At 69.3% G+C, this 56,346-nt stretch carries 52 protein-coding genes; 17 read left to right on the top strand and 35 right to left on the bottom strand.

Annotated features, from left to right (window positions below):
- Positions 1-80: 80 nt before the first annotated feature.
- Positions 81-911 carry a pectate lyase gene (locus ABZ928_RS46200; RefSeq protein WP_361533661.1) on the top strand — a complete coding sequence of 277 codons (831 nt, stop codon included), beginning with the start codon at positions 81-83 and terminating at the stop codon, positions 909-911.
- Positions 908-2,590 (top strand): rhamnogalacturonan lyase B N-terminal domain-containing protein, encoded by a 1,683-nt coding sequence (locus ABZ928_RS46195; protein ID WP_361533658.1) that lies wholly within the window; start codon positions 908-910, stop codon positions 2,588-2,590. The genes ABZ928_RS46200 and ABZ928_RS46195 overlap by 4 nt, the downstream gene beginning before the upstream one ends.
- Positions 2,591-2,762: 172 nt before the next feature.
- Here ABZ928_RS46195 and ABZ928_RS46190 read toward each other — a convergent pair whose 3' ends face one another.
- Positions 2,763-3,917: a right-handed parallel beta-helix repeat-containing protein gene (locus ABZ928_RS46190; protein ID WP_361533655.1), complete on the bottom strand. Its 1,155-nt coding sequence runs from the start codon at positions 3,915-3,917 to the stop codon at positions 2,763-2,765.
- Positions 3,918-4,140: 223 nt separating this feature from the next.
- Between ABZ928_RS46190 and ABZ928_RS46185 the strand changes: the two genes are divergently transcribed.
- Positions 4,141-6,249 carry a family 43 glycosylhydrolase gene (locus ABZ928_RS46185; RefSeq protein WP_361533652.1) on the top strand — a complete coding sequence of 703 codons (2,109 nt, stop codon included), beginning with the start codon at positions 4,141-4,143 and terminating at the stop codon, positions 6,247-6,249.
- Between the two features lie 6 nt (positions 6,250-6,255).
- Here ABZ928_RS46185 and ABZ928_RS46180 read toward each other — a convergent pair whose 3' ends face one another.
- From ABZ928_RS46180 to ABZ928_RS46090, 19 genes are all read right to left on the bottom strand, one after another.
- Entirely contained in the window at positions 6,256-7,053 is a 798-nt protein-coding gene (locus ABZ928_RS46180; protein ID WP_361533649.1) for an HAD family acid phosphatase, read from the bottom strand.
- A gap of 108 nt (positions 7,054-7,161) precedes the next feature.
- Positions 7,162-8,274 (bottom strand): chondroitinase-B domain-containing protein, encoded by a 1,113-nt coding sequence (locus ABZ928_RS46175; protein WP_361533646.1) that lies wholly within the window; start codon positions 8,272-8,274, stop codon positions 7,162-7,164.
- Between the two features lie 42 nt (positions 8,275-8,316).
- The gene (locus tag ABZ928_RS46170; protein ID WP_361533643.1) at positions 8,317-9,366 is read right to left on the bottom strand and encodes a dienelactone hydrolase family protein; all 1,050 of its coding nucleotides are present in this window, start codon (positions 9,364-9,366) and stop codon (positions 8,317-8,319) included.
- Positions 9,353-10,384, bottom strand: a complete 1,032-nt coding sequence (locus tag ABZ928_RS46165) for a pectinesterase family protein (protein WP_361533640.1) — start codon at positions 10,382-10,384, stop codon at positions 9,353-9,355. The genes ABZ928_RS46170 and ABZ928_RS46165 overlap by 14 nt, the downstream gene beginning before the upstream one ends.
- Before the next feature lies 1 nt (position 10,385).
- The gene (locus ABZ928_RS46160; RefSeq protein ID WP_361533637.1) at positions 10,386-11,561 is read right to left on the bottom strand and encodes a pectinesterase family protein; all 1,176 of its coding nucleotides are present in this window, start codon (positions 11,559-11,561) and stop codon (positions 10,386-10,388) included.
- A 120-nt stretch (positions 11,562-11,681) separates the two neighbouring features.
- The gene (locus tag ABZ928_RS46155; RefSeq protein WP_361533634.1) at positions 11,682-13,016 is read right to left on the bottom strand and encodes a pectate lyase; all 1,335 of its coding nucleotides are present in this window, start codon (positions 13,014-13,016) and stop codon (positions 11,682-11,684) included.
- Positions 13,017-13,060: 44 nt separating this feature from the next.
- Positions 13,061-13,858 carry a rhamnogalacturonan acetylesterase gene (locus ABZ928_RS46150; protein WP_361533631.1) on the bottom strand — a complete coding sequence of 266 codons (798 nt, stop codon included), beginning with the start codon at positions 13,856-13,858 and terminating at the stop codon, positions 13,061-13,063.
- Positions 13,859-13,961: 103 nt separating this feature from the next.
- Positions 13,962-15,299: a sugar ABC transporter substrate-binding protein gene (locus tag ABZ928_RS46145; RefSeq protein ID WP_361533628.1), complete on the bottom strand. Its 1,338-nt coding sequence runs from the start codon at positions 15,297-15,299 to the stop codon at positions 13,962-13,964.
- A gap of 48 nt (positions 15,300-15,347) precedes the next feature.
- The gene (locus ABZ928_RS46140; protein WP_361533625.1) at positions 15,348-17,330 is read right to left on the bottom strand and encodes a pectinesterase family protein; all 1,983 of its coding nucleotides are present in this window, start codon (positions 17,328-17,330) and stop codon (positions 15,348-15,350) included.
- A gap of 33 nt (positions 17,331-17,363) precedes the next feature.
- The gene (locus ABZ928_RS46135; RefSeq protein ID WP_361533622.1) at positions 17,364-18,896 is read right to left on the bottom strand and encodes a family 43 glycosylhydrolase; all 1,533 of its coding nucleotides are present in this window, start codon (positions 18,894-18,896) and stop codon (positions 17,364-17,366) included.
- Positions 18,893-19,738 (bottom strand): PmoA family protein, encoded by an 846-nt coding sequence (locus tag ABZ928_RS46130; protein ID WP_361533993.1) that lies wholly within the window; start codon positions 19,736-19,738, stop codon positions 18,893-18,895. The genes ABZ928_RS46135 and ABZ928_RS46130 overlap by 4 nt, the downstream gene beginning before the upstream one ends.
- Positions 19,738-20,892, bottom strand: coding sequence for a Gfo/Idh/MocA family oxidoreductase (locus tag ABZ928_RS46125; RefSeq protein ID WP_361533619.1), 1,155 nt, complete (start codon positions 20,890-20,892; stop codon positions 19,738-19,740). The genes ABZ928_RS46130 and ABZ928_RS46125 overlap by 1 nt, the downstream gene beginning before the upstream one ends.
- Complete coding sequence (locus ABZ928_RS46120; RefSeq protein ID WP_361533616.1) at positions 20,889-22,178, bottom strand: pectate lyase; 1,290 nt, start codon at positions 22,176-22,178, stop codon at positions 20,889-20,891. Before ABZ928_RS46120 ends, ABZ928_RS46125 begins: the two co-directional genes overlap by 4 nt.
- A gap of 193 nt (positions 22,179-22,371) precedes the next feature.
- Positions 22,372-23,244 carry a carbohydrate ABC transporter permease gene (locus ABZ928_RS46115; RefSeq protein WP_361533990.1) on the bottom strand — a complete coding sequence of 291 codons (873 nt, stop codon included), beginning with the start codon at positions 23,242-23,244 and terminating at the stop codon, positions 22,372-22,374.
- Between the two features lie 20 nt (positions 23,245-23,264).
- Positions 23,265-24,200 carry a sugar ABC transporter permease gene (locus ABZ928_RS46110; protein WP_361533613.1) on the bottom strand — a complete coding sequence of 312 codons (936 nt, stop codon included), beginning with the start codon at positions 24,198-24,200 and terminating at the stop codon, positions 23,265-23,267.
- Between the two features lie 108 nt (positions 24,201-24,308).
- Positions 24,309-26,111: an L-arabinonate dehydratase gene (gene araD, locus ABZ928_RS46105; RefSeq protein WP_361533610.1), complete on the bottom strand. Its 1,803-nt coding sequence runs from the start codon at positions 26,109-26,111 to the stop codon at positions 24,309-24,311.
- The gene (locus ABZ928_RS46100) at positions 26,108-27,019 is read right to left on the bottom strand and encodes a dihydrodipicolinate synthase family protein (protein WP_361533607.1); all 912 of its coding nucleotides are present in this window, start codon (positions 27,017-27,019) and stop codon (positions 26,108-26,110) included. Before ABZ928_RS46100 ends, araD begins: the two co-directional genes overlap by 4 nt.
- On the bottom strand, positions 27,016-27,684 hold the full coding sequence (locus ABZ928_RS46095; RefSeq protein WP_361533604.1) for a GntR family transcriptional regulator: 669 nt from the start codon (positions 27,682-27,684) through the stop codon (positions 27,016-27,018). Before ABZ928_RS46095 ends, ABZ928_RS46100 begins: the two co-directional genes overlap by 4 nt.
- 168 nt (positions 27,685-27,852) lie before the next feature.
- Positions 27,853-28,605 (bottom strand): MBL fold metallo-hydrolase, encoded by a 753-nt coding sequence (locus ABZ928_RS46090; RefSeq protein ID WP_361533601.1) that lies wholly within the window; start codon positions 28,603-28,605, stop codon positions 27,853-27,855.
- A gap of 147 nt (positions 28,606-28,752) precedes the next feature.
- Here ABZ928_RS46090 and ABZ928_RS46085 point away from each other — a divergent pair, with 147 nt between their 5' ends.
- The gene (locus tag ABZ928_RS46085; RefSeq protein ID WP_361533598.1) at positions 28,753-29,967 is read left to right on the top strand and encodes an MFS transporter; all 1,215 of its coding nucleotides are present in this window, start codon (positions 28,753-28,755) and stop codon (positions 29,965-29,967) included.
- Between the two features lie 139 nt (positions 29,968-30,106).
- On the opposite strand, the gene ABZ928_RS46080 is transcribed toward ABZ928_RS46085, so the two are convergent.
- Both ABZ928_RS46080 and ABZ928_RS46075 read right to left on the bottom strand, forming a co-directional pair.
- Entirely contained in the window at positions 30,107-31,270 is a 1,164-nt protein-coding gene (locus ABZ928_RS46080; protein ID WP_361533595.1) for a hypothetical protein, read from the bottom strand.
- Positions 31,267-32,211 carry a 5-dehydro-4-deoxyglucarate dehydratase gene (locus ABZ928_RS46075; protein WP_361533592.1) on the bottom strand — a complete coding sequence of 315 codons (945 nt, stop codon included), beginning with the start codon at positions 32,209-32,211 and terminating at the stop codon, positions 31,267-31,269. The genes ABZ928_RS46080 and ABZ928_RS46075 overlap by 4 nt, the downstream gene beginning before the upstream one ends.
- Positions 32,212-32,365: 154 nt before the next feature.
- Here ABZ928_RS46075 and ABZ928_RS46070 point away from each other — a divergent pair, with 154 nt between their 5' ends.
- Positions 32,366-33,190: an NAD(P)-dependent oxidoreductase gene (locus ABZ928_RS46070; protein WP_361533589.1), complete on the top strand. Its 825-nt coding sequence runs from the start codon at positions 32,366-32,368 to the stop codon at positions 33,188-33,190.
- Here ABZ928_RS46070 and ABZ928_RS46065 read toward each other — a convergent pair.
- Entirely contained in the window at positions 33,142-33,342 is a 201-nt protein-coding gene (locus ABZ928_RS46065) for a hypothetical protein (RefSeq protein WP_361533586.1), read from the bottom strand. The genes ABZ928_RS46070 and ABZ928_RS46065 overlap by 49 nt on opposite strands.
- A gap of 158 nt (positions 33,343-33,500) precedes the next feature.
- Here ABZ928_RS46065 and ABZ928_RS46060 point away from each other — a divergent pair, with 158 nt between their 5' ends.
- The 7 genes from ABZ928_RS46060 (at position 33,501) to ABZ928_RS46030 (ending at position 40,103) form a co-directional block, all read left to right on the top strand.
- Positions 33,501-34,268: a DeoR/GlpR family DNA-binding transcription regulator gene (locus ABZ928_RS46060; RefSeq protein WP_361533583.1), complete on the top strand. Its 768-nt coding sequence runs from the start codon at positions 33,501-33,503 to the stop codon at positions 34,266-34,268.
- Positions 34,269-34,387: 119 nt separating this feature from the next.
- Positions 34,388-35,758 (top strand): sugar ABC transporter substrate-binding protein, encoded by a 1,371-nt coding sequence (locus ABZ928_RS46055; protein WP_361533580.1) that lies wholly within the window; start codon positions 34,388-34,390, stop codon positions 35,756-35,758.
- Positions 35,755-36,693 (top strand): sugar ABC transporter permease, encoded by a 939-nt coding sequence (locus ABZ928_RS46050; RefSeq protein WP_361533577.1) that lies wholly within the window; start codon positions 35,755-35,757, stop codon positions 36,691-36,693. Before ABZ928_RS46055 ends, ABZ928_RS46050 begins: the two co-directional genes overlap by 4 nt.
- Positions 36,690-37,526: a carbohydrate ABC transporter permease gene (locus tag ABZ928_RS46045; RefSeq protein ID WP_361533574.1), complete on the top strand. Its 837-nt coding sequence runs from the start codon at positions 36,690-36,692 to the stop codon at positions 37,524-37,526. The genes ABZ928_RS46050 and ABZ928_RS46045 overlap by 4 nt, the downstream gene beginning before the upstream one ends.
- Entirely contained in the window at positions 37,523-38,512 is a 990-nt protein-coding gene (locus ABZ928_RS46040; RefSeq protein WP_361533571.1) for a zinc-dependent alcohol dehydrogenase family protein, read from the top strand. The genes ABZ928_RS46045 and ABZ928_RS46040 overlap by 4 nt, the downstream gene beginning before the upstream one ends.
- Positions 38,513-38,606: 94 nt before the next feature.
- Positions 38,607-38,846, top strand: a complete 240-nt coding sequence (locus tag ABZ928_RS46035; protein WP_361533568.1) for a hypothetical protein — start codon at positions 38,607-38,609, stop codon at positions 38,844-38,846.
- Positions 38,847-38,909: 63 nt separating this feature from the next.
- Positions 38,910-40,103 carry a TerD family protein gene (locus tag ABZ928_RS46030; RefSeq protein WP_361533987.1) on the top strand — a complete coding sequence of 398 codons (1,194 nt, stop codon included), beginning with the start codon at positions 38,910-38,912 and terminating at the stop codon, positions 40,101-40,103.
- Positions 40,104-40,167: 64 nt separating this feature from the next.
- Here the strand turns inward: ABZ928_RS46030 and ABZ928_RS46025 are convergent, their stop codons facing one another.
- The 4 genes from ABZ928_RS46025 to ABZ928_RS46010 all read right to left on the bottom strand — a co-directional run bounded on the left by ABZ928_RS46025 (position 40,168) and on the right by ABZ928_RS46010 (position 45,460).
- Positions 40,168-41,184 (bottom strand): 1-aminocyclopropane-1-carboxylate deaminase, encoded by a 1,017-nt coding sequence (locus ABZ928_RS46025; protein ID WP_361533565.1) that lies wholly within the window; start codon positions 41,182-41,184, stop codon positions 40,168-40,170.
- A gap of 19 nt (positions 41,185-41,203) precedes the next feature.
- Positions 41,204-41,851, bottom strand: coding sequence for a GntR family transcriptional regulator (locus tag ABZ928_RS46020; RefSeq protein WP_361533984.1), 648 nt, complete (start codon positions 41,849-41,851; stop codon positions 41,204-41,206).
- A gap of 117 nt (positions 41,852-41,968) precedes the next feature.
- Positions 41,969-43,549, bottom strand: coding sequence for a TROVE domain-containing protein (locus tag ABZ928_RS46015; protein ID WP_361533562.1), 1,581 nt, complete (start codon positions 43,547-43,549; stop codon positions 41,969-41,971).
- Between the two features lie 459 nt (positions 43,550-44,008).
- The gene (locus ABZ928_RS46010) at positions 44,009-45,460 is read right to left on the bottom strand and encodes an alkaline phosphatase PhoX (RefSeq protein WP_361533559.1); all 1,452 of its coding nucleotides are present in this window, start codon (positions 45,458-45,460) and stop codon (positions 44,009-44,011) included.
- Positions 45,461-45,773: 313 nt separating this feature from the next.
- Here ABZ928_RS46010 and ABZ928_RS46005 point away from each other — a divergent pair, with 313 nt between their 5' ends.
- From ABZ928_RS46005 to ABZ928_RS45995, 3 genes are read left to right on the top strand one after another with little or no spacing between them, the layout of a single operon-like run.
- Positions 45,774-46,004: a hypothetical protein gene (locus ABZ928_RS46005; RefSeq protein ID WP_361533556.1), complete on the top strand. Its 231-nt coding sequence runs from the start codon at positions 45,774-45,776 to the stop codon at positions 46,002-46,004.
- A 51-nt stretch (positions 46,005-46,055) separates the two neighbouring features.
- A complete protein-coding gene (locus ABZ928_RS46000; RefSeq protein ID WP_361533553.1) occupies positions 46,056-47,195 on the top strand; it encodes a hypothetical protein in 1,140 nt (379 codons plus the stop codon).
- Positions 47,196-47,239: 44 nt separating this feature from the next.
- Positions 47,240-47,689, top strand: a complete 450-nt coding sequence (locus tag ABZ928_RS45995; RefSeq protein WP_361533550.1) for a hypothetical protein — start codon at positions 47,240-47,242, stop codon at positions 47,687-47,689.
- A 48-nt stretch (positions 47,690-47,737) separates the two neighbouring features.
- Here the strand turns inward: ABZ928_RS45995 and ABZ928_RS45990 are convergent, their stop codons facing one another.
- Positions 47,738-49,174 (bottom strand): hypothetical protein, encoded by a 1,437-nt coding sequence (locus ABZ928_RS45990; RefSeq protein WP_361533547.1) that lies wholly within the window; start codon positions 49,172-49,174, stop codon positions 47,738-47,740.
- A gap of 286 nt (positions 49,175-49,460) precedes the next feature.
- Between ABZ928_RS45990 and ABZ928_RS45985 the strand changes: the two genes are divergently transcribed.
- Positions 49,461-51,287 (top strand): endonuclease/exonuclease/phosphatase family protein, encoded by a 1,827-nt coding sequence (locus ABZ928_RS45985; RefSeq protein ID WP_361533544.1) that lies wholly within the window; start codon positions 49,461-49,463, stop codon positions 51,285-51,287.
- 54 nt (positions 51,288-51,341) lie between these two features.
- Here the strand turns inward: ABZ928_RS45985 and ABZ928_RS45980 are convergent, their stop codons facing one another.
- The 3 genes from ABZ928_RS45980 to ABZ928_RS45970 form a co-directional block, all read right to left on the bottom strand.
- Positions 51,342-52,076 carry an SRPBCC domain-containing protein gene (locus ABZ928_RS45980; protein ID WP_361533541.1) on the bottom strand — a complete coding sequence of 245 codons (735 nt, stop codon included), beginning with the start codon at positions 52,074-52,076 and terminating at the stop codon, positions 51,342-51,344.
- Positions 52,077-52,080: 4 nt separating this feature from the next.
- Complete coding sequence (locus ABZ928_RS45975; protein WP_361533538.1) at positions 52,081-52,719, bottom strand: winged helix-turn-helix domain-containing protein; 639 nt, start codon at positions 52,717-52,719, stop codon at positions 52,081-52,083.
- A gap of 62 nt (positions 52,720-52,781) precedes the next feature.
- Positions 52,782-53,483 (bottom strand): antibiotic biosynthesis monooxygenase, encoded by a 702-nt coding sequence (locus ABZ928_RS45970; protein WP_361533535.1) that lies wholly within the window; start codon positions 53,481-53,483, stop codon positions 52,782-52,784.
- Between the two features lie 141 nt (positions 53,484-53,624).
- On the opposite strand from ABZ928_RS45970, the gene ABZ928_RS45965 reads away from it, so the two are divergent.
- Positions 53,625-54,593 carry a YihY/virulence factor BrkB family protein gene (locus ABZ928_RS45965; RefSeq protein WP_361533532.1) on the top strand — a complete coding sequence of 323 codons (969 nt, stop codon included), beginning with the start codon at positions 53,625-53,627 and terminating at the stop codon, positions 54,591-54,593.
- A 28-nt stretch (positions 54,594-54,621) separates the two neighbouring features.
- Here the strand turns inward: ABZ928_RS45965 and ABZ928_RS45960 are convergent, their stop codons facing one another.
- The 4 genes from ABZ928_RS45960 to ABZ928_RS45945 all read right to left on the bottom strand — a co-directional run.
- Entirely contained in the window at positions 54,622-55,038 is a 417-nt protein-coding gene (locus ABZ928_RS45960) for a hypothetical protein (RefSeq protein WP_361533529.1), read from the bottom strand.
- 63 nt (positions 55,039-55,101) lie between these two features.
- Positions 55,102-55,311, bottom strand: coding sequence for a hypothetical protein (locus ABZ928_RS45955; protein WP_361533526.1), 210 nt, complete (start codon positions 55,309-55,311; stop codon positions 55,102-55,104).
- A 233-nt stretch (positions 55,312-55,544) separates the two neighbouring features.
- On the bottom strand, positions 55,545-55,961 hold the full coding sequence (locus ABZ928_RS45950) for a hypothetical protein (protein WP_361533523.1): 417 nt from the start codon (positions 55,959-55,961) through the stop codon (positions 55,545-55,547).
- Positions 55,962-55,987: 26 nt separating this feature from the next.
- On the bottom strand, positions 55,988-56,346 hold a 359-nt coding region (locus tag ABZ928_RS45945), incomplete at its 5' end, for a hypothetical protein (protein ID WP_361533520.1).

The following is a 56,346-nucleotide window of genomic DNA, read 5'->3' as shown; positions in this document are numbered from 1 at the left end:
AATTCCGGAGGCGCGGCAACCCTTTCTCCACCCGTGGCGACCAGGAGACGCAAGGATCCTCTCCCACGCAAGGAATGGGCATGACTGCACGAGCAGAACAGCGCGTCCGCCACCGTCGCCGGGTCTCCAAGCGCCGGGCGGTGATCGCGGGTTCCGCGGCCCTCGGCCTCACGGGCGCGGCGATCGTCACGACGACGATGCTGTCCTCCGCGGGCGCCGCGTCCTCCTGGCCGGCCGCCACCGGCAAGCAGGCCGTGAGCAGCACGATCAAGGTCACGGGCACCTACAACGGCGGCTACAAGCAGTTCTACGGCAGCGGCGCCCTCGGCGGCGACAGCCAGGACGAGGGCCAGGACCCGGTCTTCCAGCTGGCCGACGGTGCCGTCCTGAAGAACGTGATCATCGGCAGCCCGGCCGCGGACGGCGTCCACTGCCTGGGCAGCTGCACCCTTCAGAACGTCTGGTGGACGGATGTCGGCGAGGACGCGGCCACCTTCAAGGGCAAGTCCTCCTCGTCGGTCTACACGGTCTACGGCGGCGGCGCGAAGAACGGGTCCGACAAGGTGTTGCAGTTCAACGGCGCCGGCAAGCTGGTCGTCTCGAAGTTCCAGGTCGAGAACTCCGGCAAGCTGGTGCGCAGTTGCGGCAACTGCTCCACGCAGTACAAGCGCACAGTCATCATCAACGACGTGGACGTCACCGCGCCGATGAACTCGATCGTGGGCATCAACCAGAACTACGGCGACACGGCCGCGCTGCGCAACGTCCGTATCCACGGGGACAGCGGCAAGAAGATCAAGACGTGCACCCGCTTCAAGGGCAACAACACCGGGGCGGAACCGACGCAGTTGGGCGTCGGACCGGACGGCACATTCTGCCGGTTCACCTCGTCCGACCTGTCGTACCAGTGAGCGGGCACCGCAAGCGCCTGACGCGCAGACGTGTCCTCGGCGCCTCCGCGATCGGCGTCGCCGCCACCGGCGCCGCCGTCGCGGGAGGCACCGGCCTCCTCTCGTCCGCGTCCGCCGCGACCTTCGGCTACACGGACGACGGCAAGAACTACGTCATCGACACCGGGGCCTCCCTCGTCTTCAAGGTCTCCAAGTCGACGGGCGACCTCACGTCCCTCGCCTACAAGGGCAAGGAGTACGAGGGCTACGGCGGCAAGCACTCGCACGTCGAGTCCGGCCTCGGCGCCTCCACGGTCACGATCAAGCAGTCCGGTACGACGGTCCTGGTGAAGGTCGTGCACGGCGCGATCACCCAGTGGTACGCGGCCCGCAGCGGCCAGAACAACGTCTACCTCTGGACGAACAAGGCCGACGCCTCCTTCACGGCGACCCGCTTCATCGTCCGCCTCAAGCCCGGGATGTTCCCCAACGAGGGCTCGGACTCCTGGATCGAGGCCTCCGACAAGGTCATCGAGGCCGGTGACGTCTGGAGGCGCGCCGACGGCACGACCCACTCCAAGCACTACTCGGGCCAGCGGGTCATCGACTACGACCACGTCGGCTTCACCACGGGCTCGGTCGGCCTCTGGATGGTCCGCTCCCACCACGAGAAGGCCTCCGGCGGCCCCTTCTACCGCTCGCTGCTGCGCCACTCCAACGACCTGGGCGCGGGGCTCTACGAGATCCTGCACTACAACCAGGCCCAGACGGAGCCGGAGCGCTTCGGCCTCCAGGGCCCGTACGTCCTGGCCTTCACCGACGGCGGTACGCCGTCGTCGTCGCTGTTCCACGCCAAGCTGGACACCTCCTGGGTGGACGGCCTCGGCATCACCGGCTGGGTCGGCGCGGCCGGCCGCGGCAAGGTGGCGGGGGTCGGCCTGAAGGGCATGGACGCCAAGTACGCCTACACCGTGGGCTTCGCCAACGCGGACGCCCAGTACTGGGCGAAGGCCGCCGCGGGCACGGGCGGCTTCTCCTGCAAGGGGATGCTGCCGGGGACGTACACGCTCACCGTCTACAAGGGCGAACTCGCCGTGCACACCGCGTCGGTGAAGGTCACGGCGGGCGGTACGACGTCCCTGAACAGCCTGACGATCAGCGGTGACCCCAGTGCCGCGAAGACCGTCTGGCGGCTCGGCGACTGGGACGGCACCCCCGGTGAGTTCAAGAACGCCGCGCTGATGACGTACGCCCATCCCTCCGACGCCCGCGCGGCGAAGTGGACCGGCAACGTCACCATCGGCAGCGGCGGCGAGGCGGCCTCCTTCCCGGCGTACATCTGGAAGGACGTCAACGACGGGATCCTGGTCTACTTCAAGTTGACCGCCGCCCAAGCGGCCGCCGCGCACACTCTGAGGGTCGGGGTGACGGACGCCTTCTCCAACGGGCGCCCGCGGGTGACCGTGAACGACTGGGTCTCGGCCATCCCCACGGCTCCCGCACAACCCAGCACCCGCTCTCTCACCACAGGTTCATACCGGGGGAACAACCATTCGTTCACCTTCAACGTCCCTAGTAGTGCGTGGAAGACGGACCCCTCTCAGTACAACGTGCTGAAACTCAACATCGTCAGTGGTTCGGGCGGCACGGCCTACCTCAGCGCCGGCACCTCGTTCGACTGCATAGACCTGCTGGCCTGAGCCCCCCTCGGCCAGCAGCCGCCGGCGAGCCCCCCTCGGCCGGCACGGAGACGCCCCGCAGGTGACGACCTGCGGGGCGTTCACGTACCTGGGGGCGCGGGGCTGTGTCGATTTGCGGCTCCGCCGCGTGGGCGCGACCAGCCACAGCCGGCCGGCAGCCCGCGAACCACGATCAGTTCATGGTGGATCCGATGGCCGTCGAACCGGTCGTCAAGAACGTCGTGGCCGGAAGCGCCCCGTTCGCCTGCCGGGAGGCATACGCGGTAGCGGCATCCGTCGACTTGAAGGACGGCACCGACACCCCGCTGTCCCAGTTGTTCGCCGCGGACACGGTCGACGAGCCCAGCTTGGACAGCCCGCCCTTGTTGCTCACCGCGAGGTTCCGGGCCAGCCGGGCCTTGCCCGTGGCGAAGTAGAAGCCCGCCTCGGCGTTGGCGTACGCCGTGTTGCGGTTCAGGACGATCGCACCCGGGTTGGAGTTCTCGGTGAACCCGTTCAGCGTGTTGTCCCAGGCCGCGTTGTTGTTGACGACATGCGCGACCGTGACACCCCCGCCGCCCAGCTTGTACCCGTTGCCGTTGCCCTCGAAGGCCGAGTCGTTCCAGCGGTTCTTGCCGTTGCCGAAGGCCCAGGAGTGCTCGATGGTGACGGGCGAGGAGAACTGCCAGAGATCGAGGCCGTCATCCGAGTTGTTGTAAAGGCGAGCGCCGGTGACCTTGTTCCCCGTCCCGGAGCCGAACTTGATGGCGATCCCGTCGGCGTTCTGACCGTGCCCGGCGGGGTCGTAGTTGCCGTAACTGTCCAGGTTCTGCACGAGGTTGTTCGTGGTGCCGTCGCCGCGCAGCGTGAACCCGGAGTCGCCGTTGTTGGCGGTGACGAGGTTCTTGAAGACACCGCCCACCGACGAGGTGGCGACGAAGCCCTGGGCCGGCGAGTTCTGGAAGGTGATGTTTGAGACGGTCCAGTAGTCCCCGTAGATCCCGGCGAGCCAGGAGCCGTCGGGCAGCTTCGAGCCGTCGATCTTGACCTTCTCGCTGCCGTACGCCTGGAGCGTGATCCGCGCCGAACTCGTGCCGTTGACGGTCGACTTGAGGGTGGCCGTCGGATAGTACGTGCCCGCGCGGACCTGGATCGTGGTCCCGGCGATGGCGTTCTTGACGGCCGCTTCCAGCTGAGCCGTGCTGCTCACGGTGACCGTCGTCGACGCGGCCTGGGCGCCGCCGTTCGAGAGGCCGAGGTAGACGCCGCCCGCCCCCGCGGCGACCGCCACCGCGGCGGCGACGGAGAGCGTACGGGTCCTGCGATGGCGGCCGGTGCTCTGACGCACTGGGCGTTCCTTTCCTAGGCGATGAGGACGAAGCGGACCGGAGGGGCCGCCCCGGCCCGCTTCTGCATCCAGGTCGCCGCACGTCCACGAAAGGTTGCCGCGCCCCGTGAAGATCGATCGAAACTTTCGGTGCCCACCGTCCCCCGCCCACCGATTGACGCCTCCCGCCCCACCGATGACACTCCGATCGAACACAAACCCCCAGACTCACACAGGATGTGTCATGCGCCCCCGCACCGCGTTCGTCGGCTATCTCTTCGCCTACTTCACCGGTGAGGGCACCGCCGACGGCGAGCAGATCCGCTACGCCCTCAGCCGCGGCGACGACCCGCTGCACTGGCGTGAGCTGAACGCCGGACAGCCGGTCCTGGCCTCGACGACCGGCGAGAAGGGGCTGCGCGACCCGTTCGTGATCCGCTCCCCCGAGGGTGACAGGTTCTTCCTGATCGCCACCGATCTGCGCATGTACCGCAACAGCAGCGGCAGTTGGGACCACGTCCAGCGGCACGGCAGCACGTCGGTCATGGTCTGGGAGTCCACCGACCTGGTCCACTGGACCGACCAGCGCCTGGTGAGGGTCGCCCCCGACAACGCGGGCAACACCTGGGCCCCTGAGGCCTCTTACGACTCCGAGCTCGGCGAGTACGTCGTCTTCTGGGCGTCCAAGCTGTACGCCGACGACGACCCCGACCACACCGGCTCGACGTACAACAAGATGCTGTACGCCACCACGAAGGACTTCCGCACCTTCAGCGAACCGAAGGTCTGGGCCGACCCGGGCTACTCGGTCATCGACTCAACTGTCGTTCAGCACCACGGCACTTACTACCGGTACACCAAGGACGAGCGGGACCCCGGCTCCGCCGGCCCCGGCTCGAAGTTCATCACCGCGGAGAAGTCGACGTCCCTGACCTCGACGTCGTACGAATTCGTGGCGGACTGCATCGGCAGCGGCGCGGTCTCGCGCGGTGAGGGGCCGACGGTGTTCAAGTCCAACACCGAGGAGAAGTGGTACCTGTTCATCGACGAGTACGGCGGTCGCGGGTACGTCCCCTTCGAGACGACCGACCTCGACTCGGGGCAGTGGACCCCGTCGACGGACTACCAGCTCCCGGCAAGTCCCCGGCACGGCACGGTACTTCCGGTGACGCGGGCCGAGTACGACCGGCTACTGGCGGCCTACCCCTCGACGCCCACCTCGGTCGTGGACGTGACGGCGAAGGACCAGAAGGGGTACGCCATCGTCACGGAGGCCTCGTCGAAGGTCGTGCTGCCGATGGAGCCGGGCGCGGATCTGTCGCGGCTCGCACCGGAGCTCGCGATCGGTGAAGGCGCCTCGGTCAGCCCCGAGTCCGGGACGCGCCGGGACTTCCGCAAGCCGCAGACGTACACCGTGACGGCGGCGGACGGCACCCGGCGCGCCTGGACGGTCGAGGCGGTGCGGACCGGCAGTCCCGTCCTCCCCGGCCTCCACGCCGACCCGGACGTGCGCTTTCTCGACGGCGAGTACTGGATCTACCCGACCACCGACGGCTTCGAGGGCTGGGGCGGGACGCGGTTCAAGGCGTACTCGTCGAAGGACCTGGTCCACTGGCAGGACCACGGGGTCATCCTGGACCTCGGTGCGGACGTCACCTGGGCGGACACGTACGCGTGGGCGCCGGCGATCGCCGAGCGGGACGGGAAGTACTACTTCTACTTCTGCGCCGAGCAGCAGATCGGTGTGGCGGTGGCGGACTCCCCCGCCGGGCCGTTCAAGGACGCGCTGGGCAAGCCGCTGGTGGCGAAGGGCGGTTCACTGCCAGGGCAGATGATCGACCCCGCCGTCTTCACGGACGACGACGGCACGTCGTATCTCTACTGGGGCAACGGCCACGGATACGTCGTGCCGCTGAACGCCGACATGACCTCGTACGACCCGGCGAAGATCAAGGACATCACCCCGGACGACTTCCGCGAGGGGTCCTTCGTGATCAAGCGCAAGGGGACGTACTACTTCATGTGGTCCGAGGACGACACCCGCAGTGAGGACTACCACGTCGCCTATGCGACGGGACCGTCCCCGCTCGGTCCGTGGACCAAGAAGGGGACGGTCCTGTCGAAGCGTCCCGAGTACGGCATCCTCGCCACCGGTCACCACTCCGTGGTGAACGTGCCCGGCACCGACGACTGGTACCTCGTCTATCACCGGTTCGCCCTGAACGGGCCGGGCAGAGCGGGCGGGGACGGCATGCACCGGGAGACGACCGTCGACCGTATGACGTTCGCGGCCGACGGATCGATCGAGCCGGTGCTGCCGACCCTGGAAGGGATCAGACCCGTACGTCGTTGAACGGGCTCAGCTGACGAAGTACGTCGGGTTCGGGAGCTTGTACGTCTCGTCGGCGTAGCCGCCTTCGAGGTCGCTGTACTGGTCGCCGAAGTTGGCGACGATGGAGTACCCGAGGTCCTCCTCGATGTGCTTACGGGTGCCGGACTTGTACTGCACGGTGGTGCAGGTCCAGGTACCCGGGGTGGCGCACGCGCTCAGGTAGGACGGCGGGTTGGCCTTGTCCTTGAGGAACACGTGGTCGGTGTCGAGGTTCACGTCGGCGCCGACCTTCTTCAGGTTCGCGACGGCGGCGGAACGCTGGGCCTCGGACAGACCCGAGTTGTAGAAGACCTCGACGCCCTTGGACTCGGCGTACTGCACGAGCTCGGGGGTGCCGAAGACCGCCGGGCGGTCGGCCTTGTTCACGTACTCGGCCCACGTGGTCGAGTTGTACGTGTAGTTGGTCTTCTTCTCGTAGTCGAGGCTGAGGAGCAGCGTGTCGTCGATGTCGAAGACGACCGCGGGCTTCTCGCCCTTCCTGAGGGCCTTGCGAGCGGCCTTGTCGATCTGCTTCTTCGCGATGGCGTCGATCCTGGCCAGGTCCTTGGCGTACTGGCTGTCGGCCGACGCCTGGTAGACGCCGTTGGCGTCGAGCGTGGTGCCGTAGTAGGTGTCGATGTCCTTGACCAGGAGCCCGATGTTGTAGGGCTCGTGGGTGCTGTTGGCGGTGGACTGGCCGGCCGTGGCCGCGCCGGCGCCGTAGAGGCCGGCACCGGCGACGGCACACGCGGCGGCTATGGCCGCGATACGCAGTGGCTTATGCATGACAGAGTTCTACGCGCGTCACCCCGGAGGGCGCGAGACCCGTTGCCTGATCGATACCTCCTTCACAGGCAAAAAACGGGTCAAGCGCCCCGGTTTATCGACATGTGGTCAGTTCATCGTGGCCCCGATGGTCGACGAGCCGGTGGTGAGGAACGTCGTGGCGGGCAGGGTGCCGCTGGAGCTGCGGGCGTTGTACGTCGTCGACGCGTCCGTGGAGATGAAGGACGGCGTGGAGATCCCGGAGTCCCAGTTGTTCCCGGAGGAGACGACGGAGCTGCTCTTGCTCACGAGGCCGCTGCCATTGCTGACGGCGAGGTTCTTGCCGAGCTTGGCGGCGCCGGTGGCGAAGTAGTAGCCCCACTTGCTGTTGGCGTAGGCGGTGGTCCGGTTGATCACGATCGCCCCGGTATTAGAGTTCTCGGTGAACCCGTTTCCGGCGTTGCCCCAGGCGGCGGAGTTGTTGACGACATGCGCGACGACCTCGCCGTCGCCGCCCAGCTTGTAGCCGTTGCCGTCGCCCGCGAAGGCGGAGTCGGACCAGCGGTTGACGCCGTTGCCGAAGGACCAGGTGTGCTCGACGGTGACGGGCGAGGAGAAGGACCAGAAGTCGATGCCGTCGTCGCTGTTGTTGTAGAGACGGGCACCGGTGATCAGGTTGCCGGTCCCTGAGCCGTACTTCACGGCGATGCCGTCGGCGTTCTCGCCGTGGTTGGCGGCGTCGTAGTGGCCGTAGGAGTCGATGTTCTTGACCGTGTTGTTGACAGTCCCGTCGCCGGTGAGCGTGAAGCCGGAGTCGCCGCCGTTGATGGTCTTGATGTTGCTCCAGACCGTGCCGGTGCAGGACTGGCAGACGACCGCGCTGTCCGGGGAGTTCTGGAAGGTGATGTTGGAGACGTTCCAGTAGTCCGCGGTCAGCTTGAAGATCCAGTCGCCGTCGGGGAGGGAGGAACCGTCGATCTTCACGGTCTCCGAGCCGTACGCGGTGAGCTGGACCGGCGAGGACGAGGTGCCGTTGGTCGTCGACTGGAGGGTGGCCGTCGGGTAGTAGGTGCCGCCGCGGACCTGAATGACCGTGCCGGCGGTGGCACTGGAGATGGCGCTGGTCAGCTCGGCGGTCGTGTCGACGACGACCGTGGCCGCCTGGGCCTGGGTGGGGAGGACGGCGAGCCCGGCGCCGAGGGCGAGGGCTGCCGTGGTGGCGAGAGCGGTACGACGAGACATGGAGTGCGGTCCTTTCTCGTACTGCGGGGATGGGGGGACGGTTCACAGGGCGTGGTCGAGCCAGTGGAAGACCTCGTCCTGCATCGGCGCCGTGAAGACATGGCCGAGCCCCGGCCAGATCTCGGTACGGAGCCGCTCCTCGGCGTGGCGGGAGGTCCAGACGGCGCGCAGCTTGGCGTAGGCGGCCTGGACGCCCTCGGCGGGGAACAGCGGATCCTGCTCGCCGTCGAGGAAGTACATCGGCTTGGGGGCGCCGATGCTCGCCACGTCGGGGAAGTCGAGATGCCGGGAAAGTCCCGGGTGGAGCATGTAGTACGCCGACTGCCCGCGCAGCGTGTTGTTGCCGGGCACCATCATTTCCTTGAGGCCGGTCATCCAGCAGGCGGCGACGGCCGCGCTCACGGAGTCGGTCAGCGCGGCGGTCTGCCAGGCGCGGTAGCCACCCATGGAGAAGCCGAGGGCGGCTACCCCGCGCACCCGGTCGAGGCCCGCCAGGAAGTCGGCGGCGCGGGCGTCCTCGCGGGCCATGAGTCCGGCGAGGGAGGAGCCGAGGTGGTAGAAGGTGCTTGCCAGGGCCTGCTGTTCGTCGTAGGTGATCGGTCCGCGGTCGCCCCAGCCGGGAGCGTCCGCACACAGCACGACATAACCGCGCCGGGCGAGTTCGTCACCGATGAACCGGCCGCCGAAGTACCGGTCCGCCCACGCCTGCGCGGAGGCGAGCCGGGTGTCGTCGTACCAGGGCCGGATCAGCTTCTCCTTGCCGATGTCGAACTCGGCCCCGTGGTCGTGGAGCAACAGCACTGCGGGAAAGGGCCCGGGGCCCTGCGGGGTGAGCAGGGCGGCCCGGACGCGTTCGTACCGGGTGAGGGACAGGGTCACCAACTCCCGTGTGCAGCCGTCGACTTGGAACGTCCCGGCGTACTCGGGCGCGTACGGTGTCTCGTCCTGCCGCTCGACGACGAGGCACTCCTCGACCTTGGCCCGGGCGGCTCGCCGCCACTCCCGGAAGTCGCGGATCGGCGAAGTGCCCCAGGCGAGCGGGAAGGTGAGCTCCTTCTTCAGCGCCGGGTGGAGGCTGTCAGGGGCGTACATGCGGTCGCCAGTCGCCGAGGTACGTCCGGCGGGTGTGTACCTCCGCTTCCGCGTCCGTGAGCTGCGGCCGGTTCTCCGGGACCGAAGTCACGGCGCCCGGACCCGTGTTGCCGTACTCCCGGAACCGCATGGTCTGCCAGGGATACGCCTCCCGCATGTTGGTGTACGGCGTGACGGGGTCGATGCCCGGCCCGATCCAGCTGTCCCGTACGACGAGGGACGGCCAGGCGGTCGTCTCGTACGAGGGGACCCACGGCCTCGCCAGCTTGTACGCCGCGTCCTCGGCGCCGGAGGTGATGCGGGAGCGGACGGCGAGGATGCCGTACGGGTTGGCGCGGGCGGTGGAGGGGGCGAAGACCATGCCCTTCGGGGTGAAGGTGACGTCTCGCTGGAGGGTGTGGAAGTGGCAGTCCTCGAAGACGGCGGTGGCCCGGCCGAAGACGAAGTCGACGTCGCCTTCGATGTAGCAGTGGTGGAAGTACTGGCGGTCGAAGGAGGTGAGCGCGGTCGTCTCGACGAACAGGGTGTCCTGGTGGGCGAGCAGCCGGACGTTCTCGAAGTGGGTGCGGTCGCCGTAGGTGTAGGCCGCGACGGCCTGCGTTCCCGTGATCTCGGGGTGGTCGGCGCGCAGCCAGTCGTTGGCGAGGGTCAGGTCGCGGACGGTCAGTCCGGGGGCCGCCGAGGTGAAGGTGGCCGAGCCGGCGGTGCCGTAGGTGCCTGAACCGTCGGGCTTCTGGGTGCCGTTGGCGTTGTCGTGGACGATGACCGTGTCGCGCGGGTCGCAGGAGGCGCCTCGGATGGTCAACTCGGCCTTGCCCGCTGGGATGTTGACGACCTCGCGGTACGTTCCCGGGTGTACGAAGATTGTCCAGCCGGGGCCGTCGGCGGCGTCCACGGCGGCCTGGACGGAGCCGCCGGGGTGGACGTGCAGGACGCGGCGGGCGCTCGCGAAGGCGGGGGTCGTGCCGACGGCGACGAGTCCGCCGACTATGCCGGTCAGCAGGGTGCGTCGGCGCATCTCAGCACCCCTCCTTCCAGGGCTGCCAGTCACCGAGGTAGGCCGCTCGGGTCGCCGACTCGGCCTGTTCGTCGGTGAGTTGGGGGCGGTTCTCCGGGACGGTGATCTCGGCGCCGGGGCCGGAGTTGCGGTACTCGGCGAAGCGCTGGTTCTGCCAGGGGTAGGCGTCCGACATGTTGGTGTAGGGGGCGACCGCGTCGATGCCCGCGCCGAGGTGGGTGTCCCTGACCACCAGCGAAGGGCGGGCCGTGGTGTCGGAGCTGGGCACCCAGGGGCGGGCCAGCTTGTAGTAGCCGTCGGGGGCCTCGCTGCTGACGCGGCCGCGCAGGACCAGGTAGCCGCGCGGGTTGTCGCCGACGGTGGAGGGCGCGAAGACGAAGCCGTAGGGGGCGGCGGCCAGGTCGGTGCGGGTCAGGGTGCGGAAGTGGCACTGCTCGTACACGGCCGTCGCGCGGCCGAAGACGAAGTCGACGTCGCCCTCGACATAGCAGTGCGCGAAGTACTGGCGGGCGAAGACGGTCTTGGCGAAGGAGTCGGCGTACAGGGTGTCCTGGTGGCCGAGGAAGCGGCAGTGGTGGAAGGCCGAGCGGTCGCCGAGGATCTTGATGGCGACCGCCTGGGTGCCGGAGATGCCGGGGTGGTCGGCGCGCAGCCAGTCGTTGGCGAAGGTGATCCAGCGGGCGGTGAAGCCGTCGGGGCGGATCAGGGTGGTGGCCGAGCCGGTGGTGCCGTAGGTGCCGGAGCCGTCGGGCTTGAGGGTGCCGGCCGCGTTGTCGTAGACGATGACGACGTCACGGGGGTCCTCGCTCGCGCCGATCCAGGTCATCTCGCTCGCGGCTTCGGTGAGTTGACCGGTGGCGGGGTCGACCACCCCGGCGGCGACGGTCTCGCGGTACTCGCCCGGGGCGATGACAAGGGTGTGTCCGGCGGTGGTGGCGGCGGTCACCGCGGACTGGACGGTGGTGAAGTCACCCCGGCCGGCCTGGTCGACGTAGAGCGTCTTCGGGGTGAGGCGCCGGGCCGGGGAGCCGAAGCGGCCGAAGGGGCGGCCGGCCGCGAGCGCGGGGGTGGGCGCGAGGGCGAGGGCGGCGGCCGCGCCGGTGCTCGCTGTCAGGAATCCCCTTCTGGAGAGTCTGGAGATTCCGGAAAGGGGGAGTCGATCGTGGGGCGAGGACATGCGGGTGCTCCTTGGGAGTGCGGCTCAGGGGTTTTCCTCGCGTGGGGGGTGTGGGCCGGGGCGGCGCACTCCGGGTGAGAAGTGCGATGCGGTCCGCCCCGGCCGTTCGGCGGGCGGGCGTCAGCAGATGCGGCCGGCGCCCGCGCGGTGGTCGACGATGCCGGGGACCGCCTGGGCGGGGTCGACCTTGGTACGCAGGGTGGGGGTCCAGCCGGCGCCTGACTCCAGGGTCTCGGCGGGGATCTCGGCGTTGTGGACCGCGATCAGGTCGGTGACCTCGCCGTTGACGTAGTTGTCGGCGGCGGTGAGCGGGGAGACGTTCCACCGCTTGAGCACCTTGGCCGCGCTGATCCCCTCGGGCAGCGTGAACGCGTTGTGCTCGGCGACCAGTTGGGACTCCTTGCCGATGCCGAAGCTGTAGGCGAAGTCGTCGTTGGCCACGAAGTGGTTGTTGTAGGAGTCAACCTGCCCGAACCGGACGCGCGGGGCGCGCTCGACGAGGTCCGAGAACAGGTTGTGGTGGAAGGTGACCTTCAGGTGCCCCCGGTCGATCGCCGTCGTGGCGGCGCTGTCGCTGTTGCCGATGAGGATCGTCTTGTCGTGCTCGGTGAAGACGTTCCAGGAGGCGGTGACGTAGTCGGCGCCCTTGACGATGTCGAGCTCGCCGTCGTGCTGCTGGTAGAGCATGCCGAAGTAGGTGGGCGCGGCGCTGTCGGGGTGGGTGCCGTCGGTGAAGGTGTTGTGGTCCATCCAGACGTGGGTGGAGCCGTAGACCACGGCGGTGTCGTACTCGGAGTTCCAGTTGCCGTTGGAGCCGTCGGTGGGGTCCCACTGCGGGAAGCAGTCGATGGGGCTCTCGAAGGTCAGGTTGCGGACGATGACGTTGTCGACGCCGGTGATCTGGAGGCTGGCGCCCTTGAAGCCGGCGTTCCCGCCGATGCCGATGATGGTGGTGTTGGCGGGGACGGCGGCCTTGATGACCTTGTTCTGGTTGGCGGCGGAGGCGGCCCGCAGCCCTTCCGGACTGTCGGCGGGCTCCCCCGACAGGTCGGTGTCAAGGCCCCAGTTCTCCGGTGAGTACTTCTCCAGGTAGGCGTCGAAGTCGTACCCGTCGGCGGCGAAGGCCTCGCAGCCCTCGGAGACGGCGTCGATGGTCCCCTTGACCTTGATGATCTTCGGCGCGGAACCGCCGTCGGCCAGCGCCGCCTTGAACTCGGCCCAGGTGCTGACGGTGTAGACGTGCGAGGCATCGGCGTCGGCGCCGCCCGTGGTGCCCGTCCCGTACGAGGCCCAGCCGTCGTTCGCGGGCAGGGTCTGCCGGGCCACATCACGACCGGCGGCGGCCTGCGCCCCCGGCCCGGTGACGGACAGCACGAGCGCGGTGCAGCCGACGACGGCGGCGGCACGCGCGACCTTGGCGGCTATGTCATGCCCATGCCATTTCTGTGTGCTCATGGTGCGGCTCTCTCTTCCGGTTCAGGGGGGTGGTGAGGTGGTGATCAGGCGGTGGCCTCGGGCCACGTGATCCACGAGACGGGGATCTCCTCGTCGAGCCGCCGCACGTCCCGCGGACACAGCACCCGCGTACGCAGCAGCTCCTGCGCCACGAGCCGCGCCACGGCGATGGCACCCGGCGGATTGAAGTGCGTGTTGTCCTGCTCGGTCGCGGTCCAGTTGAAGTACGTCTTCGTCTCCTCGACCCCGAGCTTCTGCCACAGCGCGAGCGACAGCGCCTGGATGTCGAGCAGCGCGACCCGCTCCTCCTCGGCGAGCGCACGCATCGCCGCCGGGTAGTCGCCATGGGTCGGCACCGCGTTGCCGTCCGCGTCGAACTTCCGCCGCTCGACGGAGGTGGCGAGCACGGGCCGCGCCCCTCGGGCACGGGCACCGTCGATATAGAGCCGCAGATAGTCCTGGTACGTCGTCCAGGGCTCGGTGTAGCGGGTCGGGTCGGCGGACTTCTCGTCGTTGTGCGCGAACTGGACGAGGAGGAAGTCGCCGGGCTGGATCAGCCCGAGAATAGTGTCGAGCCGCCCTTCATCGACAAAACTCTTCGAACTCCGGCCGTTCACCGCATGGTTGGCGACGGGCCGATCCTTGTGCAGAAAGAAGGGAAGCGCCATACCCCAACCGGTTTCAGGGGCGGCGTCGGCGTATTTCTGGGCGGCGGTGGAATCACCGGCGATGTAGATGGTGCGGATGCGATTGCCGGATGCCTGCGCGGTACCGTTGGCGGCAAAGGCGAGGGGAATGGCGGCGAGGGCCGCCGAGGTAATCTGTCTGCGGGTAATGGACACAACGTGCCTTTCGTCAACCCCCTAGGGGCGCGGGGAACTGCGCGACCAGCCACGACGGACCCGCAGCTCCCCACGATCCGAAACCACCCGAACTCTGTTCTCTTTAGCCGTTCTGCGACTTCCACTCGGCCTGAGCGTCATTCAGCTGATCGGCCAACGTGTCCAGGAAATCCTTCGCACTCATCTTCCCGAGCAGCACCTTCTGGAAGTTCGGCTCGTTGTCGGCCTTCGAGATGGTGCCCCAGTCAGGCAGGTAGTACGGCAGCTGAACAATGGTCGTCGACCCGTCGGTCAGCGCCGCCGCCGCCAGCTTCGTCGGCTCGGCCTTGGAGATCCACGCGTCCGACGCGGCCTCGTTGTTCGCCGGCACCTGCCCGGCGGACTCGTTGAACTTCGAGTTCTCCGCGTGCGAGACGGCGAACTCGATGAACTTCCAGGCCGCTTCCTTGTTCTTGGAGGCCTTGAAAAGACCGAGTCCGTCCACCGGGTTGGAGACCTGGACCCGCTTTCCGTCGGCACCCGTGGGCTGCGGAATACCCCGGAACTTGTCGCCGAGCGCCTTCACATGGTCCTGGTAGGACCCCAGGTTATGGTTCAGCATTCCGATCGTGCCGGAATCCCACTGCGCGACCATCTTGGTGAAGTCGTTGTTGAGGTCGGCGGCCGGCGTGACCTTCTTGTAGAGCGCGGCGTACTTCTCCAGCGCCTCGACGTTCTTCGGGTCGTTGACCGTGGTCTTGTCGCCGTCCCAGAACGACGTGATGCCGGACTGTCCGTACATCGCGTCGAGCGCCTGGGCGATGGATCCGGCGCCACCGCGGATGGTGTAGCCGAACTCGTTCTTCTTGCTGTCGGTGAGCTTCTCCGCCGCGTCGTAGAACTTGTCCCACGTGGTCGGCTCGTCGAGGCCGGCCTTCTTGAACAGGTCGGTGCGGTAGTACAGCACACCGTTGTTCGCGGAGGTCGGGATCGAGTACAGCTTGCCGTCACCGCCACCGGCGGCGGTCAGCGACTCGACCATGTCCTCGTTGAGCTTGCCGTTGAGGGAGGACTTGCCGAGCCGGCTGTCCAGAGGCTCGAGGGCGCCCTGCGCGGAGAAGCTCGCGAGCATCGCGGCGCCGACTCCGCCGACGTCCGGGAGGCTGTCGGCCTGGATCGCGGTGTCGACCTTGGACTGGTAGTCGGCGGAGGGGATACCGACGTACTCGACGTCGATGTCCGGGTTCGCCTTCTCGAAGTCGGCGATGATCTCCTTCCAGATGTCGGTGCGCACACCACCGTTGTTGTCCCAGAAGACGATCTTGCCCTTGCCGCTGCCCTCGTCGCCCTTGTCACCCGTGCTGCTGCCGTCGTCACCGCAGGCGGTGGCGGTCAGCGCGAGGACGGATCCCAGGGCGACGGCCACGGCGGCGCGCCTGCTTCTGCGGATGCTGATCTTCATTGGTCGGCTCTCTCTTCTGGATCCAACTGGCGTATGAAGTTGTGGGGGTCAGTGCCGGGCGTACGGCGCCCAGCCGTCGCTGCCCTGGAGGTAGTCGGCGACGGTGTGGGCGCGGGCGTCCTCGTCGCTCATCTGCGGCCGGTCCGCGGTGACTTCGGCACCGGGCCCGTAGTTGCGGTACTCGGTGAACCGGGCGTCCTTCCACGAGAAGCCGCTCATGTCGGTCCACGGCGAGGACTTCACCGCCGCGGGCAGCTGGGTGTCGCGGATCAACACCTGGGCGACGGCCTCCGGTTCACCGCCCGGGTGCCAGGGCCGTCCAAGGTGGAAGGACTGGTCCGGGGCGTCGCTCACGACCTTCGACCGGGTGATCAGGAAGCCGTAGGGGTTCCCGGTCCAGGTCGAAGCGGCGGTCAGATAGCCGTTGTTGGTGGTCGAGCCCCGGCTCAGCAGCCGGATCACCGACCGCTCGATCACCGTCGTCGCCCGCCCGTAGACGAAGTCGACGTCGCCCTCGATGTACGAGTCGCGGATGTAGACCCGGCTGACGGTGGTCAGCTTGGGGCTGTCGGTCATCAGGGTGTCCTGGTTGCCCAGGAAGGCGGTGTCCTCGAAGACGATCCGGTCGCCGGTCGTCTTCATCGCGAGGGCCTGCTCGCCGTTCAGCTCGACCGCGGCCTCGTCGAAGTCGTTGCTGAAGGTGAGGTGGCGCGCCGTGACGTCGTTCGCGGCGATCCGCACGGTGGCGCTGCCGGTCGAACCGCCGTACGCGGCGGGCGTGTCGAAGACGATGACGGTGTCGGACCGATCCTGTCCAGTCCCCTGCAACACGATGTTCGGCTTGGTCGCGGGAATGTAGACCTTCTCGCGATACGTCCCGGGCGCGACGGCGATGGTCACCGGCTCGCTGTTCCCGGCCGGCACGGCGTCCACGGCGGCCTGCACGGTCGCGTAGTCGGCCGGGACGTGCAGCGTCACGCCACCGATCTGCTTCTGCGGCCCGGAGAACCGGGTGACCAGCGCCGGGACGGCGGCGGCCGGATCGAGGCGGTAGTCGTAGAACGCGTGCGGGTCGAATGCCGTACCCCACGCGTCGGTTCGCCCGGTCGTGTTCTTCAGGATCGACCCGCGCTGCACCAACTCGGCCGTGGCGTCGGCCTGGTAGGGGTGCTGGACTCCGTCGTAGTAGCTGTTCTCGATGACCATCCTGGTCTTGCCGCGCGCCCAGTTCCCGTACGTCCACACCGGGTCGCCGTCGGCGACCTGCGAGGACAGGTAGTTGTTGTAGAGGTGGGCGTAGGCGAGGTTGTCGGCAGAGGGGTTGCGCTGCTTCGTTCCGTAGAACCAGTTGTGGTCGATCGTCATCTCGGTGAGGACGTTGGTGGTCCAGCCGATCCCGAATGCCTTGTTGTGGTTGGTGAACTGGTTGTAGGAGACGGTGATGTAGCGACTGTCCTTGCGGATGTCGAGGAGCCCGTCGCCCATGTGCGTGAAGCGGTTGTGGTCGATCCAGACGTGGTCGACGGTGTCCATCTGGATCGCGTCGAAGTCGGTGGTCTTGCCGTCCCAGTCGCCCTCGACGTAGGAGTCCCGGATCGTCAGATTGCGGATGATGACGTTGCTGGTACCGGGGTTGAGGTGCAGTTCGCCGTGGACGATCTCGCCGGTGTCACCGACGCCGATGATCGTCTTGTCGGAGGCGACCACGATGTCCGAGCCGAAGGGCTCGACGGCTATCGCCCCCGACACCCGGATGACGAAGGGCTCTTCGGCCGCCGCGTACCGGGCGAGCGAGGCCTGGTCGGTGACGGTGACGACCTTGCCGCCCGCCCCGCCGGTGGTACCGCCGGCGAGGGAGGCGAAGCCGTGGGGCCGGTCGGTCCAGCGGGAGGCGGCCACCGACGTAGGGCCGGCGGAGGCGTCGGCCTCCCCGGTCGCCCCCAGAACGAGGGCGGCCAGCAGGCCCACGACGGTGACCAGGACTCTGGTGGGACCGAGTCCCGACAAGCGCTTGCTATGGAGGTGCGTCATTGCGGCTCCCAACAGGCGTACAAGGAGGGGTTGTTAGAGCTGGTCGATCCTGAACCGCGTGAAGGTTGCCGCTCCGGCATGACCTTGACCGACGGGCGCGAGGGCGACGAGACCGAGCAGGGCGCCGACCCAGCGCCAGGGGGTGGCGGCGAAGACGGGACCGGACGGACGCGGGCCGTCGCCGACGTCGTACGAGAAGCGGCAGCGCGCGCCCGCGCCGATCTCGATCCGTAGCCGCACCCGTCCCTCGGGGGCGGGTACGGGGTGCGCGGCGTCGCGCTCCCGCTCGGCGACGGCCTCGGCGAACCGGTGCACGACCCGCACGGTTCCGTCCGCCTCGCGCTGGAGTCCGATCCAGCTGAAGGCGTCCCCGAGGACCGCGAGTCCGGCCCGGGCCCCCGGTTCCTCGCTGTCGAGGCGCAGCTCTACCTCGACGGCGGAGGGTGTGCCGGGCAGCCGCTGGGTGAGGACGTTCGGGAGTTTGCGCAGGTCGTGGGTGTCGGCGGAGCGGACGCAGGTGAGGCGGAGGCCGTCGCCGGAGTGGTGGGTGGCCCAGCCGTCGCGGGGGTTGGCGGTCCAGCTCCACTGGCGGCCGTACCGGCCGCCGGGGAAGTCGTCGTCGGTGGCGGGCGCGGCGGGCGGCTGCGGCGGCAGCGCGGGCTTCCTGTGTACGGCGACGGGGGCGCCGTCGTCGCCGAGCACCGGCCAGCCGTCGGTCCCCCAGCGCATCGGCTGGAGGTGCACGACCCTGCCGTAGGCGCCCTTCTGCTGGAAGTGCAGGAACCAGTCCTCGCCGGTCGGGGTGCGCACCCAGCCGCCCTGGTGGGGGCCGTTGACGTCGGTGTCCTTCTGTTCGAGGACGATCCTCTCCTCGTACGGGCCGAAGAACTCGCGGGAGCGGAAGGCGCCTTGCCAGCCGGTCTCGACTCCCCCTGCGGGGGCGAGGATCCAGAACCAGCCGTCGTGCCGGTAGAGCTTGGGGCCCTCCAGGGTGAACCAGCCGGGGATCCGGTCGCCGTCGACGATCAGCTTGCCGTCGTCGAGGAGTTCGGTGCCGTCGGGGTGCATCCGGTGGCCGGTGAGGCGGTTCTTGACGCCGGAGCGGGACTTGGCCCAGGCGTGCACCAGGTAGGCCTCGCCGGTCTCGTCGTCCCACAGGGGGCAGGCGTCGATCAGGCCCTTGCCCGACTTGAGGAGGTGCGGGCGGGTCCAAGGGCCCCTGATCTCGGGGGCGTTGATCTGGAAGATGCCCTGGTCGGGGTCGCCCCAGAAGATCCAGAAGCGGTCGTCGTGGTGGCGGAGGGAGGGAGCCCAGACTCCGCAGTCGTGGCGCGGGGCCTTGAACTCGGCCGCCGGTTCCAGGCGTTCGAGGGCGTGGCCGATCAGGGTCCAGTTGACGAGGTCGCGGGAGTGGAGGAGGGGCAGTCCTGGGGCGCGGCCGAAGCTGGAGGCGGTGAGGTAGAAGTCGTCGCCGACGCGCAGGACGTCCGGGTCGGACCAGTCGGCGTCCAGGATCGGGTTCGTGTACGTCCCGGCCGAGTTCGCGGGTGTCCCGGCGGTGGTCACAGGCTCACCGCCTTGCGGACGAGCGCGGCGGCCCCGTCCCGGTCGAGGCGGCCGTCGGCGACGACCGTGACGACGCGGCGGACGAGGGTGTCTCCCGGGGTGATCGGTACGCGCTCGGTGTGCGCCAACGACGAGCCGACGCCCGGGTATTCGGCGGTGCGCACGAACCACGGGTCGCGGCGGGTCTGTTCGGTGGCCCCGGCGAAGACGAGGGTCCAGGTGGAGCCGGCGAGGGCGAGCCAGTCGGCGCGGTGGGCGTGGACCTCCGACTCGCCCTCGGCGGCCGGGGTGAAGACGTCCGGCGCCGTGGACTCCTTGCGCGCCCGCCAGAAGAAGCCGCCGTAGGCCGCGCCCGGGCGGCCGTTGGTGGCCGGGCTGCCGAGGGACAGCGGGGTCGTCGTGACGTTGGTGAGGGAGAAGGTGAAGTCCAACGCCCAGGCGGTGTCGGTGAGTTCGGTGGCCGCGACCGTACGGCGCTCGCGCAGCAGCTCCGCTCCGGCGGCGACCCAGCGCAGCTCCTCCACGAAGCCGTCCGGGTCGCGGAGCTGGAAGGAGCTGTGGCGCTGGGCGCCGTGGTTGTCGAGCTCGGTCGGGCCCTGGTCGCGGACGTAGGTGCGCCCGCCCCAGAAGTTGAACCCCTCGACGTCGGGAACGGCTACACCGACGCCGAGGTGATGGAGGTGGTCGGCGGGGCTCAGTTCGGTGACCGCCGTGCCGGCCAGGGTGGTGACGGGGTGGAGATAGGGGCGCGGGGAGAGCCGGCCGGGCAGCTCGGGCCGGGTGACATAGCGGCCGACAGGGCGGCCCGCGACGCGCAGGACCGGGGAGTCGGTGGTCGTCATCATGTGCTCACCTCTTTCGGTGGGGTGGCCGCGGCCCAGGGCGTGCCGAGCTCGGAGTAGAGGGCGAGGGTGTCGGCGGAGGCCGCGACGAGGCCGTCGACGCCGGGGACGACCCTGCGGTCCTCGCCGGGGATCAGGTGCCAGGCGGTGTCGGGGAGGGCGGCCGGGTCGGGGGCGGTGCGGATCGCCTCGACGACCTTCATGAAGGCGCCGGTCGCGTCCGGGGGGACGAGCAGGTCGGTGCCGTCGGTGAGGTGGTCGACCAGGTTCTCCAGCAGGTCGGTGCGGCCGTGGTCGTACTCCTCGGGGCCGTGGTCGGCGCGCTGGAGCAGGACGCGGTCCTGCTTGTACCAGAAGGTGATCCGGCCGCGCGTGCCGTGCACCAGGACGTACGGGTCGTCGGGGTGCTCGGCGCACAGGGTCGCGGCGACGGTGACCGGGCGGCCCTGTGCCGTGGTGACACGGACGCAGGAGGTGTCGTCGGACTCGATGGCGTTGGCGCGCAGCAGCTCGGTCTCGATGCCGGTGACGTCCTCGGCGCGCGTGGAGCCGTTGAGGGCGAGGCCGGTGGCGACGGCGTGCGCGAGCGGGTTGGTGAGCGCCCCGTCGATCACGTCGACGCCGTTGAGGCGCCGCTTGCCCGCCCAGGGGGCGCGTGTGTAGTAGGACTCCGGGCGCGCCCAGGCTCCGGCGCCGCCGACGCCGACGAGCTCGCCGATCGCGCCCTCGTCGATGAGCCGCCGGATCGCGGGCACGGCGTGCGAGCCCAGCGACTGGAAGCCGATCTGGCAGACGACTCCGGCCGCCGCGACCCCGTCGGCCATGCGGCGGAACTCGGCGTACGACGGGGCCGGGGGCTTCTCCAGCAGGAGGTGCACGCCTCGGCGGGCCGCTTCGAGCGCGAGGTCCGTGTGCGTCGGGATCGGCGTGCAGATGACCGCGATCCGGGCGCCCGTGGAGTCCAGGAGCGCGCCGAAGTCGGCGGACTGCTCGGGCGTGCCGAGGCCCTCGGGGAGCTCGTTCGGGGCGAGCGGGGTCAGCTCGCAGATACCTGCCAGCCGTACGATCCCCTTGTCCTGGAGCCGGCGGATGTTCTCCAGGTGCCAGCGGCCGTGGCCGCGCGCTCCCGCCAGGACGATGTCTACGGTGCTCATGGGATCCTCCCTGCGCCCGCGCCGCGTGCCACCTCTCGGTCGGCCACTTCGGCGCTGTCGATCTTTGTGTGCAGGGTAGGCGTCCAGCCGACGTCGGCCGTGAGGTCGCGCTCGCTGCCGGAGTTGTAGGCGTTGTAGATCGGCAGCAGGTCGACGGGGAAGCCGTTGAAGAGGGTGCCCTCGTCGTGCAGGGCGGTGCCGTTCCAGCTCTTGACCAGGTCGGCGACCTCGACGTGGCCGGGGGTGGTGAAGGCGTTGTTCTGGGCGTAGACGCCGGACTCGGTGGAGACGCCGAGCGAGTAGCGGTAGTCGGCCGAGCCGGCGGGGACGACGTACCGGTTGTCGTAGACGTGCACCTGGCCGAAGCGGACGCGCGGGGCGCGCTGGACGACGGACTCGAACTCGTTGTGGTGCAGGGTGACGCGGAGCTTGCCGCGGTCGCCCGTCGCCGAGTCGCTGTTGCCGATGAGCATCGCCTTGTCGTGGTCGGCGAACCGGCTCCAGGAGACGGTGACCAGGTCGGAGCCGTTGGTGATGTCCAGCAGGCCGTCGTGGCGCAGGTAGTTGCGGCCGAAGTAGGTGGGTTCCCTCTCGTCCGGGTGGCCCTTGTCGCTGAGGGTGACGTGGTCGACCCAGACGTGGTGCGAGCCGGTCAGCCAGATGTTGTCGTAGGCCGTCTTCCAGTCGCCGAGGCCGCCGGTGTTGGGCTGCCAGACGGGGAAGCAGTCGTAGGCGTCGCGCAGGTCGAGGTTGCGGATGATGACGTTGGTGGCGTTCTTGACCTGGAGGTTGGCGCCCTTGAGGACGGCTCCCTTCAGGCCGACGATCGTGGTGTTGGAGCCGACGGGCAGCGTGATCCGCTCGGCCTGTCTGGCGGCGGAGGCCTGGCGGGCGTCCTCCTGGGCGCCGCTGGGCTTGGCGGCGCCCCAGGTGCGGGGGTCGTAGGCGGCGAGGTACGCCTTCAGGCTGTAGCCGTCGGTGGCGTAGTCCGCGCAGTCCAGGTGGTCGCCGTCGGCGTCGGTGTTGGCGTCGATCGTCCCGGCGACCTTGATGATCTTCGGGGTGGCGCTGCCGCCGTCGAGGGCCGCGGCGAGCTCGGCGCGGTTCGTGACGACGTACACATGGCCGGCGTCTGCGGTGGAGCCGCCGGTCGTGCCCGCGCCCTCGGAGGCCCAGCCGTCGTTCGCGGGAAGCGTGTCGCGGCTGATGTCACGGGCCTCGGCGTGGGCGGGGACGCAGAGGAGTCCCAACATGCCTGCGGCTGCGGCGATGTGACGGATCCTCATGTGAGTACCTCCCTTGCCCTCGCGCTGGAACCGGATGTCGCCCGCGTCCGGGGAGGACCGCCCCGGACGGCGGTCGCGTCGGCCGGGCCGCGGAGAAGATCGGCCGGGCCGCGGAGAAGATCGGGCCCCCCGCGTCCTCGCACGGTCCGGAGGAAACCCGCCTCCGCGCTTCCCCCTGCGATCTGGCGGCGCCTCATCCCTTCACCGCCCCCGCGCTGAAGCCGGTGATCAGCCACTTCTGGATGAAGGCGAACACGATCACGACGGGTACGGCCGCGATGATGCCGCCCGCGGCGAGGGCGCCGTAGTCGACGCTGTCCGCGCCCATAAGGGTGTTGAGGCCGACCGGGATCGTCTGCTTGTCCTGGTTGTTGAGGAACATCAGGGCGAAGAGGAAGTGGTTCCAGGAGTGCACGAAGGCGAAGGAGCCGACGGCGATCAGGCCGGGCCGCAGCAGGGGCAGGACGACGATCCGGAACGCGGTGAAGCGGTTGCAGCCGTCGACCCAGGCCGCCTCCTCCAGCGAGTACGGCACGTTCTTGATGAAGTTGCTGATCAGGATGATCGACAGGGGGAGCTGGAAGACCGTCTCGGCGAGGATGACGCTGCCGAGGGAGTTGATCATCTGGAGGTTGGCGAAGATCTCGAACAGCGGCACCAGGAGCAGCGCGCCCGGCACGAACTGGGAGCACAGCAGGCCGAGCATGAAGGCCCGCTTGACCTTGAAGTTGAACCGGGCGAGGGCGTAGCCGCCGGCCAGCGCGACGAGGGTCGTCATCACGAGGGTGGCGACGCCAACGAGGACGCTGTTCTGGAAGTAGGTGCCGAACTGCCTTTCCGTCCAGACCTTCTCGAAGTGGTCGAAGGTGATCGGCCAGGGCACGAGGGAGGTCGAGCCGGCCGGGCGGAGCGCGAAGAGCAGGATCCAGTAGAACGGGATCAGGGTGAAGAGGAGGTAGATCGACAGGGGCAGGTAGATGTGCCAGCGGGGCACCTCGTCCCAGGCGCGCTGCCTGCCCTTGGGGCGGGGCGGCGGCGGGGACTTGCGGGTCTCGGACGACACCAGCGGGGCGGCTTCCTTGATGCTCACTTGTCCTCGCCTCCGAACTTGCTCAGGCGCAGATAGACCATCGAGCAGAAGAGCAGAATCACGAACGCCACCGTGGTCAGGGCCGACGCGTAGCCGAAGTTGTGGGCGTCGACCGAGGTGTTGGCGATGTAGAGCGGGAGGGTCGTCGTCTCACCGGCCGGTCCGCCGCCGGTGAGGGTGTAGAGCAGGTCGACGTTGTTGAACTCCCAGACCGCGCGCAGCAGCGTGGAGAGGATGATCGCGTCCTTGAGGTGCGGCAGCGTGATGTGCCAGAACTGCTTGATCCGGCTGGCCCCGTCGACCTCGGCGGCCTCGTACAGGTCCTTCGAGACGGACTGGAGGTCGGCGAGGATGAGGATCGCGAAGAAGGGGACACCGCGCCACAGGTCGGCGACGATCGCCGCCGGGAAGACGGTCGAGGTGTCCGACAGCCAGCTCGTGCCGTAGGAGCCGATGCCCATGTCCGCGAGGTAACGGGTCAGTCCCGTCTGGGAGTTGTAGAGCAGCACCCAGATCGCGGAGGTCAGCACGCCGGAGACGGCCCACGGGGAGAAGACCATCGCGCGCCCCATGGCCCGCCCGACGAAGGTCTGGTTGACGATGAGCGCCAGCGCGAGACCGAAGAGCAGCTGGAGTCCCACCTCGACGAAGACCCACTTGGCGCTGAAGGTCAGCGTGTCCCAGAAGACCGGGTCCTCGGTGAAGGCGTGGACGAAGTTGTCGAAGCCCGCGTATCCGTTCCGCCAGGGCTTGGTGGGGTTGTAGTTCTGCAGGCTGTAGTAGAAGACACTGATCACCGGGTAGGCGATGAAGCCCAGCATCAGCAGGGCTGCCGGTGCGATCAGCAGGTACGGGAGCCTGCGCGGGGTGGCGGAGGCACGGCGCCGCCGGGGTGGCGCGGGCGGTTTCGCCACGGCTGCGGCTTGGGCCATGACTGTTCTCCGATCAGTTCAGTACGCGGTGCGTGCGTCGTGCTTTCGTCGTGCAGGAAGCGCTTTCTCTTTGTGCAGAGAGGTGCAAGGCCGTGTGGCGGCCGCGGTTCAACTCGCGTACGGGTCCTGCACGTTGCCCTTCCGGGCGAGGAACTCGAAGTCGCAGCCGGTGTCGGCCTGCGTGATCTGCTCGTTGTAGAGCGCGCCGTAGCCCCGCTCGTAACGGACGGGCGGCGGCGTCCACTCCGCCCTGCGGCGCTCCAACTCCTCGTCGTCCACGTGGAGATGGAGGGAACGGGCCTCGACGTCCAGGGTGATCAGCTCACCGGTGCGGACGAACGCGAGCGGGCCGCCGATGTACGACTCGGGCGCGACGTGCAGCGCGCACGCGCCGTAACTCGTGCCGCTCATGCGGGCGTCGGAGATCCGGACCATGTCCCGCACGCCCTGCTTGAGCAGGTGGTCGGGGATGGGCAGCATGCCGTACTCGGGCATGCCGGGCCCGCCCTTCGGGCCGGAGTTCCGCAGCACCAGCACACTGTCGGCGGTGATGTTCAACTCCGGGTCGTTGATGGTGCGTTGCATGGTCTTGTAGTCGTCGAAGACGACCGCGGGACCGGTGTGCTTGAGCAGGTGCGGCTCGGCGGAGATGTGCTTGATGACCGCGCCGTCCGGGCAGAGGTTGCCGCGCAGCACGGCGACCCCGCCCTCGCTCGCGACCGGATTCTCCCGGGTGCGGATGACGTCGTCGTCGTGGACGACGGCCCCTTCCAGCTGCTCCCCCAGCGTGCCGTTGACGGTCGGCCGGTCCAGGTGGAGCAGGTCGGTGATCCGGGAGAGGAACGCGGGCAGGCCGCCGGCGAAGTGGAAGTCCTCCATGAGGTACGTCTGTCCGCCGGGCCGTACGTTCGCCAGCACCGGGACGGTCCGGGCGACACGGTCGAAGTCGTCGAGGGTGAGCCTGATCCCGGCGCGGCCCGCCATCGCGATGATGTGGATCACGGCGTTGGTGGAGCCGCCGAGCCCGAGGACCGTGGTGACGGCGTCCTCGAAGGCCTCGCGGCTGAGGATCTCCGACGGCTTGAGCCCGGTCCAGGCGAGCTCCACGGCCCGGCGTCCGGAGGCGGCGGCCATCCGCTCGTGCCCGGAGTCGACGGCCGGGATCGAGGAGGCGCCCGGCAGGGTCATGCCGAGGGCTTCCGCGGCGGCGGTCATCGTGGACGCGGTGCCCATGGTCATGCAGTGACCGGGAGACCGCGCCAACCCGCCTTGCAGTTCGCGGAGTTCGCAGTCGGTGAGGTTGCCCGCGCGGTGCTCGTCCCAGTACTTCCACATGTCGGTGCCGGACCCGAGGGTCTCGCCGCGCCAGTGTCCGGGCAGCATCGGCCCCGCCGGAACGAAGAGGGACGGTACGTCGGCGGAGGTGGCGCCCATGAGCAGCGCGGGCGTCGACTTGTCGCAGCCGCCCAGCAGCACGGCCGCGTCGATCGGGTAGGACCGCAGCAGCTCCTCCGTCTCCATGGCGAGGAGGTTGCGGTAGAGCATCGGGGTCGGCTTCTGGTAGGTCTCCGAGAGGGTGGAGACCGGGAATTCGAGCGGGAAGCCCCCGGCCTGCCACACGCCCCGCTTGACCGCCTCGGCGCGTTCGCGCAGATGGACGTGGCAGGGGTTGATGTCGGACCAGGTGTTGAGGACGGCGATGACCGGGCGGCCGCGGTACTCCTCGGCCTCGTAACCGAGCTGGCGCATCCGGGCGTTGTGGGACCAGGTGCGGAGCTGGCCCTCGGTGCCGTACCACTGGTGGCTGCGGAGCTGTTCGGGGCTCAGCCGGGTTCGCGTTCCGCTGTCGCTCTCCCTGTCGGTCAGCTCCCTGTCGGTCAGCTCTCTGCCGGTCAGCTCCCTGTCGGTCATATCGACCACCCCGCGGCTATCGCGGCGACCTCGGCCCGCTCGTCCTCCGGCAGCGGCCGGCTCGGCGGGCGGACGTCGCGGCGGCACAGGCCCAGGGAGGCGAGGGCCTCCTTGACGACGGTGACGTTGTTGGCGGAGCCGTTGGCGGCGCGGAGTTCCTCGAAGCGGCGGATCTGCTCCCAGACCTTCATGGCGGTCGGGTAGTCGCCGGATCGAAGCGCTTCGATCATGTTCAGCGAGACGGACGGGGCGACGTTCACCAGCCCTGAGGTGAAGCCGGTGGCGCCCGCGGAGAAGTAGGAGGGGGCGTAGGGCTCGGCGAGTCCGGCGACCCACACGAAGCGCTCCAGCCCCGCGTCCCGGGCGAAGGCCGCGAATCTCGCCGCGTCCGGGACGGCGTACTTGACGCCGATGACGTTCGGGCAGGCGTCGGCGAGTTCGGCGAGGCGGGCGCCGACGAGCTGCGCGTTGCGGATGTAGGGGACGACGCCCAGCTCGGGCACGGCCTCGGCGATGGCGCGGTGGTAGTCGACCCAGCCGCCCTGGGAGACGTACGGGTGGACGGGCTGGTGGACCATCACCATCGCGGCGCCCAGTTCGCGGGCCTGGCGGGCGGAGGCGATGGCGGTGGGCACGTCATGCCCGACACCGACGAGGATGACGGCTCGGTCACCCGCCTCCTCCACGGTCAACTCGTTGACGAGCTGCCGCTCTTGGGGGGTGAGGGCGTAGAACTCGCCGGTGTTGCCGTTGGGGGTGAGGGTGGTGATCCCTCCGTCGAGCAGCCGACGCAGCAGGGCCCGGTGGGCGTCCTGGTCGATGGAGCCGTCCTCGGCGAACGGGGTCACCGGGATCGCCACCACGTCGGCCAGGGCCGCCCGCTGGGTCTCGAACGTCACGCTGCTCATTCCTGACCTTCCTCTGCCTGGAGCTCTTCGAGGACCCCCGGGTAGGCCCGCTGCACGAACGACGCGATGTGCGCGTGGAGGGCACGGGCCGCGCCGTCGGCGTCACCGTCCAGGGCGAGCCGCAGGATCTCCCGGTGCTCACCGGCCTCCCGCTCCCAGGAGGGCGAGGCCGCCCAGGCGACCGCGGAGACCAGCGCCGCCTGGTCGCGGACCTCGTCGAGCATCCGGCCGAGCAGCGGGTTGCCGCACGGCAGATACAGGGCGCGGTGGAACTCCCGGTTCGCCAGGGAGCGTTCGGCGGTGTCGGTCGCCGCGTCGGCCCGGGTCAGCGCGTCGCGCGCCTCGTCGAGCGAGGCACCGCGCTTCACCGCCCGCTTCAGCGCCTCGGGTTCGAGGAGCAGCCGGACGTCGTAGACCTCGCGCGCCATGTCCGCGTCCACCATGCGCACCGTGACGCCCTTGTACTGGCTCATCACGACGAGCCCGGTGCCGGCCAGGGTCTTGAGCGCCTCGCGCACCGGGGTCTTGGACACCCCGAACTGTGCGGCGAGCTCGGTCTCGACCAGAGCCTGCCCCGGCGTCAACTGGCCGGTGAGGATGCGGCGTTTGATCTCCTCCTGCACATATTGCGTGCGGGAGGGGATCGGCGTGGGCACAGAGGTCATGCGCGCCTCTCGGATCTTCGCGGGACGGCTTTCGCTCGTCTCGCGTATGGGATCTCACGTATCGCGTCTCATATATGACGTACGAGGTACGACGCGTTGAAGGTAGGAGGGCTCCTGTGTTTCGTCAATGCTTCTGACAAAGGAAGTTGGGGTTGCCGGGCGGAGGCGTCAGACGGTGCGGGTCTCCCCGACGCGGGCGGCGGAGGTGGGTCCGTCGAAGACCGAGGCGGCGCGCGCGGTGGCCACTTCAGGAGTGAGGGAGGGACCGACATGCGTGACGAGCAACTGCCGGACCTGTGCCGCGCGAGCCGTCGAACCAGCGTCCTCGGGGGTCAGATGCACCTGTTCGCCATCGCGATGCGTGTCGATGTCCGCCTCGCAGAGGAACAGGTCGGCGTCGCGGGCGAGTTCGATGAGGGCGGGGCAGGGTCCGCTGTCCCCGGAGTACGCGAGAGTCCGCCCCGCGCTCTCGGCGCGCAGCCCGTAGGCCTCCACGTCGTGCACAACGGAGTGGGCGGAGAGGGTGAGTTCGCCGTGCCGGGCGACATGACCGTCGTACAAGGTCCGGAAGTCGAGTACCCCACTCAGGAACCCGGCGTCGGAACGCCCGAAGAACCCAGCGAGGCGCTGGGCGCAACCGGTGGGTGCGTAGACGGGGATGGGGGCGGGCGGGGTCAGCCCGCCGTACGCCAGCCCGTACACGGCGGCGAGCAGATCGGCATTGTGGTCCGCGTGGAGGTGGCTGATCCAGATCGCGCTCAGCCTCGCCGGATCAGTGTGCCGCCGCAATTCCGCGAACGTCCCGAACCCGGCGTCCACCCACACCTCGGCGCCTCCGCCGCGCACCAGATAACCGGAGGTCGGGGTGTCCGGGGCGGGATGGGGGGAGGCGGTGCCGAGGACCGTGAGGGTGAGTGACATGCGGGGAGGGTAGGGCGCGGCTCGCCGGGGGCGCCTCCGATTAAGGGGCCCACTCACGGCCGCCGTCACCCGGGGCCACTTCTCCCCGCCTTTCTAAGGCACCTGCCCGATCCCGGCGCCCCCTCCTTAGCCCCACGATCACCAGACATGCCACCCCTCCTGACCGTCCTCCGCAACCGCGACGCGGCCCTCTACCTCACCGCCACCGTCGTCTCAGGCTTCGGCACCTCCGCGCTCTGGCTGGCCTCGGGCGTCTGGGTCAAGGACCTCACCGGCTCGGACGGCCTCGCCGCCCTCTGCCTGCTCGCGATGTGGGCGCCCACGCTGCTGGGCCCCCTCCTCGGCACCCTTGCCGACCGCGTCCGCCGCAAACCCCTCCTCATCGGCGCGAACCTGCTCCTCGCCGCCCTCCTCCTCACCCTCTTCACCGTCGACTCCCCCGACCGCCTCTGGCTCCTCTACACGGTCCTGTTCGTCTACGGCGCGGCCGGCGTCGTCCATGACGCGGCCGAGTCCGCCCTGGTCACCGCCGCCGTCACCCCGTCGCTCCTCGGCGAGTTCAACGGCCTGCGGATGGCGATCACGGAGGGCATGAAACTGGTCGCCCCGCTGGCGGGCGCGGGGCTCTACACGCTGTACGGCGGTCCGGCCGTCGCCCTCCTCGACGCGAGCACCTTCACGCTCGCCACCCTCCTGTACGCCGCCCTCCACGTCCGCGAGACCGCCCCGGAGCCGTCCGGACGCACCCCGGTCAGCGAGGGCATCCGGCAGCTGCGGGCGCACCCCGTGCTGCGCCCCCTGATCCTGGCCGGCGGCACCACCATGCTCTTCGCGGGCCTGACCGGCTCGATGCTCTACGCCGTCATCGACGACCTCGGCCACTCCCCCGCCTACGCGGGTGTCCTGTACGCCGTCCAGGGCGCCGGTTCCGTGACGGTCGGCCTCCTCGCGGGCCCGGCCCTCCGACACCTCGGCGCACCCCGCTTCGCGGCGTACGGCATCGCGCTCACCGCCCTCGCGACGGCACTCCGCGCGGTCCCGTCCGACGCGCTCGCCCTCGCGTGCAGCGCGGCGAGCGGTGTCGGCCTGCCCTGCGTCCTGATCGCCGCGCTGACGGCCGTGCAGCGCGAGACCCCGGACGCGCTGCTGGGCCGTACGGTCGCCACGGCCAACACGCTGGTGTTCGCACCGAACGTCCTGGGACTGGGCGTTGGAGCGGTCCTCGTCGAACTGGTCGACCAGAAACCCCTGTTGGTCGTGGCGGGCGGGCTGTGGCTGCTGACGGCGGGCTGGCTGCTCAGGAGGCCGGCAGATGTGTCACACGCGGGCGCGGGGTTGGGGGGTGGGGCAAGGGCAAGATGACTCCAGGCCCGAGCCGGTGGCCGGGGCCTGTGCGACCCACCCCCCATAGCCGCGAGTCCCTCACGATCTCCGTCCGGCCTACACTTCGCACGGTATACCGGGCCACTGACAACGCGGCCCGGTCACCACTCGGCCCGCCTCACCGCCCCGCCAGCGCCGCCCGTACCGCCGTCAGGTCGCCGTCGGACGCCAACCCGGCGTGATAGAGCCGCATTTCGGTCGCCCCCAGCTCACGCGCGCGTGCCGCGTCCGCCGCGAGGGTGCCCGGGCTGCCGCCCATCCCCGACACCACCCCGAAGTTGGCGGCGATGACCGCGTCCACCCGCCCTTGCTCGGCGAAGGGGGTCAGCAGCCCCGGTCCGCCCGCGCACGGCACGACCACACCGTCGGCCACGGCGAGGATGTGCGCCGGATCCACGCCCGCGTTGGCGCCGACGTGGTAGGTCACCGGGTCGGCGTGCAGGAGTACCTGGAAGCCCTCGGGCGCCGCCGCGCGCACCGCGCCGACCGCCGCCTCCTGGAGCGTACGGGCGGTCTCGTCCCGCCACGCGCGCGTGTCCGCCGCCCGCGTCTCGCCGAGCAGTTTCTCCACGCCGGCCCAGCCCTCGTCGTCCGGCGCCCCTTGCCACAGCGGCTCCAGGGCGTCGCGTACGGCGGCGGCCAGCTCGTCGGCGTCCAGGCCCTGCTCCCCGTAACCCTCCTGGCAGACCGGGCAGAAGCAGAGCGCCATCAGATACAGCCCGGCGTCCCCGAGGCCGACTCCGCCGGTCTTGTCGTGGGCGTGGAGGTGCTGGAGGCCGTACCAGCCGAGGGACTCCAGTTCGGTGCCGCGCGTGCCAGGGCGTACCGCCGCTTCGGCGGCCAGGTCGACGAGGTACGCGCGCGTGGCGGGCTGGGCGATGCAGGGGGCCCACGGGTAGCGGTCGCCGTAGGCGTTGACGACGGAGGTGTCCGGATGTTCGGCGCCCAGGCGGGAGTTGTGGGCGAGGACCACCCAGGAGTGCACCTCAAGGCCTGCGTCGGCGAGCGCGGTGGCCGCCTCGCCGAAGGCGTCGCCGGGTGCCCAGTCGCCGGCCGCGTACGGGCGCAGCTCCCGTCCCTCCCAGCGGTCGTCCGTCGGGTAGAGCACGGACGCGTACTCGGCCGTGACGATGCGGTGGCGCGGGTGGCGGGGCGTCAACGCGCGCGTGGAGTGGTAGGCGGAGGCGAGGGTCACCTGCCGCACGCCGAGGGAGGCGATGCGCTCGGCGGCCTCCGGGTCCCCGTTGACGTCCCAGGGGTAGACGAATGCCGACGCCTTCACTTGGTGCCCTCCTCCAGCAGCGCGTACCCGCGCTCGATGATGTCTGCGAGCCGCTTCACATGGTCCTCGGCCGGCTCGTGCAGCGGGGGCCGGACCTCCCCCACGTCCAGTCCGCGCAGCCGTACGCCCGCCTTGACCAGCGCGACCGCGTAACCGCGCCCCTGCGCGCGCAGTTCGACGAACGGGCGGTAGAAACCGTCCAGGAGGCGGTTCGCCAGGCCCAGGTCTCCCGAATCCAGCGCTCCGTGGAAGGCCAGGGCGATCTCGGGAGCGAAGCAGAAGACCGCGGAGGAGTAGAGCGGGACGCCGACGGCCCGGTAGGCGAGCTGGGTCTGCTCGGCGGTCGGGAGTCCGTTGAAGTAGAGGAAGTCGCCCGGGACTTCGGTCCGTACGGCGCTCACGATCCGCTGCATCAGATCCAGGTCGCCGAGCCCGTCCTTGAGCCCGATGATCCCTTCCGTGCGGGCCAGTGCGACGACGGTCTCCGGGGTGAACACGGCGTTGTCGCGCTGGTAGACGATGACGGGCAGCGCGGTCGCCGCCGCGATCTCCCGGTAGTGCCGCAGCAGCCCGTCCTGCCCGGCGATCACGAGATACGGCGGCAGCGCGAGCAGCCCGTCCGCGCCGGCCGCCTCCGCGAGGCGCGCGTACCGCACGGCGAGCGCGGTGCCGTACCCGGCGCCCGCGACGACCGGCACCCGTCCCGCCGTCTCCTCGACCGCGGCCCGTACGCACGCCTCGAACTCCTCGGGGGTGAGGGCGTGGAACTCCCCGGTGCCGCAGCAGGCGAAGACGGCGGCGGCCCCGGCCTCCACCCCGCGCCGTACATGCGTGCGATACACGTCGAGGTCGACCGAGCCGTCGGGGCCGTAGGCGGTGACAGGGAAGAACAGCGGGCCGCTGGGGATGCCGAGTCGGGTGGCGAGGTCGGCAGACGTCACGGGCTCTCCCTAAGCTGCTGGATGCGCAGATGGATGTGCAGATCTCTGATCGAAGTTTATGTTTATGAACTGCGGCTCCGCCACCCTTGACGCCACAAGCCGTTGATCCTTAACTTGTCCACGAATGTGAATGCCCCGCAGAGGAGACCCGCCGATGCCAGCGCCCCGCACCGTTCTGCTCACCGGCGCCGCCGGCGGACTGGGCACCCTGATGCGGGACCTGCTCCCCGAGTACGGCTACCAGCTGCGCCTCCTCGACCTGCTGCCCGTCGAGGGCGAACCGGACGCGATCGTCGCGGACCTCGCCGACAAGGACGCCGTACGCGAGGCCGTACGCGGTGTCGACGCGATCATCCACCTCGCGGGCATCTCCCTGGAAGCCTCCTTCGACAAGATCCTCAAGGCGAACATCGAGGGCACGTACAACCTGTACGAGGCCGCCCGCGAGGAGGGCGTCCCGAGGATCGTCTTCGCCTCCTCCAACCACGCGGTGGGCTTCACCCCCCGCCCCGAGGGCGACACCCCTCTTGATCCGGGCGCGCTGATCCCCATCGACACCCCGCACCGCCCGGACACCTTCTACGGCCTGTCCAAGTCCTTCGGCGAGGACCTCGCCCAGCTCTACTGGGACAAGCACGCCTTGGAGACCGTCTCGGTCCGCATCGGCTCCTGCTTCGCCGAGCCCACCAGCGTCCGCATGCTCTCGGTCTGGATGAGCCCCGCCGACGGCGCCCGCCTCTTCCACGCGGCCCTCACCGCCGATGACGTCCAGCACACCGTCGTCTACGGCTCCTCCGCCAACACCCGCCTGTGGTGGGACCTCAGCACCGCCCGCGCCCTCGGCTACGACCCCCAGGACGACTCCGAGCCGTATGCGGAGAAGCTGATCGCCGAACAAGGCGAACTGGACCCGGACAACATCGCCCACGCCTACCTGGGCGGCCACTTCGTGAGCGACCCGCCGATCTGGCCGTACTGACGAGCGAGGCAGAGGACGGGCGGGCGGGCGAGGAACGGGCCCGCCCGCAGCCGTATCCGGGCAAGGGCGCGCCCCTGGTCGTGGGCGCGCAGCGCCACGACCAGGGGCGCGGGGAACTGCGCGACCAGCCACAACACCGCCGCAGCCGCCACACGACAGCCCCCTCCGAGCTCCTGGGCGCGCCCCGCCCGAACGGGCACACACGGACAGGATCGCCCCCGCAACAGACCTGGTCACCACACCGCCCCCGCTGTAGAACTTCCCGTGTACGGCCCGAACGGGCACCGGCACAGGAAGGCGGGTGACAAAAATGCCCGGCACCGCGGAAGACCGCCAGCGGCACATCATCCGCGCCGCCCGCGCCAGCGGATCCGTGGACGTCAACACCCTCGCCGCCCAGCTCGGCGTGGCGAAGGAAACCGTCCGCCGAGACCTCCGCGCCCTGGAGGACCACGGCCTCGTCCGCCGCACCCACGGCGGCGCCTACCCCGTGGAGAGCGCCGGCTTCGAGACGACGCTCGCCTTCCGCGCCACCAGCCACGTCCCCGAGAAGCGCCGGATCGCGACCGCCGCGGCCGAGCTGCTCGGGGACGCCGAGACGGTCTTCGTCGACGAGGGCTTCACCCCCCAGCTCATCGCCGAGGCGCTCCCCAGGGACCGCCCCCTGACCGTGGTCACCGCGTCCCTCCCGGTCGCGGGCGCGCTCGCCGAGGCGGAGAACACCTCCGTACTGCTCCTCGGCGGCCGGGTCCGCCCCGGCACCCTCGCCACCGTCGACCACTGGACGACGAAGATGCTGGCCGGCTTCGTCGTCGACCTGGCCTACATCGGCGCCAACGGCATCTCCCGCGAGCACGGCCTCACCACCCCCGACCCGGCGGTCAGCGAGGTCAAGGCGCAGGCGATCCGGGCCGCGCGGCGCACGGTGTTCGCGGGCGTCCACACCAAGTTCGGGGCGGTCAGCTTCTGCCGGTTCGCGGAGATCGGCGTACTGGAGACGATCGTCACGAGCACGCTGCTGCCGTCGGCGGAGGCGCACCGCTATTCGCTGCTCGGCCCCCAGGTCATCCGAGCCTGAAGAACCGAGCCTGAAGAACCGAGCCTGAAGATCCGAGTCTGAAAAACCAACCCACCACTTAATGCGGCACGTCACCCCTTGGCGCGCCCCTTATCTCCCCATACGTCCAGGAGCGATCCATGCGAACCCAGAGCCGACGACGGCCACCGCGAGCCACGCTCGCCCTCGCCGCCGCAGGGACGCTGCTCGCCCCGCTGCTCTCCGGCTGCTGGGTCGGAGCAGGCGGGACGGGATCGGGCGGCGACTCGATCAACGTCCTCATGGTCAACAACCCCCAGATGACCGAACTCCAGAAACTGGCCCCCCGCTTCACCGAAGAGACCGGCATCAAGGTCAACTTCACCGTCCTGCCCGAGAACGACGTCCGCGACAAGATCAGCCAGGACTTCGCCAACCAGGCCGGCCAGTACGACGTGGCGACCCTCTCCAACTACGAGATCCCGATCTACGCCCGCAACGGCTGGCTGCACGAGATGGACTCCTACGTCGCCAAGGACCCGTCGTACGACGAACAGGACGTCCTCAAGCCGATGCGCCAGTCCCTGACCGGCGACGACGGCAAGCTCTACGGCCAGCCCTTCTACGGCGAGTCGTCCTTCCTGATGTACCGCAAGGACGTCTTCGAGAAGGCCGGTGTGACGATGCCCGCGCACCCCACCTGGACCCAGGTCGCCGACCTGGCCGCGAAGGTGGACGGCGCCGAGCCCGGCATGAAGGGCATCTGTCTGCGCGGACTCCCCGGCTGGGGCGAGGTCATGGCCCCGCTCACCACGGTCGTGAACACCTTCGGCGGCACCTGGTTCGACAAGAACTGGAAGGCCCGGCTCGACTCTCCCGAGTGGGAGAAGGCCACGAAGTTCTATGTCGACCTGGTCCGTGAGCACGGCGAGTTGGGCGCACCCCAGTCCGGCTTCGCCGAGTGCCTCAACAACATGACCCAGGGCAAGGTCGCCATGTGGTACGACGCCACGAGCGCGGCGGGTTCCCTGGAAGCCTCCGGATCCCCCGTCAAGGGCAAGGTCGGCTACGCCCCCGCCCCCGTCGAGGAGACCAAGTCCTCCGGCTGGCTCTACACCTGGGCCTGGGGCATCCAGGACGCCTCCCGCAACCCCGACAAGGCCTGGAAGTTCGTCTCCTGGGCCTCCAGCAAGCAGTACGAGCAGCTGGTCGGCGACGAGATCGGCTGGTCCAACGTCCCGGCCGGCAAGCGCGCGTCGACGTACACGAATCCGGCGTACGTCAAAGAGGCCGCCGCCTTCCAGGAGATGACCAAGGAGGCCATCGAGGGCGCGCAGCCGAACAACCCGGGGGTGCAGCCGCGCCCCGCGCCCGGCATCCAGTTCGTCGGCATCCCCGAGTTCACCGATCTCGGCACCAAGGTCTCCCAGGAGATCAGCGCGGCCATCGCCGGACGCCAGTCCGTGGAGTCGGCGCTGAGCAAGTCCCAGCGGCTCGCCGAGAAGATCTCCGAGGAGTACGAGGGACGATGACAGCGACAACGACGGCCCCGCTGGCCGCAGCCTCCGTACGCACGACCCGCCCACCGTCGGCCCGGCTGCGCGCCTGGGCCACCCGCGCCCCGCTCCTGCCCGCCCTGGTCTTCATGATCGTGGTCACCCAACTCCCGTTCGTGGCCACGCTGGTGATCTCCTTCTTCGACTGGAACGCCCTCTATCCGAAGGCCCGCCACTTCACCGGCGTCGACAACTACCGCCAGGTCCTCACGGACGCCGACCTGCGCCACTCGGTGTGGACGACGATCCTGCTGACGGCGACGGTGGTCCTGGTCAGTCTGGTCCTGGGCCTGGCCCTGGCGCTGCTCCTCGACCGCCGCTTCCGCGGCCGGGGAGTGGTCCGCACGCTCCTCATCGCACCCTTCCTCGTGGTCCCCGTCGCGGCGGCCCTGCTCTGGAAGCATGTGCTCTACAACCCCGAATACGGCCTGCTCAATGGGTTGTTGCACTATGTGGGCGGCCCACAGCCCGACTGGATCTCCAACACCCCGCTGCTCGCGGTCGAGGCCTCGCTGGTCTGGCAGTGGACCCCGTTCATGATGCTGATCCTGCTGGCGGGCCTGCAGAGCCGCGACCCCCAGCAGATAGAGGCGGCGCGGGTGGACGGCGCGAGCGACTGGCAGATCTTCCGCCACCTCACGCTCCCGCATCTGCGCCGCTACCTCGAACTGGGCGCCCTGCTGGGCTCGATCTACATCGTCCAGAACTTCGACGCGGTCTTCACGATCACCTCGGGCGGTCTGGACACGGCGAACCTCCCCTACACCGTCTACCAGAGCTTCTACCAGGCCCATGAGAACGGCCTCGCCTCGGCCGCGGGCGTCCTGGTGGTCATCGGCTCGATCATCATCGCGACCTTCGCCCTGCGCGTGGTGTCGTCCCTGTTCCGCGAGGAGGCGGGTCGGGCATGAACACAACCACCCAGAAGCGCAAGGGACTTGGCCTCGGCGTGACAGCCTGGCTGCTGGGGATCGTCTTCTTCTTCCCCATCGCGTGGATGGCCCTGACGTCCTTCCACTCGGAGACGGACGCGGCGACCAATCCCCCGTCCTTCGGTGCCGCCCTCACCCTGGACGGCTACCGCGAGTTCTTCGGCACGGGCGGCGGCGCGAGCCCCTGGCCGTCGCTGATCAACTCGACGGTGGCATCGCTGGCGTCGACGGTCTTCGTCCTGCTCCTGGCGCTCCCGGCGGCGTACGCGCTGTCGATCAACCGGGTGCGCAAGTGGACGGACGTCCTGTTCTTCTTCCTGTCGACGAAGATGCTGCCGGTGGTGGCGGGCCTGCTGCCGATCTACCTCTTCGCCAAGAACACGGACATGCTGGACAACATCTGGCTGCTGGTCATCCTCTACACCTCCATGAACCTGCCGATCGCGGTGTGGATGATGCAGTCGTTCCTGGCCGAGGTGCCGGTGGCGATCATCGAGGCGGCGCGGGTGGACGGCGCGCGCCTCCCGACGATCCTCGCGCGCGTGGTGGCCCCGATCGCCCTGCCGGGCATAGCGGCGACGTCGTTGATCTGCTTCATCTTCAGCTGGAACGAGCTGCTGTTCGCGAGGGTGCTCACAGGAGTCGTGGCGGAAACGGCCCCCGTCTTCCTGACCGGCTTCATCACCAGCCAGGGCCTGTTCCTCGCCAAGGTGTGCGCCGCGTCCCTCGTCATCTCCCTGCCGGTGCTCGCCGCGGGGTTCGCCGCCCAGGACAAACTGGTCCAGGGCCTGTCACTGGGAGCCGTCAAATGAAGGCCGCCGTCATCGAGTCCGTAGGCCGTGCCGTCGTGTCGGAGGTCCCGGACCCGACGCCGGGCCCGCGCGATGTCGTCGTCGAGGTCGCGGCGTGCGGCCTGTGCGGCACCGATCTGCACATCCTCCAGGGCGAGTTCGCCCCGAAGCTGCCGATCGTGCCGGGGCACGAGTTCGCGGGCGAGGTGGTGGGGGTCGGCCGGCAGGTCACGGAACTGTCGGTCGGCGACCGCGTGGCCGTCGACCCGTCCCTGTACTGCTACGAGTGCCGCTACTGCCGTACCGGCCACAACAACCTCTGCGAGCGCTGGGCGGCGATCGGAGTGACGACGGCGGGAGGTGCGGCGCAGTACGCGGTGGCCCCGGTCGCCAACTGCGTACGCCTCCCCGACCACGTCCGCACCCAGGACGCGGCCCTGGTCGAACCCCTCTCCTGCGCGGTCCGCGGCTATGACGTGCTGCGGTCGAGGCTGGGCGCCCACGTCCTCATCTACGGCTCCGGCACGATGGGCCTGATGATGCTGGAGCTCGCCAAGCGGACCGGTGCGGCCAGTGTGGACGTGGTGGATCTCAACCCGACCCGCCTGGAGACGGCACAGCGGCTGGGCGTCTCGGGCTCCGCCGCGAACGCGGACGAGCTGGACCGTCCGCAGGGCTGGGACCTGGTCGTCGACGCGACGGGGAACGCGGCGGCGATCCAGGACGGCCTGGGAAGGGTGGCCAAGGCGGGGACGTTCCTCCAGTTCGGGGTGGCGGACTACGCGACCCGGGTCTCCATCGACCCGTACCGCATCTACAACCAGGAGATCACCATCACCGGCTCCATGGCGGTGCTGCACAGCTTCGAACGCGCGGCGGAACTCTTCGCGAACGGTGTCCTGGACCCGGAGATCTTCATCAGCGACCGGATCCCGCTGGAGCGGTATCCGGAGGCGCTGGGGCAGTTCGCGGCGGGGGTGGGGAGGAAGATCGTGGTGGTGCCGTAGGGAAGGGAACACGGGTCGGCATCGCTCAGCCGGTCCGGCGGGCGGGGGCGAAAACCGTTGGGGCCCGCCCCCGCCCGCCCTCTACGGTTCCCCCATGCCGAAGAACCCCAACGGATTCCACTACGAGGCACACGCCGGCGGAACCGTTCACATCACCCACCACAACCGCCCGGCCACCACCCTCCACGGCCCACGAGCCGCCCAGTTCCTCGCCGAGGTCGAGTCGTCCTCCGACCCCCAGCTCGTCATGGCCCGCTGGACCGGAAACTACAAGCGCGGCAACGAGCGAACCGCCAGAAACCACCCCCGCAACAACCCCCGGACCCGCCGCTGAACCGATCGGCCCCGGGTAAGGGAACGGTAAAGCGGCCTCGATCGTTCACCGGGCATGACAGCTATGACCCCCGGCTCGAACATCCCTCTCTCCACCGCGCGCGTGACGGTGGACGTCGCCGCCCCGGTGCGGCTCGACGTATCGGGCCTGCTGCTCACCGCCGACGGCAAGGTGCGCTCGGACGACGACTTCATCTTCTACAACCAGCCCAACGGCCCGGGCGTGACGTACCGCTCCGGCGGCGGCACCGCCCCCGACGCGATCGTCGTCGACACCGCCGCGCTCCCGCCCGGCATCGAGAAGATCGTCGTCACCGCCAGCCCGGACGCGGCCGGCCAGACCTTCCAGGGCATCGAACCGACGGCGACGATCCGCGACGCGGGCGACAACTCCGTCCTGGCCACGTTCACGCCCCCGCAGCTCGGCAGCGAGACGGCGCTGGTGGTCGTGGAGATCTACCTGCGCAACGGCGCGTGGAAGGCGCGCGCGGTCGGCCAGGGCTACGCCAACGGCCTGGCGGGCATCGCCACGGACTTCGGTGTGACGGTCGAGGAACCGACTCCCGCCCCGACCCCTGCCCCCGTCGCCCCGCCGCAGCCCACCATCCAGACCCCGGTCACCCCGCCCGCCCCGCCGCTGACGACTCCCCCGCCGCCGCCCGCGCACGCGCCCGGTACCGGGAAGATCAACCTCGACAAGGGCCGGGTCAGCCTCCAGAAGAACCAGACCGTGTCCCTCGTCAAGGGCGGCCGCCCGCTGCTGTCCTCGGTGAAGATGGGCCTGGGCTGGGAGCCGGCGTACCGCGGCAAGGACATCGACCTGGACGCCTCGGTCATCGCGTACGGCCCGCAGCGCAACCACGTCGACAGCTGCTACTTCGGCAAGCTCCAGATCGTGGGCGGCGCCATCCGCCACTCCGGCGACAACCTCACCGGCGAGGGCGGCGGCGACGACGAGGTCATCACCGTCGACCTCGGCCGGCTCCCCCAGGAGGTCACCGGCCTGGTCTTCACCGTCAACTCCTTCTCCGGCCAGAAGTTCACCGAGGTCGCCAAGGCCTACTGCCGCCTCATCGACGGCACCACCGGCGAGGAACTCGTCCGCTTCGACCTCACCAGCGCCGAACCCCAGACCGGCGTGATGATGGCCAAGCTGATCAAGCAGTTCTCCGGCGAGTGGGAGATGACCGCGATGGGCGACTTCGTGAAGTCCCGCACGGTCCGCGGAATGGTCAAGCCGGCCGCCCAGGCGCTGTAGCCATCGGTAGCCGTCGCAGGCCCGGCCCGGGTTCCCCCGGGCCGGCCGTCGGATCTCGTCGGCCCTAGAACAGCGCGCTGTACGCGTTCAGTGCCGGCTGGCCGCCGAGGTGGGCGTAGAGGACCGTGGCGTCCCGGCCGATCTCGCCGCGCTCGACTAGGTCGATGAGTCCTGCCATGGACTTGCCCTCGTACACGGGGTCGGTGACCATCCCCTCGGTGCGGGCGGCGAGGCGCATGGCCGCGAGGGTGGTGTCGTCGGGGATGCCGTAGACGCCCGCGTGGTACCGCTCGTCGAGCTCGATGTCGTCGAGGGTCAACTCGCGTTTGACGCCGATGAGTTGCCCGGTGTGGCGGGCGATCCTCGCGATCTGTTCCCTCGTCGCGGCGGGCTTCGCCGACGCGTCGATGCCGAGCACCCGGCGCGGCCGGCCGCCCGCCTCCTCCAGCGCGGCGAACCCGGCGACCATGCCGGCCTGGGTGGAGCCGGTCACCGAGCACACGATCACGGTGTCGAAGAAGACGCCCGACTCCCGTTCCTGCTCGGCGACTTCGTACGCCCAGCCGGCGAAGCCGAGCCCGCCGAGCGGATGGTCGGACGCGCCGGCCGGGATGGCGTACGGCTTGCCGCCGGACTCCTCGACCTCCCTGAGCGCCTGTTCCCAGCTCTCCTTGAAGCCGATGCCGAAGCCTGCCTTCACGAGCCGTACGTCGGCGCCGACGAGCCGGCTGATCAGGATGTTGCCGACCTTGTCGTACACGGCGTCGGGCCAGTCCACCCAACTCTCCTGCACGAGCACGCACTTGAGCCCGGCGCGGGCCGCGCAGGCGGCGACCTGGCGGGTGTGGTTGGACTGGACGCCACCGATGGAGACGAGCGTGTCGCAGCCCTGCGCGAGCGCGTCCGCGACCAGGTACTCCAGCTTGCGGGTCTTGTTCCCGCCGTACGCCACACCGGAGTTGCAGTCCTCGCGCTTGGCCCAGATCTCCGCCCCGCCGAGGTGAGCGGTGAGGCGGTCCAGCCGGTGCACCGGGGACGGGCCGAAGAGGAGCGGGTAACGGTCGTACGAGGAAAGGGACATGGTTCCTCCCGGGACGCTTTCAGTCGGTGTCGGCGAGCTCGGCCAGGTCCCGCCAGATCTCCGCGGTGACCCGGACGGCCTCGTCCACGTCGCCGGCCGCGCAGGCCTCGATGAGCCGCTCGTGCAGTCCCGCCGAACGGCAGTTGCCGCCCTCGCCGAAGCGCCGGCGCTCCAGGCGGCGGATGAGCGGGGTGTAGCGGGCGGCGGTGGCGGCCGCCGCACGGTTGCCGCTGACGCGGACGAGGACGTCATGGAGCGCGTCGTCGGCCCGCAGGGCGGTGTCGACGTCACCGGAGGCGACGGCCGCCGCGAACCGTTCGTTGGCCGCGCGCATCGCCTCGACGTCGGCGGCGAACAGCCGGGGCACGGCGGTCCGGGTGGCGAGCTCGTGCATGGCGCCGACCACGGCCGCGGCGTCCCGTACCTCGGCGGCCGACACCTGCGTCACCCGCGTGTAGCTCTGCGGCTTGCTCTCCAGCAGCCCCTCGTCGACGAGCCGCGCGAACGCCTCCCGCACCGGCGCCCGGGACAGCCCGAGCCGTTCGGCGAGATCGGCGTCCCGTACCGCCGCGCCGGGTTCGAGCTCCCCGGCGACGATGGCGTCCCGGATCGCCTGGTAGGCGCGGTCCCTGAGCAACGTACGCGGTATGGCCTCCACAACTGAAATGTTAGATGTCAGGCCCGGGCCCGGACAAGGGTGTGGCCCGCACCCCCCGTGAAGGTGCGGGCCACGCTCATCGAAGCGGCACAGGGCCGCTCCGACGGCACAGGTGGCGCGGGCCGCTCAGGCAGCCCACGGCCAGTCGGCGTCCCGAGCGCTCTCCAGCAACGGGACCATCCGGAAGGCCGCGTCCGAGAGGCCGCCGAAGGTGTGCCGGTTCGCCTTGCCGGACGGGCCGTGGCCCGCGCGGTAGCCGGCGAGGTTCCAGGTGTAGACCGGGACATGCGCCGGGATCTGCTCGGTCGGGTCGCCGTGGTGGCTGAACGCGTACTGCTCGTCGGTGACGATCAGCACCCGGTCCTGCCCCCGGTAGTGCGCGCGCACCGCCGAGGTGGTGTCGGTGCCGCCCAGGTCGCCGAAGCGGCCGAGGATCTTCAGCACCGACTCGCCCTTGCCGTACGCCAGGTTCCGGCTCGTGGTGCCGAACTCCACCAGGTCCGCGTCCTCGGCCCGCAGCGCCAGCGCCGTACCGAAGATCGCCGCCGCGTCCGCCCGGTTGAGCTGCGAACGGTCCGACAGCCGCGCCCACATCGAGCCCGAACGGTCGACCAGGACCAGCGTCCGGCCGGGCAACGCGGGCACGTTGGCCAGCGAGTGGCCGAGCGCCTGCTCCAGCGGGTACGCCCAGCGCAGCGAGGGCGCGTGCTGGTACGCGGCGAGGTACCGGAAGGGGAACTGCCGCGACCGCGCGACCTCCGCCGGGTCGCTGATCCGGGCGGCGACCCGGGCCGCGACCTCGTCGGAGACACCGGCCTGGTCGAAGTTCCGCAGGTTCCGCGTGAGCGCCATCGCGCCCATGGAGGGAATCACGGCCTCCCAGGCCGCCTTGTCCATCGGCCCCTGCAGCCAGCCCGCCAGCGCCTCCCACGTCATCCCGGCCGCCGCGAGCCGCTCGGCGCCGCCCTCGGACGTGACGACCGCACGCCGTGCGGCCACCGGCAGCTCCATCAGCTCACGGTGGGCGACCAGCGTCCGGCTGGACGCGGGCGGCACCGCCGTCTCCGGGTTGTGCCGGCGGTCGAGCGCGTACTGGAACAGCTCGCCCTGCCCCGCCTTGTCCGGGTCCGGCGCCGCGTGCACCAGGTTCAGGATGTCGCCGAAGCGGTAACCCCTGGACGCGGTGTCGTACTTCAGCAGCGACTTGCCGCTGTAGAGACGTCGTACGGCGTCGGCGACCCCCCGCTTGACCGGCTTGGGCACGCTACGGCCGTAGGTCGCCGTCCAGTACCCGAGCAGCTCGCCGGGCTCGTCCGGCCGCCGCAGCACGGAGTCCACGACCTGCCGATTGGACGGACCGTCGGTGGCACCCGCCTCCAGACGGGCGTGTACGTACTCGGCGGCGCCCACGATCGAGGCGGTACGGAGGTTCCCCTCACCGCGCAGCCACCCGAGCAGACCGGCGGTCCACGTGGGGTCGGTGACGGCGAGGTCGCGGACGAGTCGCGCGAACCGGGCGTCGCGGTCGGTGCCGGTCTCGTAGAAGGTGTCCTGCGAGACGAAGTTGGCGATGGCGAGCAGAAAGAGCTCGGAGCGCGCGTCCCGCTCACGGCCCCGGCCACCCTCGTAGGTGCGGAGCACTCGGCCCGTCGAGGTGACGCGCGAGGTGGGCTGCGCCTTTGCGGCTCGCTTGTTGAATCGCGACATGGTGAATTCCCCCGAATTCATGGATGTTTCGGAGGGAGACGCGGCAAAAGGAGGGTGCCCGAGTTCGAAGTCGGCTGCGGTGCTTATAACTGGCGCGTCTTCCATTCCGCCACATCGGCCCTGAGCCGATGACGGGATTCGAACCCGCAAGAGGGACAGGCCCTCACCAGATCCCGAAGTATCCGCCGCCTGCGCACCGGGCACCCACCATGAGCTGCGCCTCCCGAGTTCAAAAGACTCGCACCGGGAGGTGCATGAAGTTGTGGTGTCCAGAGTTCAGGTCGGCGGAACCGACATTAGGTGCTCTAACCCCTGAGCTACACCGGCGCGTTGTACCGGTGGCGGGACTCGAACCCGCGGCCGCCCCATTATCAGTGGAAGTAGGTCCTGCCTTCGCACCTGGACATTCATCACTGTAGGAGGCGTGCCGCGGGACGGTCGAACGAATTAATCAGCCCGTCAGCCCTTCTTCTGCCGCTTCCAGGGGCCGGTGATGGCGAGCATGATTCCGGGCGTCTGGATGTTGGCGTAAAGGGTCCGGCCGTCGCAGGAGAAGGTGACGCCGGTGAACTCGCTGTACTCGGGCTCCGCTTCGGTGCCGATGTTGAGTTCGTTGCGGGCGATCGGGTAGGTCTTGCCGCTGTCGGTGGCGCCGAACAGGTGCTGGATGCCTTCCCCGTCCTCGGCGATGACGAGGCCGCCGTACGGGGAGACGGTGATGTTGTCGGGGCCGTCGAAGGCGCCGTCGACGGAGGGGTCGGGGTTGACGCCGAGCAGCACCTTCAGGGTGAGGGTGCGGCGCTTGGGGTCGTAGAACCAGACCTGGCCGTCGTGCTGGACGGGGCTCTCGGCGCGGGCGTAGGAGGAGACGATGTAGGTGCCGCCGTCACCCCACCACATGCCCTCCAGCTTGCGGGCGCGGGTGATCTCACCGGCCGCGAACTGCTTGCGGACGGCCACCGTCTTCGCGTCGCGGTCGGGGACGTCCACCCAGTCGACGCCGTAGACGGTGCCGATCTTCGTGGCGCGGGAGAGGTCGTCGACGAACTGGCCGCCGGAGTCGTAGCACTTGGGGGCCTGGAGGACACCGGCGTCGTCGGCGAGGGTGCGCAGCTTGCCGCGGCCGTGCTCGAAGCCCTTGGGCGGGGTCCAGCGGAAGAGGAGGCCGTTGGGGCTCGCGGCGTCCTCGGTGAGGTAGGCGTGGCCGCGCTTGGGGTCGATGACGACGGCCTCGTGGGCGTAACGGCCGAAGAACTTCAGGGGCTTGGGGTCGCGGTTGGCGCGGTGGTCGATCGGGTCGACCTCGAAGACGTAGCCGTGGTCCTTGGTCATGCCGTTGGAGCCGGCCTTGTCCTCGGTCTCCTCGCAGGTGAGCCAGGTGTCCCAAGGGGTGCGCCCGCCCGCGCAGTTGGTGGAGGTGCCGGCGATGCCGACCCACTCGGCGACGTGTCCGCCGGGGCGGACCTCGACGACCGTGCAGCCGCCGGACGCGGCGGGGTCGTAGACGAGGCCCTCGGTGAGCGGCACGGGGTACTTCCAGTTGGCGCGCGGGCCCTTCAGCTCGTGGTTGTTGACGAGGAGGGTGGTGCCGCGCGGGCCGTCGAAGGTGGCGGTGCCGTCGTGGTTGGAGGGCGTGATCTCGCCGGACTCCAGCTTGGTCTTGCCGCTGTAGGTGATGACGCGGTACTTGAACCCGGCGGGCAGCGCGAGGAGGCCGTCGGGGTCGGGGAGCAGCGGGCCGTAGCCGACACCGTGGCCGCCGTAGCCCTCCGCGGCGCTCTCGTCGGTCTCGGTGTCCGTGGCCGCGAGGGCGCCCGGCGCGGTGGCGAGGGCGCCGACGCTGCCGGCCAGGGCGACCCCGGCGCCGGTGATCGCGGATTTCGCGGCGAAGTCCCTGCGGGTGAGCGACATGGTGTCTCCTGTGACGGTCGGTGTGGCCTGGAGGGTGGGGGACCTCGGGTCGGCGCCACCGTCCCGCCCACGTCTGAACGGGAGTTGAACACCGGGCGACGTCCGCCGACTCGCTTCCATGAATCCGTACGCCCTTTCCCACGGGGAGCAGAAGACCCTCGCACCCGGGAAATTGGTCGGACGAATCTTCGTAAAGAAGGTCATCCGGTGCGGATCACCACCAAGCCCATGATTTACGGCGTAACACCTTGACCGCCGGTGTCCATTGCCATAGACAGCCAACTACCTGAAGTACCCAGGGAGGCGAGCCGACGTGGACGCACATCGTGCGCGCAGCCTCCACGAGGGCCGGCTGATGAGCCTGCCCCATGTGACGGGGGTCGGGACCGGGAAGGACGAGCACACGGGCGAGGACGTCGTCGTGGTCTTCGTGACCCGTAAGGTGCCCCGGGACCGGCTCAGGGACGAGGACGTGGTTCCGGACGAGCTGGAGGGCGTACCCGTGCGCGTGCTCGCGATCGGCGAGGTGTCCGCGCAGGAGTAGCCGCTCGTTCGCCCCGGAACCGCGCTGACCGGGGAAGAAGGTGGTCTGGCCGTGTCGAGCCAGCCCGAACTGATGCGAGGGCCCACCGGCGGGCAGCTGAGCGACAGCTCACGCCGGCAGGCGTTGTCGGACTTCCTGCGGCGCGAGCAGCCGCTGGAGAACGTGGTCGGCTTCGGCCACGGAGTGAAGTGGACCGGGGGCGAACCGACGGGCCGGCAGGCCGTGTTGGTGTTCGTGACACAGAAGGCGCCCCAGTCGATGCTGAGGGAACGGGATGTGATCCCGTCCGAGATGGACGACGGCACGCCCACCGACGTGGTGGCCGTCGGCAGTGTCACCGCGCAGCCCCAGCCTTCGGCCGCGGGGGTGACGTACGCACCCGGCAATGGCGCGGCGGAACAGTCGACGCGTCTGTCGTCCGCGCTGCTGGAGGAGCTCATCCGGCCGTCCGCGAGCGAGACCCAGCAGCTCATCCGCCGTCTGCGACCCTGCCCCTCCGGGTTCTCCGTCGGCAACGTACGGGTCACCGCGGGCACGCTGGGAAGCGTGGTCTACGACCTCCTGCCGGGCGCGACGCTCGACCCGCCGGGGCCCGGACTGGGAGCGCCTTCGGGGTTCTACATCCTGTCCAACAACCACATCCTGGCCGACTCCAACCGGGCCCAGCTGGGCAGCGTGATCGTGCAGCCGGGCCCCGCCGACGGCGGCACGGACCCGGGTGACCGGATCGCGACGCTGAGCCGTTTCGTCCCGATCACCTTCGCGCCGACCGTCCCGCTGGACCAGCACAACAACCTGGTCGACGCGGCGCTGGGGGCGGTGAGCTTCCAGGACGCCACCCGGGACCAGTACTTCAGCGGAGTGCCGCGCGCCTGGCGGCGCAAGGCCAATGTGGCGGTCGGCGACCAGGTGAAGAAGACCGGGCGGACGACCGACATCACCTTCGGCCGGATCGTCGCGGTCGATACGACGATCGACGTCACCTACCCCACCATCGGTGTCGCCCGGTTCAGGGACCAGATCGTCACCACGAACATGTCGGCGGGCGGTGACTCGGGTTCCCTGGTCACCTCGTACGACAACGTGGCGGTGGGCCTGCTGTTCGCGGGCTCGTCGACGATGACGATCGTCAACCACCTGGAGCACGTCCGCAGGCTGCTGGGCGTGGAGATCGCCGAGCAGCTGGCCTGACGGCCGGCCTGTTCCGTTCGGGAGGAGAAGGAGGAGAGGTTCCCATGACCACACAGTCACGCAAGGCGAAGAGTGGGACGGCCGCCGAGCACCGCTTCCACAACGCCCAGGGAGCGGCGGTCAAGACCTGGGACGAGGCGTTCGCCACCCGGCAGGACGTGTCGCCCGAGGCACTCGCGACGACGGCCAAGCTGGAGATGCACAACGGAACGGTCACCTTCGCCATGGAGGTGCAGTACAACCCCAACACCTACCCGTACGTCGTCCTCGGCGGCCGGATCACCTCCGGAATCTGCGGCGCGCCCTGGGACATCACGGGTGGGTTCATGGGCCAGACGATCCGGATCGACGCCAAGAGGCCGGTCGTCGACCCTGGCTGCGCCCAGACGATCACCATCGTCGGCGAGTACCAGAACCCGCCCGCGTACCGGGGGACGTACGGCTTCGACGGGGCCTCGTCGTGGTACAAGCACACGACGGTCTACCACTGCTGATCCGTCGGCGTTCGCGACCCACGCCGGTCGTGGGTCGCGGCTCCCGGCTCAACTCCCCTGCTGCGACCGCGCCTTGAAGGCGGCCTTCCTGGCCTCCTTGGCGATCCGCTTGTCCGGATGCAGCCGCCCCATCGCCTCCAGCACATCCGCGGTCGCCGGATGCTCCACCCGCCAGGCCGCCGCGAAGAACCCGCTGTGCTGCTGCGCGAGCCCCTCGACCAGCGCCCTCAGCTCATCGGAGTTGCCCTCGGCGGCGAGCTGCGCGGCGACCGTGTCGACGGTCAGCCAGAAGATCATCGCCTCGGACGGCGGCGGCACGTCCACGGCCCCGTGCTCGGCGAGCCAGACCCGGGCCAGACCCCCGAGCTCCGCGTCGTCGAGGACTTCCCGCAGCGCCGGCTCGGCGGCGGCGCCCACCAGCGACAGCGCCTGCTGACACCGCAGCCTCCGCAGCGGCGCGCCCGCGTCCGCGCCCCGGGCCGCCGCGAGCAACTCCCGCGCCGCGGCGAGGGGTTCACGGCGGGCCAGCCACTGCTCGGTCTCGGCCTGCGCGGCGGCCGGCGGGAAGTGGGCCGTGCCGTCGAGCAGCGCGTCGGCGCCCTTGTCGGCGAGGTCCCCGACGGCGGGCGCCGCGAACCCGGCCTCCAGCAGCCGCGCCCGCAGCCCGTACAGCCCGAGCGGGGTCAGCCGGACCATGCCGTACCGCGACACGTCGGTGTCGTCGACCGGCGCGGCGGGTTCCTCGTCGGCGTCGGCCATGAGGGCCTCGTCGACGGGCTGGTACTCGACGAGCCCGACCGGCTCCAGGAGCCTGAACTGGTCGTCGAGGCGCATCATCGCGTCGGAGACCTGTTCCAGGACGTCGTTGGTGGGCTCCCCCATGTCGCTGGGGACGATCATCGACGCGGCGAGCGCGGGCAGCGGTACGGGGCCGTCGCCGGGCCCGTCCTCGTTGACGGTCAGGACGTACAGGTTGCCGAGCACCCCGTCGAGGAACTCCGCCTCGGCCTCCGGGTCCCACTCCAGCGAGGAGAGGTCGATCTCACCGTCGCCTTCTTCGGAGTTCATGGCCTCGACCAGGTCGTCGAGGTCGGGCACGCTCGCGTCGGCGAGCACGGTGTCCAGCGCCGTCTGCCACACGGCGAGTACGTCGTGCGGGGCGCCGCCGGTGAGCAGGGCGAGCTCCTCGCCCGCGGCGACGGTGCCCTCGTCCTCGTCGGTGATCTCGACGAGCCCGGTGTCCACGGCGACCCGCCAGGCCTCGCTCGCACAGGCGGCGGCGTCGTCCCCGGTGAGGCCGAGCAGCTCGGCGGCGGCGGGCAGCTGCTCTTCCAGGAGTCCGCCGCCGGCGTCGACGCGGGTGTCGGGGCCGGCCCAGCGGGCGAGCCGGGCGGCCCGGGACAGCAACGGCGTGGACAGCGCGTCGCGCGCCAGCTCCGCTTCGGGGTGCAGCCGCACCGGCGGCAAGGGGGAGCTGTCTGACATCGGCTGTTTCTCCTAGAGACGCGTCCTACGACTCAGCGGCTGAACCACTCAGCCGCTCAGCCTAGACGGATTTCCACCCATGCCGCCCGGTTCATCTCCCCGCCGGGCCCTGTACATGGCCGAAACCTTGACAAGTGGCGTGACCAGGCAGGAGATTACGCGCGTAGAAATCTGCTGGACATGTGTTCACCGTAGTTTCTACGCGCGTCGCACCGCCCCACCGGTTCGGCTCCACACTCGTTTCACCCTCGTCCCGGCGCTCAAGCACGTCCCCGGAGGGATCCCGTTGCCGAGCAAGTCTTCCGCGCGCCTCGCCGCGCTCACCGTCGCCGCCGTATGTTCCGCCGCGTCCACCGTCGTCCTGACGACGCCCGCGCACGCGGACTCGGTCGCCATCCATGACATTCAGGGCACCACGCGCATATCCCCGTACGCGGGCAAGGCCGTCACGGATGTGTCCGGAATCGTCACCGGCATCCGCACCTCCGGCTCCAGGGGTTTCTGGATCCAGGACCCGAACCCCGACGCCGACCCGGCGACCAGTGAGGGCGTCTTCGTCTTCACCAGCTCCACCCCGAAGGGCGTCGCCGTCGGCGACCTCGTCACGGTGTCCGGCACGGTCTCGGAGTACGTCCCCGGCGGCTCCTCCTCCGGCAACCAGTCGATCACCGAGGTCACCAAGCCGACCTTCACCGTCGTCTCCAGCGGCAACGCCGTCCCGGCCGCCACGGTCATCGACGCCAAGTCGGTCCCGGCCGCGTACGCCCCGGCCGGTGACGCCGCCGCGAGCAACTCGATCAACGGCCTGACCCTGGAGCCGTCGAAGTACGCCCTGGACTACTACGAGTCCCTGGAGGGCGAGAACGTCCAGGTCGCCGACACCCGCGTGGTCGGCGCCACCGACCCGTACAGCGAGCTGTGGGTCACGGTGAAGCCGCGCGAGAACGCCAACCGCCGCGGCGACACGGTCTACGGCTCGTACGACTCCCAGAACACCGGCCGCCTCCAGATCCAGACGCTCGGCTCGACGGCCTCCTTCCCGGTGGCGAACGTCGGTGACGTCCTGGAGGGCACCACGACCGGCCCGCTGGACTTCAACCAGTACGGCGGCTACACCCTCGTCGCCAATACGCTCGGCACGCTCAAGAGCGCCGGCCTGGAGCGCGAGACGACCCAGAAGCAGAAGAACGGCGAGCTCGCGGTCGCGACGTACAACGTCGAGAACCTCGACCCCTCCGACAGCACGTTCGAGGAGCACGCCGCCGCGATCGTCAACAACCTCAAGTCGCCCGACATCGTGTCCCTGGAGGAGATCCAGGACAACAACGGTGCCACGAACGACGGTACGGTCGCCGCCGACCAGACGGTCCAGAAGCTGATCGACGCGATCGTCGCCGCGGGCGGCCCGGCGTACGACTGGCGCTCCATCGACCCGACGAACAACACCGACGGCGGTGAGCCGGGCGGCAACATCCGCCAGGTGTTCCTGTTCAACCCGGAGCGGGTCTCCTTCACCGACCGCGCGGGCGGCGACGCCACGACCGCCGTCGGCGTGACGAAGGAGAAGGGCAAGGCCGCGCTGACGGTCTCCCCGGGCCGCATCGACCCGACGAACACCGCCTGGACCACGAGCCGCAAGCCGCTGGTCGGCGAGTTCGTCTTCCGCGGCCGCACGGTCTTCGTGATCGCCAACCACTTCAACTCCAAGGGCGGCGACTACGGTCTGCCCTCGGCCACCCAGCCGGTCCCGCGCAGCTCGGAGACCCAGCGCCACCTCCAGGCGACCGCCGTCAACGCGTTCGTCAAGGACATCCTGGCCACCCAGAAGAACGCGGACGTCATCGCCCTCGGCGACATCAACGACTTCGAGTTCTCCGACACCGCCAAGATCCTGGAGACCGACGGCGCCCTCTGGTCGGCGATCAAGTCGCTGCCGAAGAGCGAGCGTTACTCGTACGTCTACCAGGGCAACGCCCAGGTCCTGGACCAGATCCTGGTCTCGCCGTCGATCCGGCGCGGCTGCGACTTCGAGTACGACAGCGTGCACGTCAACTCGGAGTTCAACGACCAGATCAGCGACCACGACCCGCAGGTGCTGCGCTTCAAGCCGTAGGTCTTGAAGCGGTAGCCGTAGTTCTTGAAGCAGTAAGGCTCAGGCCCGGTTGGCTCAGAGCTGGCTGAACACGCCGTTCAGCCAGCCCTGCCATGCGGCCTCGCACTCCTTGATGTCGGTGTCGGAGGCGAAGTCGTGCAGGGAGATACCGACCGGGTGCCCCCAGTGGTTGCGCCCGAAGACCCGGGTGAGCCCCCGGTCGGTGCGCAGCCCGATGAAGTAGGGGTTGCGGAAGTCGAGGACGGCGTCGAAGTCGTCGGGCCCGTGAACCCTCACCGGGCTCCCGACGGCGATGCCCTCCCCGATCCCGAGCGCCCGCGCGACCACGTCCAGCGCGTCCGCGGCCTTCGACGCCTCAGGTCCGTCGAAGGTCGCGAAGGCGGCGGGCCGGGGCGCGAAGTGGACGAGGTACTCGCGCAGGGTGTGCAGATAGAAGTCGGTGTGCTTGGCGGCACCGTCGTACTGGTTGTCCCAGTCGTCGACGAAGATCCCGCTGTGCACGTACCGCACCCAGGCCCTGCGCCCCTCGTCGCGCGGCTCGATGGTGTAGTCGAGCTGGTTGGCGCTCTGCTCGGCGATCCCGTCGACGTTCTCGACGCGGTTGGTGTAGCGGTGGGGCGGTTCCCAGGCGGTGACGGTGGACCCGAAGGGCCCCTTCCCGCCGACCTTGGGCTCCGGCGGCTCCATCGGCCACAGATACCCGTCGGTGCCAGTGGTGACGGCGTCCCACACCTGTTGCGGGGTCGCGTCCACCTCGAACTCGCGGACGATCTCGAATTCCTTGGACATTGCTCTACTCCAACTCGGTCTGTTCGAGGGTGGGTTCGGCCTGCTGGAGGGGGGCCGTGGTCTGCTTGAGGGTGGGATGCACCGCCACGACGATCCGGTGATCCCGGCCGCCCTCGGCGTCCGGAGCGTCGTACTTGCGGATCAGCGCACTGACCCCCGCCGTCAACTCCTCGATGAACGCGGCCCGTTCGGCGGCCGAGGCGAAGCGGACCTCGCCGTCCAGCGCGTACGTCGCCAGCCGCTGCCGCGCCTTCGTGGCACCGGTGATCAGCGCACCGACGTCGCGCACGAGCCGGGCGCCGAGCGCCAGCAGCCAGCGCGCGGACAGCTGGTCCCGGAACCGGTCCGGGTCCGGCTGCACGGCGGCGAGCGCGAGCGGCGAGATGACGTACGACGCCGCGGTCGCCCGCATCAGCCGCTCAGTGACATTCCCCTTGCGCCGCTCCCCCGCCAGCTCGACCAGGCCGTGCCGCTCCAGTGCCTTGAGGTGATAGTTCACCTTCTGCCGGGGCAGCCCGACCTTGCCGGCGAGCATCGCCGCCGACGCGGGGCCTGCGGCGAGCTCGGCGAGCAGCCTGGCCCGTATGGGGTCAAGGGAGACGGCTGCGGCCTCGGGGTCCTCGATGACGGTGACGTCCAGCATGGATCCACCGTCTCACCGAAAACTTTTTTTGTCCAGACGGTCAGAGTTGTCGGAACGACGCCTCAGCCGGGAATCAGACCCAGCACGTGGTCGTACCGGCTGACCGTGCTGCTCTTCAGCCCGGGCCAGGTCTGAACGCGCTCCCAGAGTTCGTTCGCCGACCCGATACCGTCCCCCGGCGCGGCGAGGGCGTCCAGGTGGGCCTGGGCGCTCTCCCACTCGGCGTAGTTGAGGACCCGGGTCCCGTCGGTGCTCAGATGAAAGTGCCCGGAGATACCACCGGGGTGCGGGTTCGGATCCTTCTCCAGCGCCTCCAGCACGGCGTCCACCCAGGCACGCTGCCGCCCGGGATCGGCCCCCTCGAACTCGACGTCGACGATCACGATGCACCCCGGCACCCGGGAGTCCCCCTCCCGCACGAGACTCCGGTAGTGCCGATACCGACCGAGCGCCACCCGCTCGATACCCGGCACGGCGGTGTCGATCTCATCGACCCGATCCTGCCGCTGCGTCTTGACGAACCCCTCGTACACCTCCTCACCCACCCACTGCGAGTAGTGCAGCAGGGTGGAGGTGTCATGCCCGGCGTAGACGTGATACCCGAGCAGCCCCTCCGCAGGCCAGGGCCGCTTCTCCCAGACCCCGGCGATGGCCTCGACGGTCCGCCGCTGCCGGAGCGGGGTGCCGACACGCCAGGTGCTGAAGAAGGGGGCGCCGATACGGCGGTCTGCGGGGTCGGGATGTGCGTCGGTACGGCGGGTCATGGCGAACTCCTCTGCTCACGGGCGACCGATTCACTGGCGATCGATGCACTGGCGATCGATCCACTCCCCACCCTCCAACCTCAACCAAGATTCAGGTCAACCCCGGGATTCGCGACGGGTTTTCGGGAGACCCGGCTGGTCATGGACGAACCGACGCCGGGCGAGAAGGACAGCCCCACCGAGTTGCCCCCGCGTTCCTGGCGGGCGGTGCTGCGCCGCACGGTGCGGGAGTTCCGGGACGACGAACTCTCCGACCGGGCAGCCGCGTTGACGTACTACGGCGTGCTGTCGCTGTTCCCCGCGCTGCTGGTACTGGTTTCCCTGCTGGGCGTGCTCGGCCGGCGCGCCACCGACAAGATCCTCGACAACATCGGTGACCTGGCCCCGGGTCCGGCCCGGGACATCCTGCGGGGCGCGGTGACCCAGCTGAGCGACACGGGCGGCACGGGAAGCGTCCTGGCGATAGCCGGACTCCTCGCGGCCCTCTGGTCGGCATCCGGCTATGTGGCCGCGTTCATCCGTACGTCCAACGCGGTGTACGACCTCCCCGAGGGACGCCCGGTGTGGAAACTGACGCCGCTACGGCTGCTGTTGACCGTGGTCCTGATGGTGATGCTCGCCGCGAGCGCCCTGATCGTCGTCTTCACGGGACCCCTGGCGGAACGCGCGGGCACGGCGATAGGCGCGGGCGACGCGGCGATAGCGATCTGGGGCATCGCCAAATGGCCGGTCCTGCTGATCCTCGTGATCTTGATGATCGGCCTGCTCTACTGGGCGGCCCCCAACGTCCGCGGCCGGGGCTTCCGTTGGATCTCCCCGGGCAGCTTCCTGGCCACCCTGATCTGGCTCGCGGCCTCCGCCGGCTTCGCCGTCTACGCGGCCAACTTCGCCTCGTACAACAAGACCTACGGCACCCTCGCCGGCGCCATCGTCTTCCTCGTCTGGCTCTGGCTCTCCAACCTCGCCATCCTGCTGGGCCTGGAATTCGACGCGGAACTGGCCCGCGAGCGAGCGATCACCGAGGGCCGGCCACCCACGGAGGAGCCGTACGTGGAGCCTCGGGACGTACGGAAGTGGCCGGTGAAGTGGCGGGCAGCGCGGGAGCACTGACCGAGCGAGCCTTCCAACCTCTCCAGACCTACCGCCAACGCCGGGCACCGGCTTGAAGCATCGCCTCCTCCGCCTTCCCGTCGGACAGCAGCGGGTGAACCAATTCGACGTACGCGACCTGCCCCAGCAGCGATTTCCGCAACTGCTTTTGGCTGCGCGCACTCGTCGAGATGCCACCTCTGCGTTCGACTAATCCCACCGACAACGCAAATTCTTCGATATCCATCGAAAGGGCGATAGATTTTTTATCGACTCGTATCGTCGTACTCACTAGCCCCGCACGCTGATTGAGATTTACCGCATATAGCAGTTCGCCGCATCTATATTCAGAACTCGGCATATAGTCCTCTGACTCATCCGGCCCCGAGAGATGCAGGCTTTGCGCCACCTCCTCATAGACTGCGCACACCTCTCGGAAGAAGAACTTCGACGATAGGACCACCATGCCTCCTCCCCTTGATCGCTCACGAGCCCACGGGCGAACCCCATGAGTTACACATGCCAGGCGTCAGCTTCGATCGCCCATGACCTCGTTAAGTATTGCACTGATCTCTACACTGCCCAGAAAAAGAATCACAATCGAAGCCGCCATACGATCCAGGTCCTGCCGTCCAAAAATTGATTCATCCAGGGCGGAAAAGGCTTCCAGAAGCACGGCACGCCTAGCCTCCGGAACCTCGCTGGCAACAACCCGCAACATATGATCTGACAGAATCACACAGACCCCTCCACCCAAGGCGGAAGTACATAAACCCCACCGGGCAAGAATTCGTTCCGAACATTGAGAAATGAGTTGGACATGAGCATAAAGAACGCCCTACCCATTGACCTCCGCCGGATCACCATCTCACCCACACGCCTCCAAGGCGTATTTTCCGCCTTAGCGCTTATCGCCCCGCGAGTCAATTCTAAGCGCACTTCGCCTCCGACTTACCTGCCATGGCCTCAGGGCTACCGCCACCGTCGAGCACCGGCTTGGATCATCACGGCCTCCGCCTTCCCCTCGGACAGCAGAGGATGAACCAATTCGACATACACCACCTGCCCCAACAGTGAATTCTTCAACTGCTTTTGGCTACGGGCACTTTCCGAGAATCCCCCTCGCCGATCCACAACACCTAGCGCCATTGCGAGATCCTCTAGTTCCATGGACAGGAAGATGGAATCACTATTCACCTCCACCGACGTCACAACGCTCCCCTCGCGCCTATCGAGCATGACCGCATACACCAGCTCTCCAACCGAATATCGGGATGACGCAACAACCCACTCTTTCTCAACAGGGCCGGACAACTGAAATCTATCCGCCACCTCTCCATAGATTGCTCGCACCTCCTCAAAAAAGAACCTTGCCTTCGGGACTGCCATATCACTTCACCACCACTCCCTCACCCCTAAGGGCGAACTCTATAAACTTCCCAAACCGGGAAGTTTTCATCGAATCCGACCTGCCGCCACCCATAACCCTTCCCCTGCAAATATTTCAACTCCCGCTGAAACACATTACCCCTCTTATACTGCGGGCTATTCGGATCCGTTACCAGACGCACAGGCTTTCCGCTAGCAAGCGCCTGATCAATGAATTTCTTGTTCCGCGTCCAATTCCATTTGCCACTCCCTATGCCGCGGAGCGCCAATACAGGGAGTGTCTTGTTTTTGGGTCTTCCAAGATTTTCGTAGGTGTTGATCGGCTGCTCGGTTTCGGCCCGGTCGCGCGTTGTGGTCCGGCAGGCTTGTGACGTGTGAGGTCGAA

The sequence above is a fragment of the Streptomyces sp. NPDC046909 genome (assembly GCF_040644695.1).
Taxonomy (GTDB): domain Bacteria; phylum Actinomycetota; class Actinomycetes; order Streptomycetales; family Streptomycetaceae; genus Streptomyces.
Note: the sequence above shows the minus strand (reverse complement) of the source record. Positions and strands in the feature narration are given on the sequence as shown.

Excerpts from the sequence above, each read along its gene's own strand:
- ABZ928_RS46145 (WP_361533628.1), bottom strand. The coding sequence starts at position 15,299 with ATGAAGATCAGCATCCGCAGAAGCAGGCGCGCCGCCGTGGCCGTCGCC.
- ABZ928_RS46110 (WP_361533613.1), bottom strand. The coding sequence starts at position 24,200 with ATGGCCCAAGCCGCAGCCGTGGCGAAACCGCCCGCGCCACCCCGGCGG.
- ABZ928_RS46175 (WP_361533646.1), bottom strand. The coding sequence starts at position 8,274 with ATGTCTCGTCGTACCGCTCTCGCCACCACGGCAGCCCTCGCCCTCGGC.
- ABZ928_RS46090 (WP_361533601.1), bottom strand. The coding sequence starts at position 28,605 with ATGTCACTCACCCTCACGGTCCTCGGCACCGCCTCCCCCCATCCCGCC.
- ABZ928_RS46155 (WP_361533634.1), bottom strand. The coding sequence starts at position 13,016 with ATGAGCACACAGAAATGGCATGGGCATGACATAGCCGCCAAGGTCGCG.
- ABZ928_RS46170 (WP_361533643.1), bottom strand. The coding sequence starts at position 9,366 with ATGTACGCCCCTGACAGCCTCCACCCGGCGCTGAAGAAGGAGCTCACC.
- ABZ928_RS46085 (WP_361533598.1), top strand. The coding sequence starts at position 28,753 with ATGCCACCCCTCCTGACCGTCCTCCGCAACCGCGACGCGGCCCTCTAC.
- ABZ928_RS46045 (WP_361533574.1), top strand. The coding sequence starts at position 36,690 with ATGAACACAACCACCCAGAAGCGCAAGGGACTTGGCCTCGGCGTGACA.
- ABZ928_RS45995 (WP_361533550.1), top strand. The coding sequence starts at position 47,240 with ATGACCACACAGTCACGCAAGGCGAAGAGTGGGACGGCCGCCGAGCAC.
- ABZ928_RS46070 (WP_361533589.1), top strand. The coding sequence starts at position 32,366 with ATGCCAGCGCCCCGCACCGTTCTGCTCACCGGCGCCGCCGGCGGACTG.
- ABZ928_RS45965 (WP_361533532.1), top strand. The coding sequence starts at position 53,625 with ATGGACGAACCGACGCCGGGCGAGAAGGACAGCCCCACCGAGTTGCCC.
- ABZ928_RS46030 (WP_361533987.1), top strand. The coding sequence starts at position 38,910 with ATGACCCCCGGCTCGAACATCCCTCTCTCCACCGCGCGCGTGACGGTG.
- ABZ928_RS46185 (WP_361533652.1), top strand. The coding sequence starts at position 4,141 with ATGCGCCCCCGCACCGCGTTCGTCGGCTATCTCTTCGCCTACTTCACC.
- ABZ928_RS46025 (WP_361533565.1), bottom strand. The coding sequence starts at position 41,184 with ATGTCCCTTTCCTCGTACGACCGTTACCCGCTCCTCTTCGGCCCGTCC.
- ABZ928_RS46200 (WP_361533661.1), top strand. The coding sequence starts at position 81 with ATGACTGCACGAGCAGAACAGCGCGTCCGCCACCGTCGCCGGGTCTCC.
- ABZ928_RS46140 (WP_361533625.1), bottom strand. The coding sequence starts at position 17,330 with ATGACGCACCTCCATAGCAAGCGCTTGTCGGGACTCGGTCCCACCAGA.
- ABZ928_RS46055 (WP_361533580.1), top strand. The coding sequence starts at position 34,388 with ATGCGAACCCAGAGCCGACGACGGCCACCGCGAGCCACGCTCGCCCTC.
- ABZ928_RS46120 (WP_361533616.1), bottom strand. The coding sequence starts at position 22,178 with ATGAGGATCCGTCACATCGCCGCAGCCGCAGGCATGTTGGGACTCCTC.
- ABZ928_RS45970 (WP_361533535.1), bottom strand. The coding sequence starts at position 53,483 with ATGACCCGCCGTACCGACGCACATCCCGACCCCGCAGACCGCCGTATC.
- ABZ928_RS46165 (WP_361533640.1), bottom strand. The coding sequence starts at position 10,384 with ATGCGCCGACGCACCCTGCTGACCGGCATAGTCGGCGGACTCGTCGCC.
- ABZ928_RS45975 (WP_361533538.1), bottom strand. The coding sequence starts at position 52,719 with ATGCTGGACGTCACCGTCATCGAGGACCCCGAGGCCGCAGCCGTCTCC.
- ABZ928_RS46125 (WP_361533619.1), bottom strand. The coding sequence starts at position 20,892 with ATGAGCACCGTAGACATCGTCCTGGCGGGAGCGCGCGGCCACGGCCGC.
- araD (WP_361533610.1), bottom strand. The coding sequence starts at position 26,111 with ATGACCGACAGGGAGCTGACCGGCAGAGAGCTGACCGACAGGGAGCTG.
- ABZ928_RS45980 (WP_361533541.1), bottom strand. The coding sequence starts at position 52,076 with ATGTCCAAGGAATTCGAGATCGTCCGCGAGTTCGAGGTGGACGCGACC.
- ABZ928_RS46050 (WP_361533577.1), top strand. The coding sequence starts at position 35,755 with ATGACAGCGACAACGACGGCCCCGCTGGCCGCAGCCTCCGTACGCACG.
- ABZ928_RS46160 (WP_361533637.1), bottom strand. The coding sequence starts at position 11,561 with ATGTCCTCGCCCCACGATCGACTCCCCCTTTCCGGAATCTCCAGACTC.
- ABZ928_RS45950 (WP_361533523.1), bottom strand. The coding sequence starts at position 55,961 with ATGGCAGTCCCGAAGGCAAGGTTCTTTTTTGAGGAGGTGCGAGCAATC.
- ABZ928_RS46010 (WP_361533559.1), bottom strand. The coding sequence starts at position 45,460 with ATGTCGCTCACCCGCAGGGACTTCGCCGCGAAATCCGCGATCACCGGC.
- ABZ928_RS46040 (WP_361533571.1), top strand. The coding sequence starts at position 37,523 with ATGAAGGCCGCCGTCATCGAGTCCGTAGGCCGTGCCGTCGTGTCGGAG.
- ABZ928_RS45960 (WP_361533529.1), bottom strand. The coding sequence starts at position 55,038 with ATGGTGGTCCTATCGTCGAAGTTCTTCTTCCGAGAGGTGTGCGCAGTC.
- ABZ928_RS46095 (WP_361533604.1), bottom strand. The coding sequence starts at position 27,684 with ATGACCTCTGTGCCCACGCCGATCCCCTCCCGCACGCAATATGTGCAG.
- ABZ928_RS46015 (WP_361533562.1), bottom strand. The coding sequence starts at position 43,549 with ATGTCGCGATTCAACAAGCGAGCCGCAAAGGCGCAGCCCACCTCGCGC.
- ABZ928_RS46035 (WP_361533568.1), top strand. The coding sequence starts at position 38,607 with ATGCCGAAGAACCCCAACGGATTCCACTACGAGGCACACGCCGGCGGA.
- ABZ928_RS46100 (WP_361533607.1), bottom strand. The coding sequence starts at position 27,019 with ATGAGCAGCGTGACGTTCGAGACCCAGCGGGCGGCCCTGGCCGACGTG.
- ABZ928_RS46130 (WP_361533993.1), bottom strand. The coding sequence starts at position 19,738 with ATGACGACCACCGACTCCCCGGTCCTGCGCGTCGCGGGCCGCCCTGTC.
- ABZ928_RS46180 (WP_361533649.1), bottom strand. The coding sequence starts at position 7,053 with ATGCATAAGCCACTGCGTATCGCGGCCATAGCCGCCGCGTGTGCCGTC.
- ABZ928_RS45990 (WP_361533547.1), bottom strand. The coding sequence starts at position 49,174 with ATGTCAGACAGCTCCCCCTTGCCGCCGGTGCGGCTGCACCCCGAAGCG.
- ABZ928_RS46060 (WP_361533583.1), top strand. The coding sequence starts at position 33,501 with ATGCCCGGCACCGCGGAAGACCGCCAGCGGCACATCATCCGCGCCGCC.